Origin of the sequence: uncultured Gilvimarinus sp. (assembly GCF_963972205.1) — a bacterium.
Lineage (GTDB): Bacteria > Pseudomonadota > Gammaproteobacteria > Pseudomonadales > Cellvibrionaceae > Gilvimarinus > Gilvimarinus japonicus.
Window position 1 is genome coordinate 229391 of sequence record NZ_CAXAUC010000004.1, and the last position, 50384, is coordinate 279774.

The window sequence follows — 50384 nt, forward strand, 5'->3', positions numbered from 1 at the left end:
TGCTGGGCAATAAGCACCGGACAGTGCATGGTGCGAATAATGCCCTCTAGGTGGCTGCCAATGTGGCCGTGGGCGCTGGCGGTATCGGCGCCGCGTTTACCTACCACCAGCATGCGGGTTTCATCTTCGAGGTCTTTGAGAGCGTCTAGCAGCTCGCCATGGCGCTGGCGCGATTCGGCTTCGGCAATGCCATTGCTGGCAACCCGCTCGCGCGCCGCGTGCAGCATAACCTTACCCTGCTCCATGGCGATCTTGCTGCGTTTTTCATCGAGGCTGGCAAGCTCTTCGAGCAGCGCCTCTTGCGAGCCGAGCCCGATAGTGCCGCTTAAATTACCCGCAGCACTGCGGGGAATGTCGTCTAGTACATGGAGCAAGCTCAGTGGCGCATCCATTTGCGTTGCTGACCAAGCGGCGTAGTCGCATACGGCCTGAGCGTATTGAGAATCGTCGATGCAGGCGATCACTTTATTGTTCATACGTGTATCCTTTTTCGTCGCTAGCGGACGGTCAATGACCCATTAACTGGTCGATTGCCTCGGGCTTATCGTGTACGGCAAAACGGTCTACTAAGGTGGCGCTGGCTTCATTCAGACCGATCAGCTCAACCTCTGTTCCGTCGCGGCGAAACTTGAGCACGACTTTGTCGAGAGAGCTAATGGCGGTAATGTCCCAAAAGTGAGCACGGTGTAAGTCGATGGTAACTTTATCCACGGCTTCTTTGAAGTCGAAGCCGGCGATAAACTGCTCGGCCGAGGTGAAGAACACTTGCCCAATTACTTGGTAGGTGCGGTGCTCGCCGGCGTCGTCGACCGTGCTGCCAATATAAAGAATATCGCCCACCTTGCGGGCAAAAAACAGGGCGCTAAGTAGTACCCCCAGTAATACGCCCAGCGCCAGATTATGGGTGGCGACCACGACGGCCACCGTGCTGACCATCACTATCGACGAGCTTTTGGGATTGGTGCGCAGCGCCGCGACGGACGACCAGCTAAAGGTACCAATAGACACCATAATCATCACCGCCACCAGGGCGGCCATGGGGATGCGCGCCACCCAATCGCCTAAAAAGACGACTAAAATGAGCAAAAACACGCCGGCAATTAAGGTGGATAAACGGGTGCGGCCGCCGGACTTAACGTTGATCACTGATTGCCCGATCATGGCGCAACCGGCCATGCCGCCTAGAAAGCCCGAGGCTATGTTGGCGGTACCTTGGCCGACACATTCGCGGTTTTTATTGCTCTCGGTGTCGGTTAAATCGTCGACGATGGTGGCGGTCATCATCGACTCTAACAGGCCCACTACGGCCATGGTGATGGCGTAAGGGAAAATGATTTGCAGTGTTTCAAAGTTAAGCGGAATATCGGGCAGTAAAAATACCGGCAGGCTGTCGGGTAGCTCGCCCATGTCGCCTACGGTGCGAACATCAATGCCAAAATAAATGGCGACGACGGTTAGGCTGACAATGCACACCAGCGGCGAGGGCACCGCGCGGGTAATATAGGGAAACAAATAAATAATACCGAGGCCTGCCGCTAATAACGCAAATACTGACAGCGTGGCATTGTTGCCGGTGATTTCGGGTAGCTGCGCAAGAAAAATTAAAATCGCCAAGGCATTAACAAAGCCCGTTACCACCGAGCGGGAGACAAAGCGCATCAGCCCGCCGAGCTTAAAGACCCCGGCAATAATCTGAAACACCCCACACAATACCGAGGCGGCCAATAAATACTGTAAGCCGTGGTCTTTAACCAAGGTAACCATCAGCAGTGCCATGGCGCCCGTCGCGGCGCTGATCATTGCCGGGCGGCCACCGGTAAAAGCGGTGACAAAGGCGATACAAAAAGAGGCGTAGAGGCCGACTTTAGGATCGACGCCGGCAATAATAGAAAAGGCGATCGCCTCGGGGATTAGCGCGAGCGCCACAACCGTGCCCGAGAGTACGTCGCCGCGAATATTGCCAAGCCAGTGTTGGCGCAGATGGTTCATCATGTTGTAGGTATCCAGTCAGTCAGTGCTAGGCAGCGTTCAGACACGCTTGCCGCACAGCGTAGAGTGTTGCGTATGAAAATCAGGTGATCAAAGGGTGTCAATAACGCCGCATCAGACGGTTAATGCTTAACTCGTTGATTGGCCGGCTAGGTGGGCATATGCCTATGGTGGAGTGATTGTCGCAGTTTGTCTTAGCAAGTTAGCCATTATCTATAGGGCGCCGTTTCTTTGGTTGCTCAAAAAAAGAGGTTGCTCAATAAAGCGCCGCAGTATAGCAAAAAGCGCCGGGCTTGTCGCTGAACAAGCCGCTAGCCGATTTTACTGAGTAGGTCTTGTGCGTGATACAAATCGGCAGGGGCGTTGATGTTTAAAAAAGGGTCGCAGGCTTCGCAGGCGAATTCGACAACGTCGTGGGGGCGCTCGGCAATCCAGTGTTGCAACCATGGGATATCGCCACCAGTGCCGAGCGTGGCGGCCAAGTCGGGTAATAGACTTTTGTGCCAAAGGGCAAATACTGGCTGCATTCGCCCGCCGGAACTTGCCACCACTACTTGCGATTCATCAAGGCGGGCCGCGCTGAGTTGCGCCACTAAGTCGGTGGGGAAGAACGGCGTATCGCAGGCAAAGCTGGCAAGCCATTCATTACGGCTGTCGTGCTCTATCATCCAGCTCATGGCCGCGTGGATACCAGCCATGGGGCCGGGGTTGTCGGCAAATATATCGGGCACCACCGGCAGCTTGGTGCGTGCAAAGCGCAAAGCGTTGCCGTTGGCGCTTAAGAGCAGTTGGCTTACTTGGTCGCGCGAACGCTCGACACTGCGAGCCAGCAGCGTTTTGTCACCCAGAGGCAGCAGGCATTTGTCGCCACCACCCATACGGCGTGCTAGGCCGCCGGCGAGAAGAACACCTACAGGTTTTTGGGGCTGGCTCATGACACCTCAGTTTTGTAGAAATAAGCGCCAATTATACGGGCGCTGGCCGTCGTGCGGAAGCCATTTGTACCTGTGAAACCACACTTCGTCCAGTACTGTTCAATTATAGAGCGGCTATTGGCCTTTTGGTTCAGTCTTGCGATAACTTAATTCTATTTGATCGATTCAGTTAATTAATTTTAGCTAGTGTTCTTGGTTGTTTATAGTGGAACCATAGTGTTGAGTCTAAACTTTTAACCGGATTCAGCGTGTTACAGACTAAACCTCGTAAGGAAGACGCAGCTATGACTAAAACCACGTTAACCACCTCGGCCGGTGCGCCCGTTACCGACGACAATAACAGTATCAGCGCCGGCGAGCGCGGCCCGCTTACTTTTGACAACCATTACCTTTTTGAAAAACTCGCGCACTTTAACCGCGAGCGCATCCCAGAGCGGGTTGTGCACGCCCGCGGTACAGGCGCTTATGGTACTTTTACGTTAAAAGAAAGCTTAAAAGATCACACCATAGCCGACTTTTTGCAGACCGCCGGTGAACAGACCGAGGTGTTTTTGCGCTTCTCTACTGTTGGGGGTGGTCAGGACTCTAGCGATTATGCCCGTGACCCGCGCGGCTTTGCCGTTAAGTTTTACACCAAACAGGGCAACTTTGATGTGGTGGGCAATAACACGCCGGTATTCTTTTTGCGCGACCCGATTAAGTTTCCCGACTTTATTCACTCGCAAAAGAAAAACCCGCGCACCAACTTGCCAGACCCCCAGGCGATATTTGAGTTTTGGGCCAATCACCCTCAGGCGCTGCATCAAATGACGATATTAATGAGCGACCGGGGGATTCCCGCCAGTTACCGTCATATGCACGGCTTTAGCTCGCACACCCTGAGTTTTTGGAACGCGGCTGGCGAGCGGGTTTGGGTCAAGTGGCACTTTAAATCCAACCAAGGGATTAAAACCTTAACCGACGATGAAGCCATGACGTTGCCGTCGTTTGGCGCGCAGCAAGATTTAGTCGAGGCGATTGATAAGGGGGATTACCCAAGTTGGGCGGTGAAGCTGCAAATTATGACCGACGAGCAAGCGGCGAGTTATCACATTAACCCGTTTGATTTGACCAAGGTCTGGCCCCACAAGGATTTTCCGTTGCAAGAAGTCGGCACGCTGGAGCTTAACCGCAACGTCGAAAACTATTTTGCCGAGACTGAGCAAGCGGCGTTTGCGCCGAGTAACTTGGTGCCGGGGGTTGGTGCTTCACCGGATAAAATGTTGCAGGCGCGCTTGTTGGCCTACCAAGACGCGCACCGCTACCGGGTGGGTGTAAATCATAATCAGTTGCCGGTTAATAGTCCGCGTTGCCCGGTGAATAATTATCAGCGCGATGGTCAAATGGCGGGTTGTCCTTATCACAGTGGCAGCGTGCAGGGCTCCGGGGCGAACTTTTACCCCAACGATCGCGCGGCCGAAGGAGCGCCTGATGTAAGTAATCACGTACCTGAGCCGCCACTGGCTTTGTCGGGCGCGGCGGCCACTCGCTACGATACCTCGGACGACGATCACTACACGCAAGCGGGTGATTTGTACCGCTTGATGAGTGACGATCAAAAACAGCAACTGGTGGGTAATATTGCCGGCGGCTTAAGCCAGGCCGATGCCTCGGTACAAGAGCGGATGGTGGCTTTGATTAGCCGCTGCGACGCCGACTATGGCGCCCAAGTGCAGGCCGCCATTAACGCCTAGCCTGTTTGACGTTATTGCCACCGCGAAAATACCCACATTGAGAGATGTGGGTATTTTTTTGGCAAAACCATCGGTTAAACTTTATCGAGGCTCGGCGCGTATAATACCGCTCCATCAACAACGGATAGATCGGGTACGTCAGTCATGAATCAAGACTCTGAACAGCAGCAAAAATTAGAGCAAATGCGCCGCGAGTATACTCGCGGTGGTTTGCGTCGCACCGATTTAGCTGGCGATCCGCTGGCACAGTTTCGGCATTGGTTTGATGAGGCGGTAGAGGCCGGCCTAGGCGACCCCACAGCCATGGTGCTCGCCACGGTTGCTGAAAGTGGGCAGCCATCGCAGCGCATCGTACTGCTCAAGCGTTTAGACGAACTCGGCTTTGTGTTTTACACCAATCGTGCGAGCCGCAAAGGCGGCGAGCTGGCGCACAGTCACTTGGCCAGCCTATTGTTCCCCTGGCACCCTCTAGATCGACAGGTGAAAGTGGCTGGGCGGGTCGAGGTGTTGGGGCAGGCCGATGCTGAGGCCTACTTTGCCTCCCGTCCCCGAGAGAGTCAGTTGGCGGCATTAGCCTCGCAGCAGAGCGAGGTGATTGAGTCGCGCGATGCGTTAATGGCGGAGTTTAACGAGTTAAACGAGCGTTACGCGGATCAACCTATACCCCTGCCGCCCCATTGGGGCGGTTATCGTGTTGTGCCTACCGAGGTGGAGTTTTGGCAAGGCGGTGCGCACCGTTTGCACGATAGTTTTCGTTACCGCTTAACGGACGCGGGTGAGTGGCACATTGAGCGACTCGCGCCCTAGTGAGCACACTATTAAGGATGTTATGAGTTTACCAAGTTCTATTAAAGCGCAGGCTATTGTCGAACAGCAGTTGCGGTTGCAGTCTGTCGCCTGCCCGTGCCCACGCGCCCAAGAGGTGCTTATTAACGTGGCGGCGGCCGGGGTAAACCGCCCCGATGTAATGCAGCGTCAAGGCTTGTACCCGCCACCTGAGGACGCTTCGCCCTTACCGGGGCTAGAAGTTGCGGGCACGGTGGTAGCGTGCGGCGCTGAGGTGAGCCGTTGGCAGGTTGGTGATCAGGTGTGTGCGCTGGTAAATGGCGGTGGTTACGCCGAATACTGTGTGGCGCCCGCAGGGCAGGTGCTGCCTATCCCCCAAGGTTTTAGCCCGGTGCAGGCGGCCGCGTTGCCCGAGACGTTTTTTACCGTTTGGCACAATGTGTTTCAGCGCGGCGCATTAAAAGCCGGTGAAACTTTGTTGCTGCACGGTGGTACCAGCGGCATCGGCACCACGGCCATTATGTTGGCCAAAGCATTCGGCGCGCGGGTACTGTGTACTGCCGGTAGCGATGAAAAATGCCAGGCGGCACAACAACTGGGCGCCGATTTGGCCATTAATTATCGCACCGAGGATTTTGTCGCGCGGGTAAAAGCCGAGGGCGGCGCCGATGTGATTCTCGATATGGTGGGTGGCGATTATATTGCCCGCAATATTAAAGCTGCGGCGGTCGATGGGCGCATTGTTAATATCGCCTATTTGTCTGGTAGCAAAGTCGAGTTGGATTTTGTGTCGGTTATGCTCAAGCGTCTGACGCTGACGGGGTCCACTTTACGGGCGCGCTCAAGCGATGCCAAAGCGGCCCTGGCGCGCGAGCTTGAGCAGCGGGTTTGGCCGTTATTAAATGCCGGTAGCATAAAGCCGTTAATAGCCGCCGAGTTTCCGTTGGCCGAGGCGGCTGCCGCGCACGAACTAATGGAGTCCAGCCGTCATATCGGTAAGATTGTTCTGACGCCGTAACGATTCACTTACCCGCGCGGGCCGCTATTGGCAAGACCATAACAAACACAACAAGGAACATGCATGAGTCAATCTGACGCTCGCCCTTTGGCGGGCATCCGGGTTATTGAGTTTGGTCAGCTAATTGCCGGCCCCTTTGCGGGTTGCCTGCTGGCGTACTTTGGCGCCGAGGTAATTAAAGTCGAGCCGCCGGGTAAGGGTGATCCGATTCGCGGTTGGCGCGCGGTAGAAAACGGCACCTCGTTTTGGTGGCGCAGCATCGGCCGCAACAAAAAAAGTATAACCCTCGATTTAAAATCAGAGCGCGGCCGCGAGCTGGCCGCAGAGCTAATGACCAATGCTGACGTGATCATCGAGAACTTTCGTCCCGGCGTTATGGAATCGTGGGGGTTGGGGCCTGAGCAGATAAAAGCCCTGAACCCTGCTTTGGTTTACACACGAATATCCGGCTATGGCCAAACCGGCCCCTATGCGTCACGGCCCGGCTTTGCGTCTGTTTGTGAGGGCATTAGCGGGTTTCGGTACGTGAATGGCCACCCAGGCGAGGCGCCGGTGAGGCCCAATTTAAGTATCGGCGATTCTATTGCTGGGCTGCATGCAGCGTTTGGTATTGTATTGGCGCTGCTCGGGCGGGCGAATCATAGTGCCGGGGCGGGCCAGGTAGTCGACGTGGCCTTGTACGAATCCATGTTTAATTTAATGGAGGCGGTGATCCCCGAGTACTCCGGTGCCGGGATCGTGCGCGAGCCCTCGGGCAGCACCGTGACGGGTATTGTGCCCACCAATACCTACCGTTGTTTTGATGGTAAATACGTCGTTGTCGGCGGCAACGGTGATTCTATCTTTCAGCGTTTAATGACCGCTGCCGGCCGCCCGGATATGGCAGCGGACCCACGTATGGCCGATAACAGCGGGCGGGTGCAGTGTGAGGAAGAGATTGATCGCGTACTCGCGAGTTGGTGCGCGGGTAAAGACAGCGATGAGATATTGTCTGAACTGGACACTGCGCGCGTTCCATCGGGGCCAATTTACAGTGTTGCGGACATGTTTAGTGACGAGCATTTTAAGTCTCGCGGTTTGTTTGAGCGGGTTGATATCAACGGTAAGCCGCTGGATATTCCCGCTATGGTGCCGCGGTTGGCTGACACGCCCGGTTGTACAGACTGGCCGGGCGGCGAGGTTGGCAGTCATACCGCGACGATTTTACAGGATTTATTGGGGGTTACCCCCGAGGCGCTGGCGCTATTGCGTAAAGATGGTGTGATTTAAACCACCTTATTGTGGTAGCAACTATCATCTGCCTTGAACGTGGGCAAAAGTGATGGCCCTGTATTTGCGCGCGTAGCCCTTACTGAAGAGATCGCGCAACTGATGAGATGCATAGAGATATTGTCCGTTTAATTCCCATAACTGCTTGAAAAACAAGTCAATCATTAGTGAGCTTAATCTTGTGATAATTACCCTAAATGAGACACTTGTCGCAAAGGCTTGACAACGTTGTCCATGTCGAGGTAAAACTAGTATCTGAGTTTTGCTGAAATTATGATAGTTAATAACATTTTCGGCGCGCTTTACCGATAGAAGTCGCGCTTGAGTGCTTATACGAGCCCGGTTTGGGGTGGGTATGTGCTCAGGCAAGCGCTAGGTCGACGAAACCGGTCGCTTCTATTATCAAAAAAATTATTTCACTAGGGGTTAGGTGGCTATGCAATTTCATAAAAAACTATTAAGCATTGCAGTCTGTGCGGCGGCGACTGGGGCGATGATGCCAGCAGTAGCGCAAGACCAAGGCGCGGACTCTCCAGAGTTGGTCGAGGAAGTGGTGGTACGCGGTATGCGCGTTAGTATCGAGAACGCGCAAGATATGAAGCGTTACGCCGATACCGTTAAAGATGTTATTACCGCCTCAGACATTGGCGCACTGCCCGATAAAAGTGTGACCGAAGCGCTGCAGCGCGTTCCCGGTGTCACCATCGAGCGTTTTGCCTCATCTGATGATCCTAAGCACTACGCCGACGAAGGCACTGGTGTGTTGGTGCGCGGCTTGGATCGGGTGCGCTCAGAGGTGAACGGTCGCGACGCCTTCAGTGCTAACCCTTATGGTGGCTTAAACTACGAAGATTTCCCCGCGGAATTGCTGGGCGCTGTCGAGGTGGTTAAAAACCAGACGGCAGACTTAATCTCTGGTGGTATTGCCGGTACGGTCAATTTAATTACCCGCAAACCGTTTGACTCGGACGAGCGTTTGATCTCATTAAACGCCAAAGCAAACTACGGCGATTTCCGTGAAGAGGTCACGCCATCGTTCTCGGCATTGTTCTCTGACAGCTGGGAAACCGACGTGGGCCGCTTTGGTTTTTTGCTGGCTGGCTCTTACTCGGAGTTTAAAACCCGTGGTGACGGTGTTGGCTTGGGTAACTTCCAATCGCGTGGTGTTGATTCGACCGTTGTGTATGACGAGTGGGGCACTCCTCAGGTGGGGATTACCCCCGGAAGTTACTCTGAACCTTGTGTTCCGGACGCTAGCGATTGGCGTAATTGTGACAATTTAGGTTTTCCGGATGGCAAGCAATACACCGCTGAAGACGCCCCCTATGAAGGCACATCGATTTCTGGTCAAGAAGAAGGGGTAACCTGGTATACACCTTCTCAATATCATATTAGTACTGCCGAGAATGATCGCGAGCGTCAAGGTTTTACCACCTCGTTGCAATGGGCCAACAAAGATGAAACTGTTCAGGTTACCCTAGAACATATTAACTCCAAGGCTTCTCTTGAGTGGAACGAACGTCGTATTGGTCAAGCTGCGCAGGGCTTTAAAAGCTTTATGGCCAGCTCGCACGATTGGGTGGATGAGTCAGAAGAAGGGCGTCCGCGAACGTTTGATGATAATGGCTTTTTAACCTCGGGTGTTGGCTTAGGTGTTAACGCAGAGGTACCGTTACTCTATATTACCCGTTACAACTACAACGAAAACACCGTTGAAGATACCTCGTTCAACGTAAAGCTAACCCCTAATGACCGCTTAACTGTAGAGCTGGATTACCAGCACATCGACTCTGAAAAGCTGGTGCATAACTACAGTATGTCGGGGCAAACTCGCGGCGATCAGGTGGGCAACTTGCTGCCCGCTTACCTAGATTTGCGCGGCGATCATCCGACGATCGAGTTTTTAAGTGATGCTGACTTTAAAGGCTTTATTGATGAAGAGAAAACCCAGCCAGATATCTTTCTTGGTTCGGGCATGCAGCAGGAAGAGCATAACACGGCCAAAGCTGACAGCTTCCAAATCGATGCCGAGTACGCGTTTGATGGTATTTTTACGGCGGTTAAGGCAGGGGCATACTACTCAGACAAAGACCTAACAGTGCGTGATACCGAATACGCCGGCTGGTCGCCCATCTCAACACCTTGGGTTGCCGAGCAGCGCGTACAATCGGCTGCAGCGACTCACCCCGAGTTGTACGACGAGATGGACATGTCTGATTACTATGGCGGCGAGGTGATTCAGGGTGACTTGCAAACATTCTTGTTCCCACGTTTAGATTTAGTAAAAAACTACCCGCAAAGTTTGGGGCAGGGTTGTGCCGAAGGATGGTCGACCGAGGGCGACTCCGCGGGTAATGCCGCAGATGGTACGGGTGGTTGTGCTATTCCATACTCTGAGATGGAAGGTCGTATTTCCGCCGGTAGCCCATTTGGTGAGCACGACGTAAATACCACTAATGAAGAGCGTACCGAATTTTACGTACGTGGCGACTTTGAGTTTGACAATATGGCGATGCCCCTTAAAGGTAATGTGGGGTTGCGCTACGTTAGTTATCAATTAGAGTCGACGGGCTTTTTGGTGTTGCCGCCAGAGACTAGCCGCGGTAGTGCACAAACGGCCGAGTTTTTAGAGCAAGAGTACAAAAGTGTTTATGATCTGGCCAGTGGAGAGTCCTTCTTAAGTACTGTTGAAGGCACTGATTATGATACTGTGCTACCAAGTTTAAACTTAAGCTTGGGGGTTACCGAAGATATTGTTGTGCGTTTTGGGGCCTCTAAAGGGTTGTACTTCCCTAACTTACTCGATACCCGTAACCGTGCAATTGTCAGCCTAGATGTAGACTCTAAGTTGCAAGACGAAAGCTTGCCACAAGATGAAGCTACCAACCCCGTTATTGGTATCGATAGTGTTTCTCTAAATGCCTCGGCCAGTAATCCATACCTAGAGCCAGAGGAGTCTATTAATCTCGATTTGACCGCTGAATGGTACTTTGCTCCAGCGGGCTCGCTCACGGTTGGCTTGTTCCACAAAGAGCTTGATAACATTATTCGTAACCGTCAGTTTGACTTAGATGTTGAGCACGATGGTGGCACTGATGTGGTATCGGCTTATGGGCCAGACAATACCGGCTCAGGTACCATCCGTGGTGTCGAGTTCTCCTACTCGCAGTTTTACGACATGCTGCCGGGTGCCTGGAGTGGTTTAGGTCTGCAGTTTAACTACACTTACATTGATCAGGATGGTTTGGAAGACCCGACCAGTGCGGCACCACCTAGCACGCGTTTTAATGCCGCGGGTGAGCAAGTGTTAGATGAACGGAACACTTTCCGAGTTTTTAGTGACTTGCCATTGCCTGGGTACTCAGATGAAAACATGAACATTGTGGGCATGTATGAGTACGAGGATATCTCGTTCCGCTTGGCTTACACATGGCGCTCGGAATACTTGCTGACCTTGCGTGAATCTGAAGATTATGTTCCTGCTTATGTGAAAGATCAGGGAATGATGGATGCTAGTCTTTACTACACGATCAACGATAACTTGAAGATCGGTATCGAAGGTAGCAACCTGCTAGGTACGGAAACTCAAACTGAGTACCAATTTAATCAAGAAGGCGACAAAACGGATGCGCTTAGCTTTATGACTGATCGTATTTACTCGCTAAGCCTTCGGGCAACCTTTTAATCGTTTTACGTAAAATTAGCCGAAGGTAACCTGAAGAGCGCGCCGCAGTAATGCGGCGCGTTTTTTTTTGATCCGTTATATGCGATTATGGAGTATTTGTAGCGTATGTCTTTGGTGAGTGTAAGTTTATGGCTAACCCTATAAAATCCATCTGTATTGTTGGTGGAGGTACTACCGGTTGGATGGCGGCCAGCCTGCTGTCTACTGTATTGCAAAAAGCCGACATTAAAATCACCGTGGTGGAGTCGCCAGACATTGCCACGATTGGCGTGGGTGAGTCTACCGTGCCCTCAATAATGGATTTTTTGCGCGCTTGCCAAATTAATTTGCAAGAGTTTATGGTGGCTACATCTGCCAGTTTTAAATTGGGGATTCGTTTTGATGATTGGCTAACGCCGGGAAAGCACTTTTTCCATCCGTTTGGCCGCGTTGGGCACGAGGTTAATGGATTTGATTTTTATCAGGCTTGGCTGAAATCTTGTGCTGATGGCGGTGCCACTCGTTTAGCCGATCATGCGCCAGCGGCAATAATGGCGGAGTCACAACGCTTTATGCTACGCCCGCAGCAATCAGATAGCTGGGTTTTAAATAGTTACAGCTATGCGCTACACCTGGATGCGATAGCGGTATCGTGTTTTTTACGTGAGCTCTCGCAAGCGAGAGGTGTAAAAAGGATCGAGGCTACTGTTGATAAAGCTCTGGTTGATGAACGAAATTTCATAACATCTCTAGAGCTAAATGACGGCTCCCTCATTGAAAGTGATTTTTATATTGATTGCACTGGGTTTAAAGGACTGTTGATTCAAGATGCGTTAAACGTCGGGTACGAGGATTGGGGGGAATACTTGCCGTGCAACCGTGCGGTGACGGTGCAAACCGAAAACACCGCTAGTCTTGCCCCTTATACAGTAGCGACTGCGCGCGACTTCGGTTGGACGTGGAAAATCCCCCTGCAGCATCGTACCGGTAACGGTTATGTGTTTTCAAGTCGATACTGCTCGGACGAAGAGGCCACAGATACTTTGCTAGAGGTGGTGGGTGGAAAGCTTCTGGGGAAACCAAGAGTTATCCCTTTCACTACCGGAAAACGAAAAAAATTATGGCACAATAACTGTTTGGCTTTAGGGCTATCTTCGGGGTTTTTAGAACCGTTGGAGTCGACTGCGATTCATTTGGTGTATAAATCTCTTGTCCATTTTATTAAGCACTTTCCTGATGCTGATTTTGACTCGTGCAATGAACAAGCGTTTAATAAAAAAATAGATGCCGATTATCGTGAGGTTCGCGATTTTATTATTCTGCATTACTGTACTGCAGGTCGCGCTGATACCGAGTTTTGGCGTTGGTGCAAAAATATGCCGGTGCCTGAATCGCTACGCGAAAAAATACAGTCGTTTCGTAGTCGAGGTCAGGTTGATCACAGCCCTAGCCAGTTTTTTAGTGGTGACAGCTGGGTTTCTATTTTTGAGGGAATGAATATCCGGCCCGAAAAATATCATCCGCTAATGGATGCATTTGATAGTGTTAATATTTCGCGGATGCTGCAGGATAACGCAAAAAATATAAAAGATGCAGTCGAGTCTATGCCTATGCACGATGACTTTATTCGGCAGAACTGCGCAACAAACTTTAAGTGAAATGGCGGTAAACGCAGGTAATATATGACGGCGTATAAGAAAATTCCTGAATATCGAGACTTGTCGGCCGATGAGTTTTTTTCAGATGTTGCACCCGAGCAGCGACCTGTCGTTATTCGCGATTTTGCTAAGTGTTGGCCGGTGGTAAACGCCGCCAAACAGTCTTCTTTGGCTTTTGCAAACTATTTATGTCAGTTCTATTCTGGCGGGAAGGCCCGAATTTTTGTGGCGCCGCCCAACGCCAATAAACGGTTTTACTACAGCGACGATATGGCCGGTGTTAACTATATTGCCGGAGAGGAGCGGGTAGATTTATTTTTAGGTCGGCTTTTAGAGCTTATAGATCGCGAGGTGTATCCCGCTATTTCTATGCAAAACGCTCTTCCCAGTAGCCTTCTGCCAGGTTTTACAGATCAGAATTGTTCCGATTTTTTTAAAGGGGTAGAGCCTCGGTTGTGGATTGGTAACGAGGGCATAGTCAGTGCCCATTACGACGGTGCAGATAACATGGCGTGTGTGGTGGCTGGCCGTCGCCGTTTTATATTGTTTCCCCCCGAACAAACGGCCAATTTATACCCGGGCTCCCTGAACTACACGCCCGCTGGCGCGCCGACTAGCCTTGTGAATCTCGATGCGCCTGACTATGACCGCTATCCGCGCTTTAAAACGGCACTGGCCAACGCGTACTGTGCTGAATTGGAGCCGGGCGATGCCATTTTTATTCCGCTGTTATGGTGGCATCATGTGGAGTCGTTGGCGAAGGTAAATGCGTTAATGAACTGTTGGTGGAACGCCTCTTCACTCAAGGGCGAAACGCCACCTAGTCCACTTGATAGTTTGAATATCGCGTTGCTGGCTATGCGCAACTTAAATCAAAAACAGCGTAACGCGTGGCGTAGTATGTTTGATCATTATGTGTTTAAACAAGTAGAGGATCCTGCTGCGTATATCCCCAAGCAACATTTGCATTTGCTGGGGGATCTATCTGCTGATGACGTCAACACGCTGAGGCAGCAATTCGGCGATAAGTTAAAATTATAGCGGCTGCTCGGGTGGCCTGCTGCACATCAATAAAGATTTAATTATGAGAAAACCTAAAAAAATACTGATTGTCGGCGGAGGTACTGCTGGCTGGATGGCGGCGAATATGCTGGTGGCCCGCTGGGGTGATGTTCAGGTGAGCCTGCTCGAATCAAGCGATATAGGTATTGTTGGGGTCGGGGAAGGTTCGACTCCGCATTTAAAGCTTTTTTTCGACTCGATTGGTGTTAAAGAGTCAGAGTGGATGTCTTGTTGCAATGCGACCTACAAAAATGGCATTTATTTTTCTGAATGGTCACATGTGCCCGGCTATAACAGCTATTTTCATCCTTTCCCTGCCCAGGTTGACGAGCTGACTGTTCCTTCGTTTTTTCACAATATTAAAGCTCGTATGCAGGGCATCGAAGCACCGGCTCATCCGGATAATTATTTTTTGGAGTCCTATTTAGCGCGCCATAATCTCGGGCCTTTGGCCGCTGAGAGCTTTCCTTTTTCGGTCCTTTATGGCTACCACTTTGACTCAGGACTATTGGGAGAGTTTTTAGCTGAAAGGGCCGTTGCTAAAGGCTTACATAGAATTAATGGCACCGTCACAGAGGTTTTGCTTGATGAGGATGGTGCGGTGGGCTCGCTCAGGCTGGACGATGACTCGTTGATAGAGGCCGATTTTTTTGTCGATTGTTCCGGTGCCCGATCTTTACTACTGCAAGATGCACTAAAAGTGTCTTTTAAGAGTTATCGAGAAAACTTGTTTAACGACTCTGCGGTAGTGATACCTACCACAATACCGGATGTGGTTACCCCCGCAACCCGTTCTACGGCTTTGTCTAATGGCTGGGCCTGGCAGATCCCATTAACTAACCGCTATGGCAATGGTTACGTGTTTAGCTCTGATTATATTATGCCCGATCGAGCCGAGCAGGAGTTAAGGGAGCACTTAGGGTTGCTCGATAGCGACGTAGAGGCCAGACACTTAAGGATGAGTATTGGCCGAGTAGATAAGCACTGGGCTAAAAACTGCTTGGCGGTCGGTCTGTCTCAAGGGTTTATCGAGCCCCTAGAAGCAACAGCGTTAGCGCTCTGCTATGAGACAATAAAACACTTTTTCGACCACTTCGAGAAAGGGCAGTTTAGTAATCAGTATGAAAAGGCCTTTAACCAGGTTATCAACAATAAGTTTGAGGGCATAAGGGATTATATTGTCGCGCACTATAAAGCGAATCAAAGAACCGACACACAGTATTGGCGCGATAATGCGGCCAATACACAGTTGCCTGATCGACTAAAAGCTATTTTATACTTGTGGACCCATAGTAAAAACTTTGCAGAAGAGATGGAGGCCCAAAAGCTTGGGGTAAGTTATCAAGCTAAATCTTGGGCCTGTTTATTGGCCGGTTACGGCATTTTCCCCGCTTTACAAGATGCGCCCACTAAAGCTCAACCTGATGTCGAGCAAGGAATGGACGAGATTGCCGATTTTATTCGTCGCTGCGGACTAAACTTTCAAAACCACAATCAATTACTTGCGCAATTGTAAGGTATTAATGGTTAATGCGACTGATGTTGGCGCCAGAACCTAAGAAGCGCTTGTTGCGCTGGTTATTGCTACACGCCCTTGCTCGCTCCGGTTAATTCGGCACATTTATTACCAAATGGGAATCGTCGTATAATGGCCGTTTTGACATGCAGAGAGCTTTTATGCAAATTAGCCCCGGCCTCTACCGCCACTATAAAGGTGGCGAGTATTATGTCTATCGTATAGCTACTCACAGTGAAACTCGCGAGCCTTTAGTGGTGTATCGCTGCCTGTACGGCGATTTCTCGTGGTGGGTGCGTCCCCTTACTATGTTTACCGAGACCATTGAGCGCGATGGCGAGACATTGGCGCGCTTTGCCTTTGTGGCCCCCATGAGCGCCGCCGAGGCTGACCGCTTGGCCGGTGGCGGCACGGAGAAGATCGTTGCTAGTAGCGAAGATGCGCAGTGGATGGCGATGGCTCGCGAGCTTGCCGAGAAAGCCGCCGATAATAACGAAGTGCCAGTGGGCGCTGTGGTCGTTCAGCAAGGGCAGGTCATCGGGCGAGGTTATAACCGTCCGATCGGTGGTTGCGATCCCACGGCCCATGCCGAGATGATGGCGCTGCGTGAAGCGGCCCGGCAAGTTAACAATTACCGTCTGAACGACTGCACGCTTTATGTGACTTTAGAGCCTTGTACCATGTGTGTTGGCGCTATGGTGCATGCGCGGGTAGGGCGGTTGGTGTACGGCACCACCGAGCCTAAAGCGGGGGTCGTCGAAAGTCAGGCGCAGCTGCTTGATGCGCCGTATTTTAACCATTCGATTCAGGTTACCGCAGGTGTTGAACGTGAGGCCTGTCAGCAACAGTTAAGTGAGTTTTTTAGGCGTCGCCGAGAAGAGAAAAAACAACAGCGTCAACGTCGTAATGACGCTGACGCCTAATGCTTTTATTGCCTGGCAGGTTGGCTGGCGGCGCTGGTACGCTGAGCCACAGGGGCGATTGCGCCGGCGGCATTGTTGCCTCGTATCGGATTGCAGTTTTTAATTTTAACTTTACCTTGCAACACATTGCCTTTCGAGTATTCGTTAAAATGGCAAGTGTTGGTCTTAGGGTCGTAGTTCTCGATCCAAAGATTTTCATCCTTCCAGGTGGCGGCAATATGTTGCTGCCCGTCCGGGACGGTGACACTCATAACGCCGCCGTATTTTTTGACAAACACTTGCTGAAAGTGAAAGTAATACGCCGCCCAGCCGACCAATAAAACCGCGATTGCGCTGATTAGTGCGGCTTTCCAAAAATTGTATTTACCCAGGCCGACTAGCAATACCATGGCCAGCGCGATAACGGCGGCCCAGTAAAGGTAGGTAATCATTCAAATCTCCTATCATTAAGGCTGTTTTTAGAGTGTTACCTTCACGGAGGTCGCTGTCAATCGCTGTTCAATGGTTGATTGACGCAGATGTGTCTCTCGCTGATCAGTTGCGGAGGCCATGTTTGGTGGCGGGCTGAAAAACGTTGTCAGGTGGTGCGACTATAGCACCGACATCGGCATAATGCCGTTGTCGTTACGCTCTGCTTTTGGCTCGGAGGTATCATCGGTATTGGTGTCGGCGCTGGTAGCCATAGCCAGGCGGCGCTGCTCTTGCTGGTCGTGCCAAGCAATAATATCGCGAAAGCGCAAAATATTATTCACGTAGTGCACTGGCTCCCAGCCACGGGCGTAGCCGTGCTTTACGGTGCGGTAGTATTTACGTTTGGCCAGTAGTGGCAGGTACTTTTCCACGTCCTCCCATTTGTCCGGGTTGCCACCGTGGCGCTGAGTTAGCACCCGCGCATCTTCTAAATGGCCCATGCCGGTATTGTAGGCCGCCAGCGCTAATAGGGTACGGTCTGGGTCTTGGATACGCTCGGGCAGACGGGTGTATAAATCTTTTAAGTAGGTAGCCCCGCCGCGCATGCTTTGCTCGGGGTCGAGGCGGTTTTTTACACCCAGCTCTTTGGCGGTTACGCGAGTTAGCATCATCAGGCCTCGCACACCGGTGTGAGAGCGTGCGTCTGGGTTCCAGTGAGACTCTTGATAGCTCATGGCGGCCAATAGTTGCCAGCTTAACCCGACCTCATCCCCAACCTTCTGCATCAGCCCCTGCCATTGGGGTAGGCGTTTTTCTAGGCGATGGGTAAACAGGAGCGCCCCCCCGGTACTGACCGGGTCATCGTTACTGAAAAATTCGGCAACAAGTGAGTCGAGTATGCCGTCATTTTCAATGCGCGCTAAATAGGCTTGAGCGCGGTCGTATAGACTGGTGTCGGCGCGCTGAGGAAAGGCCCAGCCGAGGGTTTCGGGCTCTCCTACATCAAAGGCAAGGCGCGCACGAGGGAATGTTTGGGCGTTAATATGGTAGGCGTTGGAGTCAACGATGGCGTAGTCCACTTCGCCGCGGTGCACCATCTCCAGAAGGTCAATCATTTCTAGGTTGGGCTCTTCGCGCCAGCTAAGCTCTGGGTAGTCGGCTTTGAGCTGCTGTAAACGCTCGACATGGGACGATCCGGCAATAACCAGTAAATCACCGCCGGTAACGTCAGCGATAGATTCGGGTTTATCTTTACCACGGTTATAAATCAGCTGTTGCGTGACCTCTAAATAGGGCGAGGTAAACTGCACGCGGGTTTGACGCTGAGGGGTAATGGTTAAGCCAGCGGCCGCCAGCTGACCGTCACCTTCGGTTACCATATCGAGCATGGCTCCTAGGTGCTCCTGCTCGCGGATCTCTAGGGTGACCCCGAGCGAGTCGGCAAAGCCTTGCAGTAATGCGTACTCAAAGCCGGTGGTGCCGTTGGGCCCTTCGTAGTAGGTGGTGGGCCCGTTGCGCGAAATGGCAACCAAAGTGCCGTTGGTAAGCACTTGCTCTAGCATGGTGGGAGGGCGGCTGGTTACCAAGCTGGCGCAAAGCCCAATCAACAGTACGCCAAACAGCGTGCGCTTTAGCGAAAAGCGCCGTGGCAGCTGCCGCGCGTAGTGTCTGAGTTTGCTCAACATTAGGCCTACCCTTCCGGCGTTAGCCGGTTCTGTGGTCGGTGCCGTGATCCCGAGGAGGCCCTCTAAAATCACTCAGCCGCACAAATTTCGCGCGATTTTAACCATTCTTACGCCGGTGTACCACCTGAAACTTGTATAGAAGGGCAATCTTGCTGTTCAAATAATAACCGATTTGTGCGTTGGCGTCCATTTGACGGTCTCTGTGAGCGATTAATATGGATGGCCGGATTCGATTAGTTTTTGCCGCTCGAGTGCTGCCAAGGCTGATCAATTGCAGTACAATACCGGCCCTCTCAGTACCGTCATAGTCCGGCGCATCGGCTGTATCGGCTTTGCCCGAATCGAAGTGTCAGGCGGTAAGACGCTCAATCCATCCAACCCCGCAAGCTTGAGGTTGCAGCCTACTATGCTCATATTGCCCGGTGCCCCGGCACTTTCACCGTTTCGCTCACAAAAGTTGCTTGCCAATTTGCAGGCCGTTGCGCCCGGTATTACCTCGGTCGCGGCCGAGTTTACCCACTTTGCCGACCTCTCGGCGCCGTTGAGTGAACAGGATCAGCAGGTGCTGGCGCAGCTGTTGACCTACGGCCCCCGCATGGATGAAGTCTCACATGAGGGTGAGCTGTTTTTGGTGTTGCCGCGTTTGGGCACCATTTCGCCCTGGTCGTCCAAGGCCACCGACATCGCTCACAATAGCGGCTTGTTTGAGGTGAACCGCATCGAGCGCGGGGTTAGCTACCACGTGCAAGGCGAGTTTAACGCCGCCGAGCGAGATGCGGTAAAAGCATTGCTGCACGACCGTATGGTAGAGGCAGTGTTTACCAGCCTAGAGGCGGCCGGTGGTTTATTTGATCACGCCGAGCCCGCGCCGCAAACCAGTGTCGATATCCTCGGGGGCGGGCGCGAGGCCTTGGTTAACGCCAACCGCGAGCTGGGCTTGGCCCTGGCAGACGACGAAATTGATTATCTGGTCGAAAACTTTCAGGCGCTGGGGCGCAACCCGGTCGATGTCGAGTTAATGATGTTTGCCCAAGCCAACTCCGAGCACTGCCGCCATAAGATTTTTAATGCCTCTTGGACGCTAGACGGCGAAGATCAGCCGTTAAGCTTGTTTAAGATGATCAAAAATACCAACGAGCTGGGTGGCGAGAACGTGTTGTCGGCCTACTCCGATAATGCCGCGGTGATTGCCGGCCCCGAGGCCGGTCGCTTTTACCCCGACCCCGACACCGGCGAGTACCGCTACTCATCCGAGGCCATCAACTTATTGATGAAGGTCGAGACCCACAACCACCCCACGGCGATCTCTCCGTTTGCCGGGGCTGGCACCGGGGCCGGTGGCGAGATTCGCGATGAGGGCGCAGTCGGGCGAGGTTCTAAGCCTAAAGTGGGTTTAACCGGCTTTGCTGTGTCAAACCTGAATATTCCCTCTTATATTCAGCCGTGGGAGCAGGATTACGGCAAGCCCGAGCGAATCTGCAGCGCGCTGGACATTATGCTCGACGGTCCCATTGGCGGCGCCGCCTTTAATAACGAGTTTGGCCGCCCCAATATTTGCGGTTATTTTCGCACCTTTGAAGAAGATCATGACGGCGAGCGTCGCGGTTACCACAAGCCGATTATGTTGGCCGGTGGCTACGGCAATATTCGCACCGAACATGTCGAGAAGCCACCGTTTGCCGCCGGCTGTAAGTTAGTGGTACTGGGTGGTCCGGCTATGTTGATTGGTTTAGGCGGTGGCGCCGCTTCATCGATGGACTCTGGGAGCTCATCCGAAGACTTAGATTTTGCCTCGGTGCAGCGGCAAAACCCTGAGATCGAACGCCGCTGTCAAGAGGTGATCGATCGCTGCTGGCAGCAGGGCGGACAAAACCCCATTGCCTTTATTCACGATGTGGGTGCCGGTGGTTTGTCGAACGCCTTTCCCGAACTGGTAAAAGATGGCGAATGCGGTGGCGGTAAATTTGAGCTGCGCAACGTGCCTAACGACGAACCTAGCATGAGCCCCTTGGCCATTTGGTGTAACGAATCCCAAGAGCGCTATGTGCTTGCCATTAAGCCCGAAGACCTCGCCCGCTTTGAATCTTTGTGCGAGCGCGAGCGCTGCCCTTACGCCGTCGTGGGTGAAGCCACCAGCGAAAAACAACTGGTGGTTAACGACACTCACTTTGATGCTAAGCCCGTTGATTTGCCTATGTCGTTGTTGTTTGGCAAGGCGCCCAAAATGCATCGCGAGGCGAGCCGTTACACGCCCACCACTGATTCATTCGCCACCGGCGATATCCATATTAACGAAGCGGCCGAACGCGTGCTTAAGCACCCAAGTGTGGCCAGCAAAAGCTTTTTGATTACCATCGGCGATCGCTCGGTCACCGGTCAGGTGGCCCGCGATCAAATGGTTGGCCCTTGGCAGGTACCCGTTGCCGATTGCGCCATTACCACCGTTAGTTATGATTCGACCAAAGGCGAAGCCATGAGCATCGGCGAGCGCACGCCACTTGCGCTGTTGGACGCGCCGGCTTCTGGCCGCATGGCCATTGGTGAAGCGTTAACCAACATTGCCTGTGCTCCTATAGCCGATATTAAAGACATCAAGCTATCGGCCAACTGGATGTGCGCTGCCGGTCATAAAGGCGAGGATGAAAAACTCTATCGCACCGTTGAGGCGGTGGGTATGGAGCTTTGCCCCGCGCTAGGTTTAACAATTCCCGTGGGCAAAGACTCTATGTCGATGCGCACCGCATGGCAGGACGGCGGCAAAGACAAAGCCGTGACCGCGCCGCTGTCGTTGGTGATCACCGCGTTTACACCGGTGACCGATGTACGCTTGGCCGTTACACCGCAGCTGCGCACCGACAAAGGCCTAACCGACTTATTGCTGATCGACTTAGGCGCGGGTAAAAACCGTTTGGGCGGCTCGATTTTGGCGCAAACCTACAACAGTTTGGGCGACACCCCTGCTGATGTAAACGATGCCGCGCAATTGAAAGGCTTTTTTGAGGCAACTCAAAAAGCGTTGGCCGAGGGCTGGGTATTAGCGTATCACGATCGTTCTGACGGCGGTTTATTTACCACCTTGGCCGAGATGGCTTTTGCCGGCCACTGCGGTGTCGATATCGACATTGATGGCTTAGGCGATTGTCCGTTAACCGCCTTGTTCAACGAAGAGCTAGGCGCTGTGCTGCAAGTTAAACGCGAACACACCGAGCAAGTCCTGGCGCTTTATGCGCAAGCCGGCGTGGCCGGGTGTAGCCACAAAATAGGCACCCTTAACGAAGACGACTGGCTGCGTATTTCGCAGGCAGGCGAATTGGTATTTGATCAGTCCCGCGTAATTTTGCAAAGCTTGTGGAGCGAAACCAGCTATCAAATGCAGTCGCTGCGGGATAATCCCGAGTGTGCCCAGCAAGAGTTTGATGCGTTAATGGCCAACGATCAGGGGTTGTCGGTTAACCTCAGTTTTGACGCTAATGAAGATGTTGCCGCGCCTTTTATTAACACCGGCAGTAAACCGCGTATCGCGGTACTGCGCGAGCAGGGCGTTAACGGCCATGTAGAAATGGGCGCGGCGTTTGACCGCGCCGGTTTTAGCGCCGTCGATGTACACATGAGCGATCTACTGGCGGGCCGCACGAGTCTAGAAGACTTTAAAGGCCTAGTCAGCTGTGGCGGTTTTTCTTACGGTGACGTGCTGGGCGCCGGTGAAGGCTGGGCGAAAACGGTATTGTTTAATTCGCAAGTGCGCGATCAGTTTGAGCAGTTCTTCCATCGCGGTGACACTTTCAGTTTAGGGGTGTGTAACGGTTGCCAGATGATGTCGAACTTAAAAGGCCTGATTCCGGGCGCCGAACATTGGCCGCGTTTTGTGCGTAACTTATCCGAGCAGTTTGAGGCGCGTTTCTCGCTGGTGCAAATTCAAGAGTCGCCGTCAGTGTTGTTTAAAGGCATGGCCGGCTCGCATCTGCCAGTTGCTGTGGCTCACGGCGAAGGTCGCGCCGAGTTTGTCGATGGCGCCGCTTTAAACAGCTGCGACAACAGCGGTTTGGTATCCATGCGTTACCTGGATAACAGCTTAAATGTGACCGAGACGTACCCGGCTAACCCCAACGGCTCACCGAATGGTATAACCAGTGTGACCAGCCAAGACGGTCGCGCCACTATTATGATGCCGCACCCAGAGCGAGTGTTTCGCACAGTGAGCAACTCATGGCATCCAGATGACTGGCAAGAAGACGGCGCTTGGTTGCGCTTGTTCCGCAATGCACGAGTGTTTGTGGAGTAATAGATACGGCTATGTGTTGTAAAAAAGGCGAACCAACTGGTTCGCTTTTTTTTTGTCCCTTGAGCCTCTTAAATAATAATAGCCGATTGGGCGTTAATACGCCTAACGCTGATCGGTAGTGTTAGCAGGCTACCTTCTTAGAACTTTCGGTCTAGAAAACTTGTCGGGGTTTCTACCGCATTGGCGTTTACTTAAGGAGCACGGTAAAAAAGTGCCACTTGACATAACAATAGAATGCGGAGTTCACATTATGCAACATCCCAGAGGTTTCCAGTTGCAGGCGCGTAAAAAGCCGCTTGCTTTGTCTGTTTTTGCCCTTTCTATCGGTCTTCCGCTGTTAAGCGCCCAAGCCTCGGCACAAATCTCGGAACCACCATTGGAAGAAGTGACGGTAACGGGTATTCGCGGCAGTTTAGCTCAATCGCTTGATGTTAAGCGCGATGCTACCTCTATTGTCGACGCTATTAGCTCAGAAGATATCGGCAAGTTCCCGGATAAAAACGTAGCCGATTCACTGCAGCGTATACCCGGCGTATCGGTAGATCGCATTTGGGGTGAGGGCCGGGATATTTTTGTGCGCGGTACCGATAGTACACTTAACCGAACGTTAATGAACGGTCAAAATGTCTCGTCCGCTTACTGGTGGGCGAACGATAACCCGAGCCGTGGGTTTAATTACTCGATTCTGGCTTCGGAGTTGGTGTCGTCGCTTGAAGTGTACAAAAGCCTCGAGGCACGTCACGACGAAGGCAGTATTGGCGGTATGGTTAATGTTCGTACCCGTCGCCCAATGGACTTGGACCCGTTGACCATTAATGTCTCCGCCGAGGGCGTCTATAGCGATTTGCCTGATGAGTGGGACCCGCAGCTGTCGGGCCTAATTAGTTGGAAAAACGACTCCGAAACTTTTGGTGTGTTGGCGTCGTTTAATAGCCAAACTCGCACTATGCGCCGCGACGGTTTAGAGGTTTTCCCCACTAACGACCTTTATACCGTTACCGATCAAAACGGCGCCACCTACGAGGATGTCTACGTGCCTTGGGGCGGTGGCTCGGCCATTTTCAATCAAGACCGCGAGCGTGACACAGCTAATGTAACACTGCAGTTTCGCCCAACGGATGCGTGGGATATTGCACTTAACTACGTTAAGTCTGATATGGATATGGACAACTCTAATCAGAATTACTTATTTGTAGTGGGTGGTTACAAAATCCCCAATGGCGACACCGTTACCGATCCGGTGTTTATTCCCACGAGCGATGGTCGTCAGGCATTGGTAGGGGGCACTATCGAAAACCCCGATAGCATCGGCGTTGCCGACGAGCCTATTGTACGCGATGCGTTTGTTGAGTCAGAAGTGCTTGACCTTGACGCCGAATACGCGGGCGACGGCTGGGTGTTACATATGCAAGCCGGTAAAACCAGCGCTGAGGGCGGGAGCACCAAAGATCGTAACTACTGGTTTGAGGGCGACAGCCGCGAGACGATTAATTTTGGTCCCAACACTAACGAGTTTAGCTTTCCTGATGTTGACCCGCTGGATGGCAGCGCCCTTCATTTAAATGCCGCCAATTTGCGTGATTGGGTTCGAATTATGGAGGACGACGAAACCTACGCCCAAGCGGATTTAGATTTTGAGGTGGAGTGGGGATTTATTGAGACCGTTAAGGTAGGCGCTAAATTCCGTGACCACACGATCGAGAATAATCGCGACGTGGGCGGTGTTGATACCGGTAATGCCGCTATCGCCGATCAAGTGGCAGCACTCAATGCCATTACCCTGGCGGATGTGTCGTCGGGCCCTAGCCCTATGCTACACGCAGAGGCGGCTACTGCTGGATCTTTGACCCAGTACGCGCTCATGGATATCGATTTGGCGGCGCAAAAAATTGATAGTATTCTCGACGCCGGGGCGATGACCTACGCAGAAGACCAACGAGCTTACTACAAAATTAACGAAGAAATTACCGCCGCTTATGCGCAGGCTGATTTTTCGACGGGTAACCTTCGGGGTAACTTTGGGGTGCGGGTGGTGCAGACGGATCAAACGTCTAACGCTTACATGGATGGTACCTTGGGGGCCGTGAGTCGCAGTTACACCGATACCTTACCCAGCGTGAATGTGATTTATGATGTGAGGGACGATATTATCTTACGGGCGGCCGCCTCGCGCGCGATGGCGCGACCGACCTTTCAAAACTTAAGCTCCAACATTGTGATAAACGCCACCAGCGGCACAGCAACAGCAGGTAACCCTGAGCTTGAACCGATCATGGCCGATCAATTTGAGTTTGGCGCCGAGTGGTATTTTGCCGAGGCGAGCTTGCTGGCAGCAACTTATTTTAATAAAGACTTAAGCACGTTTGTTTTTACCGATACCCAGCCCGAGCAGATTGATGGCGATACGATCAATGTGACTCGCCCCTACAACGCCCCGAATGGCGCGGATATTCAGGGCATTGAGCTGCAGTATCAGCAAGATTTAGGTTTAGGGTTTGGCTTTTTAGCCAACTACACGTGGACCGATGCTGAAGTGCCGGCCAATGACGATGGCACTCGGTTAGAGTTGCCTGGTAACTCCAAAGATCAGTTCAATGCGTCGGTGTACTACGAGAATGATTTTGTCAGCTTGCGGGTATCGTACAATATGCGCTCTGAATCTTATGGTGGCTTAACGTCTGGCTCGCAGTTGGCAACCGATGAGTACGACCAGTGGGATGCTACGGCCGATTGGACTCTGACTGACAACTTTACCGTGTTTGCCACGGCGGTTAACTTTACCAACGAAATTATTTATCAGCGCACCTCCGATGGCCTACCTGTAGGGTTTTATGAAAACGGCCCACGCTACAGTGTCGGTCTGCGTTATCAGTTTTAGCTGGGAGTCTTGATGCAAGGATGCGTGTTTCCATAGCCTGCTTCGGCCCTGCCGAAGTGACACCTCTACTTTGGCGCCTTCGGGCGCCTTTTTTATCGCGGTTACTCGTTGAGGGCGCTACCGGTATTCGGCGGATTGATTAATGCGGTCTAATCAAGGCCTGTGGGGTGACAGGTGTGCTGGTGCAGCCCACCTGTATATGCCGTTAGGTTACTGCTCGGCTAAGACTAAAACGCGATTATCGGTGGCGAGAATGCGTGCTCCCAAACTTTTCTCTAAGGCAAAGGTCAGGGCTTTGTCATCACCGACGTTAAATACACCGCTAATTCGCTGATCGGCTAGGGTATCATCTACTAGTACAAACTGGCGTTTAGTGTAACGGTTGTATTCGGCCAGTGCATCGGCAAGTCGGTCGTTATCAAAATATAATTTACTGGCCTGCCATGCGGTAACTCGCTCTAAATTTATTGGGGTAGGGGTCAGTAGCTTGGCGGTGGTGCTGGCGTGCCAAGTGACACCTTGGCCGGGCCTTAGGTGAGTTTGGTTAGCCTCTTGCCAAAAGCGGCGCTGGGCCGATACTTCGACCAGCCCCTGAGTTACTGCCACCTCGACGTTGTCGTGTTGTTTCTCGATATTAAAAGCCGTGCCAAGGGCCCTTACCTCGGTACCGGCTACCTCTACCACAAAGGGTCGGTTAGGATTTTTGGCAACCGAAAAAAAGGCCTCACCGCGCTCCAGTATTAACGAGCGTTGATGGCGGGAGAAAGAAACCTGCAGGATCGAATTGGTGTTGAGCATGACCGATGAGCCGTCTTTTAAGTGCACAACTCGTTGTTCACCTATGTCGGTTTGGTAACGCTGCCCTGAGTCTACCTCGGCATTCAGTACCAACGTTGTGGCCAGAGTGACGCTGGCTGCAACGGAACCCCATATTCTCCAGTCGCGCAGGGTCAGCCCACGGGATGCGGTATCGTCGGTAGCTTTGGCGCCGGTTGCAAACTCAGGCTCGCCCGCAAGGGCGCCGGTAAGCTCCCACGCCAGTTCGCACTGAGCGTAGGCTAGGGCGTTTTCTGGGCTCGTGTCGCGCCAGTGCTCAAAGTCGCGACGTTCGGCGTCGGACAGGGCGCCGGCCTGCACTCGGGCAAACCAGCCAGACGCTGTTTCTGGTTGCGCGTTGTGCTTGGCGCTGTTCATATCAAATCATCCAGTGTGTGTTGTAAGTGGCTTACGGCCTTTTTCATGTGTCGCTCAATGCTGCGTGTGCTTAGCGACATTTTAGTCGCAATTTCGGGGTAGCTGTATTCATGGAAGCGACTGAGAATAAACACTTGCCGAGTGACTGGTTTTAGCACTCTAAGGGCCTGTCGTATGCGTTCTAGCGATTGCTCCCACTGGGCGCCTTGTTGTGGGGTTTGTTCCTCACTGTACAGCTCGCTTTCATTTAGTGGCTCGTGCCACTCGCCTTTGCGTCGCACATGACGTCGCAGCGCATCGCGCACTAAATTAGTGGCAGTAGTGTAAATATAGGCTCTGGCGTTTTCACTCAGCTTGTCTAGGCTGTCCTGCTTTAATAAGCGCAGGTAAGTGTCCTGCAAAATACCTTCGGTATCGCCAGCGCCTGTGGGTAATAAGCGAGTTATATAGCCGTGCAGATCGGCGCGATACTCGCTGTAGAGTTGCTCTACATACTCGCGCTGCGTCCGATCTAGCGATGTGGCGGTGTCACTGTTAACCAGCCTGAGGCTCACTTTGGGTGCGGCCATTAATGAAGTCCGAGCTGTGTTTATGTTGAGTGGTCGTGCCTATTCCCACTATCTCATAAGGTTAAACGACAAAGACGGAAAACCCCCGACACTTTTTCTTCGCTTTTTTCGTCGGTTGTTTTTAACGCTTATGGTCAAATAAACCCTGTTTGGCGAGCCTTGTATTTTTGAGGTAAATAGCGCATGTTGCGCAATGCTTACGTAACAGCAAACAATACCGGGTAAAAGCGAATAACACAGAGCGATAACAAAACCTAATGCGTGCTTCTGCTATTAAGCGTCTGCATCAATTACAAGCTGCGGTAAAACGCCGGTGTTTGCGCGGGCTGCTAATGTGTGGCTTGGCGCTCATTAGCAGCCCGCTGCCGCTGGCAGCAGCAACGCAAGAGTCCGGGGCATTTTATCAGCAAATACAGTTTGATATTCCCCCCCAGCCTTTGGCGCTGGCATTAAAAGTGTTTGCTGATCAAGCCGGTGTGCAGATCTTTTACCGCAGTAATATTGTACCCGCGATTAATACTCAAGCTATACGAGAAAGCTTAACACCTGAGCGGGCGCTGGATCAGTTACTATCGGGCACAGATCTACGTTATACCTGGGGTGGGCGCAATGCATTGGTTATCCACCGGCCGGAAGTCGAACCATATGACAGCGTTAGCCCGGTCGCGCCGCAGCCGCCCCTTAAGCAACGTGCGATAGAAGAAACCTATGTCACTGGCGTGCGCAACTCATTGCGTGTCAACCTCGCAGCAAAGCGCCAGGCCGCCAATATTATTGATGTGATTACCTCCAGTGATATTGGCAAATTTCCCGATCGCAATGTGGCCGACGCTCTGCAGCGAGTGGCGGGGGTGTCCGTTGACCGACTCTGGGGGGAGGGGCGGGATGTCAATATTCGCGGCACCGATAAAGACATCAATCGCACCTTGCTTAATGGCCAGCACGTCGCGTCGGCCTATTGGTGGGCCAACGATAACCTGAGCCGGGGGTTTAATTACTCCACGCTTGCCTCGCAGTTGGTGCAATCGATCGAGGTGCATAAAACTCCCCGGGCTGACATTGACGAGGGCAGTATCGGCGGGACGGTGCTGGTGCGCACCCGTCGACCGCTGTCTATGGCCGGGCCCATGTTCAGCATCAGTGTAGAGGAGCAGTACAGCGATTTGGCGCAAAGCTGGGACCCGCAAACCTCCTTGCTGGGCAGTTGGAATAACCCCGATCGCACGTGGGGCATGCTGACGAGTTTACACTGGCAAGAGCGGCAAAGTCGGCGCGATGGCCAAGAGACTTTTGCCGACAACACCCTCTATACCATTACCGAACCAGACGGCACCGTTACTGAGAATGTCTATGCAATTTGGGGTGGCGGTACCGCGCTGCTAGAGCAAGATCGCGAGCACTTTACCGGTAATGTCACCTTACAATGGTCACCCGATGAGCGTTGGGACAGCGCCCTTAACGTATTGCGCTCGCAAATGGATATCGACAGTGTCAATCATAATTATCTGTTTGCGCCCGGTGGCTTTAAGCTGCGCCAAGAGTCGCCAGCCGCGGTGGCCAATCCAGAGTATCGCCCAAGCGACGATGGTTACCTAAACTTGGCCGCCGGTACGCTTACCGGTGCCGACACCACCGGTGCGCTGCTGGATGCTATTTATCGTCAGGGTTATATCGATACTGACGTTATCGATTGGGACACGCGTTTCAGCCACGGGCCTTGGCAGTTGCACTGGCAGCTGGGGCAAACCCAATCGTCGGGCGGCACCGATCACGATTACCTCTATCGCTTTCTGGGTGATACCCGTACTCGCTTCGCTTTGACGCACGATAGCGTACAGGTGGAGTACCTAGACTTAGATCCAACAGATGCCCGCGCGTTAACGCAGTATTCGCCCGACTCGCGGGATTTAATTCGCGATATGAGTAACCGCGAAAATTACGCTCAGCTCGATTTTGCCTATCATCCACAAGTGTCTTGGCTGAATACCTTAAAAGCCGGTATTAAAGTGCGCGATCATAGGGTAGTAAATCGGCAAATGATTGGGGAAATCGACCCCACTTACGCCGGCTGGGATAACCTGCAACACACCTCGCTGGCAGATGTGTCAAATGGGCTGACGCCAGCGCTGCTGCCTCATGTTGACGGTGCTAGCAGCGTTACTCGCTACGCCCGCACCCGCAACGCATTACTGCAAAATATTTTGCTAACCCATTACGGTGCCGGCTTGCTTCGCTATCGTGAAGATACCGATGCTTACTACCAGATTGATGAAGAGTCGATCGCTTACTACCTTAGCGCCGAATTCACGGGGCAACGCTGGCAGGCCAATTTTGGTCTGCGGGCCGTCGCGACTCGGCAAGACGCCAGCGGTTATTTGAGCGATCATCTGGTTACTGTTAAACATCGCTATCATAACCTTTTGCCCAACCTAAACGTGCGCTATCAACTGCAGGATAATTTAGTGTTGCGCGGGTCCTTGGCGCGGGTGATGGCGCGCCCCAATTATGAGGACGTATCTCCGGGATTTATTCTCGATCCTACCAGTGGCTCGGGTCTTGCGGGCAACCCGATGCTCGACCCTTATGGAGCCGATCAGCTTGACGTTAGTGCCGAGTGGTATCGCAGCGATACCTCGCTGCTTTCTATTGCTGGCTTTTATAAAGACTTTTCCAGCTTTGTATATCCGTCTACGGAGTTTCGCGAAATCGATGGTCGGGTTCTTAACATCACCCATCCCACGAATATTCGGGGCGTTAGTATTCACGGCCTAGAGCTGCGCTGGCAGCAAGACATCGCCTGGGGTTTTGGCGTTCAATCTAATTACACTTATACCGATGCTCAAGTTCCTGCTCCAGCTGAAGGCCCCGCGATACAGCTGCCGGGTAATTCTCGCGATCAATTTAATGCCTCGGTTTATTTCGAGGGCGAGCGGCTCGATGCGCGGCTATCTTACAATTACCGGTCTAGCTCTTACGGAGAGGTGCGTGCCGGCTCGCAGAGTCAGGCGGCATCTTATACCCAAGTTGATGGTAGCGTGCATTGGCATTTAAATGAGCAAGCCAGTTTTTCTATTGAAGGCATTAATCTAACCAACGAAATTATTTATATTCGCAGTGCCAGCGGTATACCCCAAGGGTTCTATGAGAACGGTCGTCGTATTTTGGTGGGATTACGTTATCATTGGGAGTAATAATGTCGATAGTTAATCGTAGCTCTATGAGCAAACCGGTTTGAGCGGAAGACTTTATAAAAATGGACCGCCCCTATGCCTAAAAGTGACTCGCTAATTCCGAAAGATGTTGAAGCAAAGTTTGATGCTTACCCTCCGGCCGTAAAACCGCGCATGCTGGTGTTGCGTGAACTGGTGCTGTCGGTTGCCAACCGTATCGGTGTTGGGGAACTAGATGAATCGTTGAAATGGGGCGAGCCTAGTTATCTCGCTAAAGGTGGTAGCGCTATCCGAATGGACTGGAAGTCGAAAACTCCCGATGAGTGCTTTTTGTTTTTTCACTGCCAAACTAAACTGGTGGATACATTTCGCGAGTTATACTCAGAGGTGTTAGAGTTTCGGGGCAACCGGGCGCTTGTGCTGCAGCTTGGTAAACTGTTGCCAGAGCGAGAGGTTGCACATTGTATTGAGCTGGCACACCGCTATCAAAGCCTTAAAAACCTACCGTTACTGGGGTGCTGATTTGTGTCTCGAAGCTTGGTTGTGGTGATGAAATATGGATATAAAAGGAGGTAAGTGGCAATGCAGGTCAGTGATATTAGAGTATTTATTCCGAGTAAAGATTACCAAGTGTCTCAGTCTTTTTATCAGGCGCTCGGGTTTACGATGTCAAAAGCTTCGGACGATTTGTCGATATTGGAGAGCGGTAATAGTACGTTTTTTCTGCAGAGGCACTATAACAAAGAGTTTGCTGATAACTTGATGCTGCAACTGATTGTGCCGGATATCAACGCGGCCTATGAAACTATATCGCGTATAGAGGGCCATGAATTTAGGTTTGAGCCGATTAAAACCGAATCTTGGGGTAAGGTTATCTATCTGTGGGGGCCGTCGGGCGAGCTTTGGCACATTACGCAGCTGAATAGGTAGTGCTTTGGCATTCTAGCGTCGCGTGTCATCAGGTTATGTAAACGGCCGATGGGAATAGCGCGATAGTGAAAGGAACGGTGCCGTTATTGCCAGGGTGGGCTACTGTTGCTAGGCTCAACCACACCAATAATAACAGGGTGTATCTTAATGATGCTGTTAACTGGACGACTCACGCTATTGATGCTGGTACTGGTGCCCGTAAGTTTAATAGCGGACACCGTTACTTATTGGGACTGGGGCCATTCCCCCAAGCGCGATAGCTATCAGTACGCTCTGTTGCAAAAGGTTCTGGAGGTGACGGTAGCAACCCACGGCCCCTTTAGTTTGTCGCGGGTGCCGCAAGAGCTCAGCACCAGCCGGGCGAGGCGTGAGATCAATAACGGGTCACTTATCCGTGTGCGTGCTGGCCCTTATATTCCGGCTGAGATGGTCGATGATCCGGCGGAGGTTAACCGGCCCGTCAAGACGCCTATCATGTTTAATTTGCTCGGTTTTCAGCGACTAATTTTACAGCGTAAAGACTTACCTAAGCTTCAGGGGAAGGGGACTCTGGCAGACCTTAAGCCTTTTACTATTGGTTTGGGAAAAGGGTGGGTTGATGTCGATATCTATCGCCACAACGGTTTTACGGTTAATGATGGTGCCCATGTCACAACATTATTAGCAATGCTGGAGCAGGGTCGCTTTGATCTTATGCCCGCTACCTTGATGGATTACACGGAGGCACTGGCGCGCGCGTCCGAGCCAGAAAATCTGGTGATGGCGCCGAATCTGGTGATTCACTATCCGTTTCCTTGGGTCTTTTATGTCGGAATTAATGATTCATCACTGTCTGATCGTATTGCGGCGGGGTTAGATTTGTTGCTGGCATCGGGTGAGCTACAGAAACTGTTTGAAGCGCACTTTAGTGACGAGCTAGAGTTTTTGAATCAAAAGGGTTTAATAACAGTGACATTAGAGAACCCTTATCTTAGCGATGATTTCTCGTTTCATAAGTTTCCCGGACTTATTCCTTAGCGTCACGCTGTCGGTTGCGATCAATAGAAAGGCGGGTATTGATTGGTAGCCTGCTTGTTATCGTACCGCTGCTTGCGTTACATAACTCACTTCAAGCTCCTGGTGGAATACTAGGTGGAGGGCGCAGCTGGATGCGGCGACAATACGTAAGCTGTGAGCGTGGGCGATTCAGTCATTATGCAATGTATTAAGGGGTGGGGACTTAATACCCTATGCTCGATTATGTTTAGGCCGTCAGGCTTGGTCAGCGCGCTGGCGTCAATCTCCGTAAATATTGTTGTGTAGGTTATGGTGTGTCGTAAGCGTCTTTTAGACTAACGCGGTAAAAAAGTTCTAGTCATTACTTTGCAGGAGAGTACCTAATGTCTATTCGCGATAGTAAGATACACTAGGGTATCGTTAGTCGTTTTTCATTGGTCCATGGTCGCGGCAATTTACTCGTGTATTTGCTCATATCCTCATGAAGGATATCGGCGTTGAAGAGTTTATGTGAGGTACCCACAAAGCGGTGGGTTTTTAATTGTTGTGCTGGCGCTGCTGCGACTATTGTGGGCGACTAGTAATACTGGCTCGCGGCCGCCTGAGTTGAGTATGGCGTCGCGTTTGGGCCATATGGGTTTGTACGCTTTGTTTCTTGGCGTGCCGGCGGTGGCGTTACGGCGCCAATATGGCTCGGGGCGGACACTTGATCCGTTTGGGTTGCCCGTTTTTTCCGGGTTTGACTCTGGTAAAACTAGTTGGATGACCGACCTTGGAAGCCTGTGACACAGTAATCTTGGGTGGGTTTTACTGGCGGCTATTGTTGGCCGCGTGAGTATGGTTATTTGGCATCGCCGAAAAAACGCAAAACAAGATGTACTGCCAAGAATGTTGGGCTAATCTCGGCCGTTATATCACAGTACACGCTCGCTAAACCCAGCGGCATTAAAAGTTAATGGGCTCCTGTTAATACCGCCGGAAACGGTCATTATGTGCCGGTTTTTCTCAGCAACGGGTGACGCGGCGGGACAAGGTAAAATTCCAGACGTTCGTTGATGGCTTTCTTGCTGTACATCTGCTCAACGGTTGCTCGCGCCGCCAAGCCCAGCCTTAGCCTTTCACTACTGTCATTGAGCAAACGTTTTAGCAGCGCTTTGGCCTCTTCGTTATTATCAAATAGTAAGCCGTTGTGGCCATGCTCAATCCAATCCGAATAGCCTCCGTGGCGGTGGCACACCACCGGCAGAGCGCAAGCCATCGCTTCGATAACAACTCGGCCAAACGTTTCAATATGAGTATCAGTTTGATAATAAAAAATATCTAAGCTGCGTAAAAACTCGGCCGCCGCTTTTGTGCCAGCGGCGGTTAAGTGTACCGAAGGGTGGTCGATGTCAGATGCGATACAGCGCGCGCCTTGCAGGTGCCACTGTATTCCTTCATCGGCTAGCTCGCGGTAAAGTCCAATGTCTTTGTGGTTGTGCTTGTCGTTTGTGTCACGGCTCATACGACCGATCCGCAACGCCCCCGTTGCACGAGTCTGTGCAGGAGTAAATCGTTCCAGATCAATCGGAGAGGGATGTATCTCGGCAGGTACACCTAGCAAGGCGCGCTGAAAATCCGAGATCATCACATACTCAGGGGCGGGCCAGCCCGGCGGAACTTTGGCCGTACTTTCCAGCAAGTTGGGGAGCATGGTGTTGTACACATAAATAAGACGCTCGGGTGGAGCGGCCAAGCGCGGCCACAACTTACCGCGCCAATGAGTGTCGGGCAGCCCTTTGAAGATGCGGCCCACAGTCGGGTACTTGTTTGTTGCGATAGTAATCGGTACAGCTGTAGGGTTTCTTGCTCGCTGCCACCATGGGGCGAATGAAAAGCGTTAAACAGGTGGATCATGACGTGCAGGGTCCTTCCTTGACGTGGATATTGGTTTGTTACTCGAAGGACACTACAGCAAGCATGTGAATAAGGCCTGTATTCACGTACAAACATTTACCACAGCCGAACTTTGGCGGTGGCCGAATGCTAACCTTGACGTGTAATAGGGCGCGGGCTGCGGTGGCCTTATTATAATGTTCGCGATGATACTTAGCCGGCGGTGATGAGTCAACGCTATAAAGTGCCAAAAAAAGCGCGTAAGTATTTAATGGCATCTTCAATGCTTAGGTGATAATGGCGTGCTAGCGGAGCTAATTGAAAATGTAATGTGTTTACTCATAAACCAAAAAGGGCCGATCAATATTTTGGTCGGCCTTTTTTTAAACAGTTACACGTTTAGGTTGCGCTAGCCGGTTTTTGTTGGCGCGCCTCGGCGATGCGTCGCTCTTTGGCTTTGTGCTTACGGTACCAAATAATCACCCCGGTGATGCTTAATGCGGCAACGACGATACCCATAATCGAGATCAAGATACGACCAGGTAAACCGAGGATACGACCGGAATGCAGGGGAAACTGCGCCTGCACAAAGATGTCGGCAGCGGTGCCCTCCCAAGGCACAAAGTCACCCAATACCTCGCCGGTGTGGCCATCAAAAAATATTGCTTCATGGCCTACGCCACCACTGCCGTGACTGTCGCCGCCGGCAAAGTATTCGACCCGGTAAATCCCCCAGTCGCGCGCATACCAAATAGAACCAACGGGTTGGCTCCAGCCAATGGCGTCGGCCTCTTGGCGGGCTACCTTTGATACATCGGCAAAGGTTAGTGTGGGGGTAATCGGGTTGTCGTGGTCGTTGGGCGTGCGCTGATCCAGTGGCGAGGGTGTTACGTCGGATACGGCCGACATAACCGGAAAAAATACTTCGCGATACAGGTTAAGCGAGAACGCGGTAAAGGCGATCACAAACAGTAGCCCCCACGTCCATAAGCCTAAAGCGCGGTGCAAATCAAAGTTAAAGCGAATCGGCCCGGCGCTGCGGCGGACTTTCCATGATGGCGCCCAGCGCTTCATATAGCTGCGGCTATTCTCGCGCTTTTTAGAGCGGCCACCTTTGGGCAGGGTGAGGTAGGCGCCAACAAAGCAGTCGAAGGTCCAGATAAGCGCAATCACGCCCAGCAGCCAAATACCCCAATGGTCGGTGCCCCAAAACTCGGGTATGTGCAGGCTATAATGCAGCTTGTACAAAAATGACATAAAGGTTTCGCGGGTAATGGGCCACACGGCGCCCCATTCGCGTTTACCGATGATGTCGCCGCTGACCGGGTCGACGTAAACCTGATTAAACTCGGGTTTATACAGGTGGCCGGTCTCGGGGTTAACCCGTGGCTGTACCCAAAAATACTGCGAGTGGCCGGGCTCGGGGTGGACGTCAAAATAGGTAACCTCCACCTTGGGGAACTCGGCCTCTACCTTATCGGCTAATACAAACGCCGACAGCGCCTCACCTTTCGTGTGAACCTCATTGAGGTGCGGGTTTAACCACTCGTCCAGTTCGTGATCCCACGAGATAATCGCGCCGGTCAGCCCCGATACCACTAAAAAAGCGGCAATTGTCAGGCCCATATAGCGGTGCAGGTGAAGCATTAAAGAACGCATAGTACGAATCCAGATTTATAATGTTGCGCAAAAGTGTAATTGATAATAGCCAGCCGCTGGTTAAAAACGCCAGCTTACTGTGGCTGACGCCTGCAGTGGTGCACCATAGTAAGCTTGGGTCCAGTAGAGGCTATTCCAGTACTTTTCATCGGTTACGTTGCTAACATTCAGTGCCACGGTTACGTCGTCGGTAAGTTTGTAGCGGGCGAACACGTCCAGCAGGGCGTAACTGCTTTGGGTAATCTCGACCCCGGCCTCAGGCGAGGTTGAGACGGCGTCTTGCCAGTTGACGCTGGCACCGACCACCAGTTTGGGCTGCATGGGTACTTGATACGCTGCCGCCAATTTGACTAAGTTACGTGGTACGTAAGTGCGTACTTCGGCGCCGCTATTGTCGGTAATATCTACCCAGGTGTAGCCAATGCTCAGGTTGAGGTTGTCGCTCACGGCGCCGCTTAATTCCAGCTCCGCGCCTTCGCTCTCGTAAGCCTTGCCTAAATAGGTGTTAACGCCTTCTACCCGGCCAACGTACTCCCCCAAGTTAGTTTGCTCCGATTGAAAAAAGGCCAGTGTACCGGTGGCTTGGCCATCGTTCAGCTGCATTTTAAAACCGACTTCAGAGTTGTCACCCTGCGCTACGCCCAGCGGCCGAAACTCGGGGGTTACAAACGACTGTGGCGTAAAGACTTCGCTGTAGCTGGCATAGAGCGATACGTTGTCCAGGAATGACCAAGTGAAACCGTAATAGGGTACGGTCTCATCGGCGTAAGTATCGGCCTCGACGCCGTAACTGTAACCGCTTTGGGTGACTTCCATTTGCCGTGCGCCCAACAGTACCGAGAGCGAGTCGAGCAAGTTGAGGCGAGTGGCAAAGTACAGCGATTCGTGCTCTTGGTTGTCGACGTGACCATCGGTGAAGGTGTCATACACTTGTAACTCGGGGCGCGGGGTATTGCCCTCGGCCCAGTCGCTACCCAGCACCGGATACCCGTTAACGTAGTCGTACAATGATTGGCCGACGAGATCGATATCGGCCTTGTTGTAACCGATCACCAAATCGTGGTCGCGCCCAAGCAGCGCGAAGGTGCCGTTAACGAATACATCCAAGACTTTTTGTTGTTCGTCGGCGCGGTAGCCGCTGGCGTAACCCAAAAGACCGATTTCGGTTTCCCGGTCGGGAGTGCCGTACACGTAAAACAGCTCAGAATCTTGCTCGATATCGTTTTGGGTGTACTGGGCATTTAAAGTCCAGTTTGCGCCAAGCGTTTGGCGCAGCTCGACAAATGCTTGGGTGCGTTCAATGTCGCGGTAGGCCCAATCGGGCGCCGTACTGGTGCCTACGTTGTAGTCGGTGTCGCTGCCATCGGTGTAATACAAAGGTAACGCTCCCGATAAGCTGCCGGTAATGTCATTTTGGTTTTGGCTGTACCCTACCGTTAGCAGCGTACTGTCGGTAACGTCGCCCTCCACAATGCCGTAAAACACCGTGTTGTCGTTTTCATTGCGGTCTAGATAAGATTCGCCATCGTCTTTTGCCACCACTAAGCGGGCGCGCACGCGCTCGGTAACGGAGCCCGAAATATCGCCATCCAAACGGTAGCTGCTCTCGGGCCCAGCTTGCACGGCAATGCTGCCGCTGAGTTCGGCGGTGGGACGCTTGCGAATATAATTAATGGTGGCCGATGGATTGGCCAGCCCGGTAATTAAACCGGCGGCGCCTTTAACAATTTCAACTTGCTCAAAAATGGCGGTGTCTTGATGGCCCTGAGATAAGCCGGCCGAAAACGGTACACCAACGCCATCGTATTGAAAATTAACAATATCAAAACCGCGGGCGGTAAAGTACGTGCGGTCGGTCTCTACGCTCTCGACGGTAACCCCTGGGGTGTAGCGCAATAAGTCATTAATATCGTCCAGGGCGAAATCGTCAATTTGGGTGCGAGAGATGACCGAGACGGTTTGCGGCGTCTCGTACACAGAGAGGTCTAACTTAGTCGCGCTTGAGGACTTCTCGGGCTCGCCATACACATTAACCACTTCGATTTGTGGCGGCGCAATGGTGGGTTGGGCGATGGCCGGTTGAATGGCGCTCATGGCAATTAGGGTTGCCAAGGGCAGGCGCATAGGGTGATTCATTAAGACCTCGAGGATAGACAGCGGTGTTGGATGTTTTTGGACGGCATTTGTAGCCGGTTTCAAGCTGCAGAATAGTACCAAAAGGCAAGCTAAATATCAATCGTTCTCATTTGTATTTCTGTGGTGGAAAGAGCGCGGCGAGTCCCCCTAATGCGACGTTAGCGGGTGCGAGGGCTCCTTTCTGCCGCGCAAGAGGTAATCGCCTGTAATGGGCAATGGTGACAAAGCCCGGTAGTTTATGGGCGGCCCTATGGTTTACCGCACAAGCCATACAGAAACAGGACAAAACAGAACATGGATTGGGATTTGAATATGACCGTCGCGCCTTCACGCTTTACCGTTAAGGCCAGATATTTAGTTGTATTGTGGTTAATGTCTTTTGTGTTTGTGCCGGGCTACAGCCTGTTTGCGAGGCTACTAAACGCTCAAACGGCGTCTTGGTATTGGTATGACTTGGTTTATTACAGCTGCCTTTATGGGTCGCTTAGTATCCTAATTGCCATCCAGTTGTTTAACAGCAATGTTCACTTTAAGGGCGTGTTTACTAAGCCTGCGTCAGGGGAGTGGTGGCCCTCGCTACTACTCACGGCGGTGAGCTTTGCGTTTGCGACGGCGGTGTTTTACGGCACTTTTGTGCCTTTGTCGTATCTCGTGCCCAACTTTGTACAACATTGGGTGATTGAGCTGCCGCACTTAATTTACTTCACCCCGGATGGCTACATTCCGCTCTGGGCCAATGTCTTGAGCTTTGTGTTTATTGTGGTGATCCCGTCGTGTGTCGAAGAGCTGATATTCCGCGGTATTTTGCTGCACCGCTGGGCGTATAAATACGGCACGCGCTTAACGCAGTACTTTGGTCGTCGATTATTTTTGGCGCAGTACACACCGACCCTTTGGGCGCCACTGTATTTGGTGCCGTTATGTGCGTGGTTTACCTTAAAAGCGGCAGCTTATGGGTGCCGATTGTTTGTCATGCGGCTAATAATTTAGTTTGTTGGTTATGGGAGGCGTGGGATATTAGCTACTACGGCCTCGATTATGTTTATACGTTAGAGGCCTTTCGCGACGAGCTGCCTTGGGCCGCCGTCGCCGCCATAATCACGCTGGTGTTGGTGGCGGTTTATCGAAAGCATCCATTCCACAGGCGTGCACTCGCTTTGCCCAAACTGACTGCGACCGATTAACAGCGCTGCGGTGGTAATGTTATTTAGCGATAATCGCGCAGCGATTTACGCTTGCGGCCTTTCGTCGCTGCGGCGATTAAGCGCAAAAAACTCGGGCACTCTAAATGACTGGGGGCCGAGCAACCGGCAACGCAACGTAATCCATCGCGCACGGCACTGAGCCGTTTGATGGTTTCATCCAGCTCGTCGGCTTTGGCGTTTAATCGTTTGCGGTTAATATCCGGCTGCCCGTCGGCGGCAAACATGGCGGCAACTTCATTTAAACTAAATCCCGCATCCCGACCTAAGGTAATTAACCCCAATGTTTGTATTACGTCGGCTCGGTACTGCCTGCGCAGTCCGTTGCGGCCCACGGGGTGTATCAGGCCTTTTGTTTCATAGTAGCGCAGTGTCGATGCGGGTAAGCCCGATTGCGCCGCCACTTCACCGATGTCTAAATCACTCATTTTGCTCTTGACCTAAAGTTGGCTTTAAGTCGTATTCTAGCGTGAACGACGGAGGAGTGGGTGATGTTTGAAGTAATAATGAATGTGCGGTTTTGGTGTTGGGCGATAATGCTCGGCGTGGGGGCCACAGTTATTGTCGATGTATGGGCGATCATTTTACGCCGCTGGCTGGGGGTGGTGCCGTTGGATTTTCGTTATGTGGGGCGTTGGCTGGGGTATTTGCCGCATGGCATTTTGCTACATAAAAAGATCACTCAAAGCGCGCCCGTTAGGGGGGAGAGGTTTCTGGGATGGGGTTTACATTATGTTATTGGCGTGGCGTTTGCGGCAATGTTATTGGCCGTAGTTGGTCTTGAGTGGGTGGTGCAGCCAACGCTCTTGCCGGCCGTATTGCTGGGGATAATAACCGTGGTGTTCCCTTATTTTGTGTTGCAGCCTTGCTTGGGGGCTGGTGTTGCATCATGCCGCACGCCAAAGCCAAATCGTGCACGAATTAAAAGCTTAGTGACCCATCTTATTTTTGGGATAGGACTTTATTTAACCGTGCAGCTGTTAGTTTTTGTTCGAGTGTTAATTGATTAACGTTTATCACATTTTCTTGCCAAGAGTATTATTGCCAAGCGCGCGCCTCCTTGCGCGGGCTCGGTTATTTGGGCGGCGGCGCTGAGGCCGGCAGTTGTTCTCCGCAGTGCTTACAGTGCACAGCATCGGCCTCGTGGCCGGCGCGGGTGCAATTGGGGCAATTGCGAGACACTCGTTCGCGATGCATTTCTTGCGTGAGTTCGGCGGTGAGTATACCGGTGGGTACGGCGATGATCGAATAACCGGTCAGCATCGCCAGCGCCGAGATAATTTGCCCCAACACGGTTTGCGGCACAATGTCACCGTAGCCAACGGTCGTGATGGTGACAATCGTCCAGTAAATGCTTTTAGGGATGCTGGTAAAACCGTGATCGGCCCCTTCGACCATATACATCAAAGAGCCAAACACCGTCGATAGAATTAACACCGAGCCAAAAAACACTAAGATCTTTCGTCTTGCCAACATCATGGTGCGCATTAGCAAGTTGGCCTCCCCCAGGTAGCGCACCAATTTTAGGATACGGAAGATGCGCAACACCCGCAGCATACGAATAATAAGCAAGTTGTTGGCGCCGGGGATAAAAAACGCGAGGTACGACGGTAAAATAGACAGCAAATCGACAATGCCGTAAAAGCTTTTTACGTACTGCCAGCGGTTTTCGGCGCAGTACAGGCGCACTATGTATTCGGCGGTAAACAGCAGGGTAAAAGTCCACTCGGTGGCTCTTAGCCAAGGGCGATAATTAATCGCGATCCAATCGACGGACTCCAGCATCAGCACTAAGACGCTGATGCAAATTGCCCAAATGAGCAGTACATCAAAGCGTTGCCCCGCCGGCGTCTCCCAGCCAAAGATAATACGGTTGAGCTTTTGCCGCCGGGTTTCGCTCTGCGGCCGCTCTGCGTTTGGTTTGGTAGATGACATTTAAGCGTCCTGTCTGATCGGGTATTGGCAAGGCTGCCCAGATTAAACCGAATTATAGTGCTATTGCCAACTGTCCTGGCGGAATCCGCCAGGGGCGCCTGAATGTGGCGCTAGAATGCTCGGTCGATGAGTGTCGCATATTTACAATACGAGCTGGGCAGAGGTGGTCTATTCTCGGTGTAGGGTTCGTTCGCTATACTTTGGCCCCTAACAATTTTTACGACGGAGATTAAACATGCGCGCGCTTAGATTATCGATATTGCTGGTGAGCTGGCTATTGACCTCACTCGCTGGTGTTAACGCTCTGGCCCAAGAGGCGTCAAGCGCTGCCGAGCCGGCGTACGATCAAGATGCCGATGGCGAAAGCCGGGCAAAAAAAGCCGCCAACGGTTTGCTTGGTCGGCCTGCGCCCGCGCTAACATTAAAGACCATAGATGGAGAGTCTATCGACTTATTGTCGCTGTATGGCCGCAAGCCGGTTTACTTTAAGTTTTGGGCCACATGGTGTGTACCGTGTCGCCAGCAAATGCCAGGTTTTGAAGATATTTACCAAAAATACGGCGACGATATCGAAGTGATCGCGGTGAATACGGGCTTTAACGATAGCGAGGCGGCGATTCGTGAGTACACGCAAAAAATCACGATGTCGATGCCTATTGTTGTGGACGACGGTACGCTAGGCTCGCAGCTTAACCTGCAGGTCACGCCGATGCATGTATTGGTGGGGCGCGACGGCCGGGTCGTCTATGTCGGACATATTGACGGGCCGCGACTAGAGCGAGCGATTAAAGCGGTGATGGCCGAGGTCCCCGATGCCACCGTGGATGCGTCTGCGCCGACTCAGACGCGGCAGCTTGCTGTGGGCGATACCGTCGCAAACATAAGTTTAACGACACTCTCCGGTAAGAAGGTCGCCCTTGGCACGAGCGATAAACCGCAAGCGCTGATGTTTTTTGCGCCTTGGTGTGAGAGTTACTTGGCCGAGAGTCGCCCTGCCATGGCGGCAAATTGCGCGCGTATTCGTAAGCAGGTAGAAACGCTCGTTAAAAAATCAAACTATGCGTGGTATGGCGTCTCGTCTAATTTATGGGTTAGGCGTGACGAGGTAGAGGCCTATCGGCAGGAGACTAACACCGAACTGCCATTAGCCTATGACGGCAGCGGTGAATTATTTCGTGCGTTTGCGGTACGTGATATACCCACTATTGTTCTGATTAAACCAGATGGAACCGTTACAAAGATAATTGGCCCCGATACTCAGAACATTGCCGCAGCAATAAAGTAAACCGCTATGTATCGCGATAAAACTCTGGGCCGCCCGGCTCAGAGCTTTTGAATACGGCTTGTCCCTGAGGTGTCTAAGTTTAGCCTGGGCTTACCGCTATATTCCAGCGACGAGGCGCCACTGACACCGACCGATAACGCTTGCGTTGCTTTAATGTTAACGTGGGACGCACCCGATACATCGGCGTTTACAACCTTCGTCATAACCACGGCGCTGTCGTAATGGCTGGCACCCGAGACAGCAATCGTTATCCCTAAGACGCGACCGCATTAAAAACAGATGCAGCATAATGTTAATTTACAAATATGGCGCCGAGTTGTAGCGTAGGCGGGTACCGCAAACGTTAGGTTTATTATGATGCACCCAGATCACTTGCAACAATTGACCGATGCCAAGCGCGTTCTCGAAAGCCCCGGTATTGCCGCGCGGCTGTCTAATGCTTTAGGTACCCCGATTGAGAAGGCCCTTGATTTATTACCTAAGGGTGCTGGCGAGTTAGTGACGAGCGCCACCCGCAAAGCGCTGGAGGCGGCCATGAAGGCTGCGCTAACGGGCATGAACGATGATTTAAAGCCCCCCTCTAAACGATTTCATAAACTGACGGCAGCCGCCAGCGGTGGAATAGGCGGCGCGTTTGGCTTGTCGGCATTGGTGGTTGAGCTGCCGGTCTCTACGACATTAATGTTGCGCTCGATTGCCGATATTGCCAGAAGCGAAGGCGAGGCGCTAAGCGAGCGCGAGGCGCAGCTTGCCTGTTTGGCCGTTTTTGCGTTGGGCGGGCCCAGCGCCTCTGACGATGGTACTGAGACAGGCTATTTTGGGGTGCGTGCCGCAATGGCAAAAGCAATGTCCGACGCTTTAGCCCACGTGTCGCGCCACGGTATGGCGCAGCAGGGGGCGCCCGCGATGGTGCGTTTTATGAGCCAAATAGCAGCGCGTTTTAGTATTCCCGTCTCAGAGAAAGTGGCCGCCCAGTCGGTGCCTATTATTGGCGCTGTGGGTGGCGCGACCATCAATACATTGTTTATGGATCACTTTCAAAAGATGGCCAGTGGTCATTTTGTGGTTCGTCGGCTGGAGCGCCTCTATGGCGCTCGCGAGGTAAAGCGGCAATATGCGCTAATACCAACGTCTTTGTCTTAAACTGACGGGATGAAAAATTACCGCTGCGCGACACTGGCAGGCTCTGTGCTTTGTTAATCACTAAGTGACTTTATTGTACCTTTAACTCAGCAAGGAGTAGATCATGCAAAAGTATGCAACAGCACATTGGGAAGGCGGCTTAAAAGATGGCAACGGCCATATCTCGACCGAGAGCGGTGCCCTTAAAGACCAACCCTACGGTTTTAATACCCGCTTTGAAGACAAGCCTGGCTCTAACCCCGAAGAGCTATTGGGCGCCGCCCACGCCGGATGTTTTTCTATGGCGCTCTCTGGGCAGCTCGCCGAGGCGGGGCTGACGGCTAAGAGCATTGATACTAAGGCGAGCGTTGTGCTTGAAAAAGACGGAGATGGTTTTTCCATTCCTGAGGTTAGGCTGACGGTCAGTGCCCGAGTGCCCGGGGCCGACCAGGCGGCATTTGATAAAGCGGCCAACGCCGCCAAAGAGGGCTGCCCGCTCTCTAAGGTATTAAACGCAAAAGTGGTTATGTCAGCAGAGCTGCTGTCCTAGCAAACCTTAATAGCTACCCTAAAAACCCGCCGCAATGGCGGGTTTTTTGTGTGTAAAACTAACGTTTTTCTTGTAATTATTACGTGTGGTTAGTGCCGGTTTTTAATATCTCCAAAAACACCGTGATCGGGTTAAAATTATTTGTCACTGTTGCGATAAAAACTGTGAGCCAGTTGTTAAATAAAAAATCTACTCATATTTGGCACGGCTGTTGCGATATCCCAGTCACCATAGTTTATGGCGAACTAAGTTATCGGAGACGTATCATGGTTAAGAAGATTTCATCAGCAGTTCTGTTTTGTGTTTGTTCTTCCACAGCAGTTGGAGCATTAGCGCAGTCGGATGGTGGAAATGGCTGGCGTTTACAGCCGGAGTTTTCAGTCGGCGGTGGCTACGGCGTAACCAAGCTTAAAGATGAAGATTTTGATGAGGATGAGGCGGCCAAAAAAGCGTTTGCCTTAGTTAAGTTTAACGAATACATCGGCGTCGAAACTGCCTACATCGATTTTGACGAGGCCCGCAATGACCGGGTTGAGTTTGACCCCACAGGCGTAACCTTAGGGTTGATTTTGGAGGCGCCCATTACCGAGATGTTTTCGGTTTACGCTAAAGGCGGGCAAATGTGGTGGGATGCTGATGCCAAGCTGGATTTAGAAGTGGCCGAGGCGACAGACAGCTTTGATGGCGATGAAACCTTTTGGGGCGTTGGTACTAAATTTCAGTTGACCGAGCACCTAGATTTTAAAATTGAGTATGAGCGCTTTAACTTTGATATCTCACGAGACGAAGTAGATGTGCTGCAAAGTCGCGACATTAACATGGATGTCGACTACGCCAGCGCTAACTTACAGTTTACGTTTTAATAGCGTCGGATAAGGCGCGCGGACAAACGGCGCGGGCAACCGCGCCGGCTTGAATGGCTGGGGGATACGAGTTCGACTACAGGGCTAAACACACAAACAGGTATAGAGGACAAGGCAATGAGTATCCAAATGAAACGCAATGCGACGAGTAATGTTTTGGCTCGGACACCTTTGGCGTTGCTACTGGCTGGACTGATCTCGGCATCACCTTTCGTGTTGGCCGAGAGTGGACCTAAAGTAGTCGATGAAGATGCGCGAACCAGTCAAGTGTTACAGGCGCCTACCTTCGATCAGGTTGACGCTGACGGCAGTGGCGAGCTGAGCGCAGAAGAGTTGGCGAGCTATTATCAGCAACAGCTGGACAAAAACGGTTGGAGCGATGAGCAAGTCGTGACCCGTTACGACGCTAACGCCAGTGGCGGTTTAAACCCGCCCGAGTACGAGCAATTGTTAAGCACCTTGCTCGATCAGCATATTGCGCAAATGAAAAACAGCGCGCAGCAACGCGAAATGCAAACCGAGACTCAAAGGCAAGCCGATGCTGCCAACCGAGCAGGAACCGACCCTTATTTAGCCGAGCGCACGGCAAAGCGTAAGGAGCAAGTGCAGTCGGGCTACCAGGCCGGTAACGCTGTCACCATCAGCGAGGCTAAGCAAGTGGCGCCAGAGCAACTCGATGGGTTAGATGTGGTTAACCGCAATGGCGAAGACGTCGGCGAGATCGACAAGGTCATCTCCAAAGATGGCCGAGTTACCGAAGTCGTGGTAAGCGTTGGCGGCTTTATGGGAATTGGCGATAAAGAGGTGCTGGTTGACGCCAAAAGCTTGCAGGTGACCGGCAATAAGGTCGTATGGAATACCCCGATGGATAAAGAAGCGATTGATAATTTGCCCGAATACAAAGAGGGCGACAAGGTCAGCTCGCTTGGTTACTAAATAGCCCACTGGCGAACTGCCAGAGCGGCTACATATAAAGTGGATGCGTCGACGGCTGCATCCACTATTTACCGCAAAGCGGCCCTTTATTGGGCCGCTTTTTTGTGGACTAATGCTAGCGCTAAAGCTACTATCGGTCTATGAGTCAAAACCCTATCAATCAGTTGCTTCGTCCCAATTCCGTCGCCGTTATCGGGGCCTCTAACCGGCCCAACCGACCGGGTAATGCGGTGATGCGCAATTTGCTGCGGGCCGAGTTCTCGGGCCCCATTATGCCGGTTAACCCTAAATACCAGTCGGTTAACGGTGTGTTGGCTTATCCGTCGATCGCCGCGCTGCCAGCGGTGCCCGATTTGGCGATTATTTGCACGCGGGCCGATCGAGTGCCGGCGGTGATTAACGAGCTGGGCGCAAAAGGGTGTCGCAATGCCATTGTGATAGCGGCCGGGTTGCATGTTGCGCAAGCAGACGGCACAAGTTTGCAACGGCAAATGCTCGATAACGCCCGCCACTGGCAGATGCGGATTTTAGGGCCCAATAGTTTGGGCTTAATTGTGCCGGCCATTGGTCTTAACGCCAGCTATGCCCATATCGGCGCACTGCCGGGTAAAATCGCTTTTGTCTCGCAGTCATCGTCTGTGTGTACCACCATTCTCGATTGGGCCGAGCGCCGCCAAATTGGTTTTTCGCACTTTATTGCTCTGGGCGATGCCGCCGATGTTAACTACGCCGAGCTGCTGGATTTTTTAGGGCAAGACGGAAAAACCTCCGCTATTTTGCTCTATGTCGAATCCATTCGCCAAGGGCGGCTGTTTATGTCGGCGGCGCGCGCCGCGTCAAAAAACAAACCCATTTTGGTGATTAAAACCGGCCACACACTAGAGAGCTTAGAAACTGCCACCGAGGCGCGGCGCGCGGATATCGGTGCCGATGGGGTTTACGATGCCGCGTTTCGGCGCGCCGGTATGTTGCGGGTGGGCGAGCTGCGCGAACTGTTTGCCGCGGTAGAAACGCTGGCCCACGGCAAGCCGATTAAAGGTGAGCGCTTGGCCGTGTTGGCCAATGGTGTGGGGCCGAGCTTGATGGCGGTCGATACGTTAATCAGCGATGGCGGCCGACTTGAAGCGTTATCCGGTGAGACGCAAGCAAAACTGCAGGCATTGGTGCCACTGGGTGGCCACGCTAATAACCCTGTTAACCTGCTGGGTGATGCCTCCCCCGAGTTGTATCAAAACGCCTTAGAGATTTTGTTAGACGCGCCCGAGGTGGATAATTTACTGGTGCTGCACAGCCCATCGGCGTTGGTTAATGGCGATACCTATGCCGCCAAAGTGATTCAAACGGTTAAGCGGCGCAAAGGCAGAATACCCAACTTGCTGGTGGCCTGGATGGGTGAGAACGCCTCTTTGGTGGCTCGTGAGCGATTCTCTAAGGCGGGCATTGCCTCGTTCCGCACGCCAGAGGGCGCCGTGGGGGCGTTTATGCACATGGTGCAGTATCGTCGCAACCAAAAGCTATTAATGGAAACCCCCGAGTCAATTCCGGCGGGTATTCCCGACGATTACCTCGCCGCCCGGCAACTGATTGATGACGCCCGTCAAAAGCAACTGCATTATTTAGATACCCATCAGGCGGCCGACTTATTAGCCGCCTATGGCATTCACACCCTGGCGACCTTAACCGCTAGCGATGCCAGTGAGGCCGCAAGCCAAGCCGACAAACTTGGTTATCCGGTGGCATTAAAAATTCTCTCGCGAGATATCCCCCATAAATCCGATGTGGGTGGTGTGGTACTCAATTTACATTCACCGGACGAAGTTACCTCGACCGCCGCTAACATGTTGGTGCGTGCCCGCGAGACTTATCCAGATGCTAAGCTCGAAGGCTTTACCTTGCAGAATATGGCGCGCCGGGCCGGCGCCCACGAGCTGCGTATTGCGGTAAAAAACGATCCAGTATTTGGTCCGGTCATTTTATTGGGCGAAGGCGGCACTGAGCTCGACACCGAGCGGCATTCGGTGGTGGGCTTGCCGCCGCTGAATATGGCACTGGCCCGCTACTTAGTCATTCAAGCGCTGGCCGAGGGCAAGCTGCGCGACCGACAACTACAGCAGCCGCTCGACCGCCAGGCATTGGCGGTATTGTTAACCAAAATTAATCAAATAATTATCGATAACCCCGCCATTGTTGAGTTGGATATTAACCCGGTATTAGCCTCAGGACATGAGCTGACCGTGCTGGATATTAATGTCACCCTGGGCGACCCAGAAACCCGCAACTTAGTGATTCGCCCTTACCCTAAAGAGTTAGAAGAACCCCACACGTTAGCCTCGGGGCGCGAGGTTTTGTTGCGCCCCATCCGCCCCGAAGATGAAAGCACCCACCGCGAGTTTGATGTACAGCTCACGGGGCTCGACCGTTACAACCGCTACTTTGCCGAGCTACCCAAGCTTGGCCACGAGCAACTGGCCCGACAAACCCAGATAGACTACGACCGCGAAATGGCGTTTATCGCCAGCGCGCAAAAAGCCAACGGCGAATGGGAAACCCTAGGCGTCGCGCGGGTGCTGACCGATCCTGAAAACATCGAAGGCGAGTTTGCGGTGATTGTGCGCGGCGATATAAAAGGCCAAGGGCTGGGCAAGCGGCTGCTGCGTAAGCTGCTCGAGTATTGCCGCCAACGCGGATTGCGTTATTTAACCGGTGAGACCATGCCACAAAACCGAGGTATGGCAGGTCTCGCCCGCGCGGTTGGTTTTACGGTTAAGTATCAGCGTGAAGAAGGGGTTGTGACGATGCGGTATGATTTTTTGGAGAACGGAGAACGGAGAACGGAGAACGGAGAACGGAGAACGGAGAACGGAGAACGGGCGACGGGTGACGGGTGACGGGTGACGGGTGACGGGTGACGGGTGACATGCTTGGCATGAAAATCATTATCGGTTAGTATCATATAAATAATAAGCGCTTACATAATATCGACACGTATTTAGATGGAGAGCAGTGTTTAAATGGACGTTTGTTTTTAAGCCCCATTTATCCTCTTTCTTTTGGCTCTTTACGATTAAAACGCGTAACCGCGAGATTAATGTGAGCTGGCTTACTTTTAAATTGAAAAAATAGCTAAAATCGGCTTTAAATTTATTTAAAAACAATGGCTTGTGTGGTGTTGCCATGTTCTTGTTAAATGAATTAGTTTGCCAGTGACAAATCACGCTAGTGTACTTTTACTTTTTTAAGATAAACGGTTTGATGGCTTTTTTCATCCTAAAATCAGTGGGGTACACCTCGGTGCTAAAGCGTATTCTACAAGAAATAGGTTGCCGGGCGCATCTTTCAACTCTCACACTAATAAGCTGTTAGACGATGGAGTAAAAATCAGGTGCTGAGCAAGATTGACGATATAGATTTACAAGTAGTTACTCTGCAAAAGCACTGCGAAGAGTTAGGTGATTTCCCTAGTGACGAAACTTTGGTGGCAATAAAAAATTTATACCTATGTGCCATTCAAGAGGCAGAGAGAATTAAGAAATCACCACAAGACATTTATACAATTGCAATATCTGTAAGAAATCTATTCGAAATTAATATGATTTCTCTGTATTTGAAAAGATCAGATGAAATAATAAACCAATGGTACGGACAGCTCTTAAAGGACGTCTTGGATGTTCAAGAGGGGCTTATCTTGTTATTCTCAAAGCATGGAGTTCACAATTCAAATTTGGAGTTGGCTAGAGAACAAACTATCAACAGCGGCTTGAGGAATGGCGTAGCGAAATCAAAACCTTTTAACATAAAAAGCATCGCTAAGAAGCTTGGTTGGGAGGAGGACTATGATGCAATTTATAAATTGTGCTCAAAAATAGTTCATCCTTCATCTGTCAAAGTAAACCTACCTAATGCTTTTGAAAAAAATGATGAATACATCGGCTCGCTAGTTCATGTGGCCATTCATTATATGTACTTAATTGTTGAGGGTGCCAAGCATAAAAGCGTCTAACAAAGCAATCAAACGGATGGTTTTTAAGTTGCATTTTTGCCATTCCGTTTCGCTTCATTTTACGGCAAAAGTGCAACTTAAAAACCACCGTTTATCGCGGCGTTGAGACTGTAGAAAAACTCCAAAAAATAGGTGTTTTTTGCTAAAATTGGC

Annotated in this window: 37 protein-coding genes and 2 pseudogenes (1 of these 39 cut by a window edge); 26 read left to right on the forward strand and 13 right to left on the reverse strand. The window is 52.0% G+C overall.

Annotated features, from left to right (window positions below):
• From AACY82_RS09415 to mobA, 3 genes are all read right to left on the reverse strand, one after another.
• Positions 1-476, reverse strand: partial view of a universal stress protein gene (locus AACY82_RS09415; RefSeq protein ID WP_339616543.1) — the 5' portion only. Its footprint begins 379 nt before the window's first position; the window shows 476 of its 855 coding nt (coding positions 1-476); its start codon is at positions 474-476; the stop codon falls past the left edge of the window.
• A gap of 31 nt (positions 477-507) precedes the next feature.
• Positions 508-1992, reverse strand: a complete 1485-nt coding sequence (locus AACY82_RS09420; protein ID WP_339616544.1) for a SulP family inorganic anion transporter — start codon at positions 1990-1992, stop codon at positions 508-510.
• Between the two features lie 308 nt (positions 1993-2300).
• A complete protein-coding gene (gene mobA, locus AACY82_RS09425; RefSeq protein WP_339616545.1) occupies positions 2301-2924 on the reverse strand; it encodes a molybdenum cofactor guanylyltransferase MobA in 624 nt (207 codons plus the stop codon).
• Positions 2925-3208: 284 nt separating this feature from the next.
• Between mobA and AACY82_RS09430 the strand changes: the two genes are divergently transcribed.
• The 10 genes and pseudogenes from AACY82_RS09430 to tadA all read left to right on the forward strand — a co-directional run bounded on the left by AACY82_RS09430 (position 3209) and on the right by tadA (position 16553).
• Positions 3209-4657 (forward strand): catalase, encoded by a 1449-nt coding sequence (locus AACY82_RS09430; protein WP_339616546.1) that lies wholly within the window; start codon positions 3209-3211, stop codon positions 4655-4657.
• Positions 4658-4801: 144 nt separating this feature from the next.
• Positions 4802-5464, forward strand: coding sequence for a pyridoxamine 5'-phosphate oxidase (gene pdxH / locus AACY82_RS09435; RefSeq protein WP_339616547.1), 663 nt, complete (start codon positions 4802-4804; stop codon positions 5462-5464).
• A gap of 22 nt (positions 5465-5486) precedes the next feature.
• The gene (locus AACY82_RS09440; RefSeq protein WP_339616548.1) at positions 5487-6461 is read left to right on the forward strand and encodes an NAD(P)H-quinone oxidoreductase; all 975 of its coding nucleotides are present in this window, start codon (positions 5487-5489) and stop codon (positions 6459-6461) included.
• 63 nt (positions 6462-6524) lie between these two features.
• On the forward strand, positions 6525-7730 hold the full coding sequence (locus tag AACY82_RS09445; protein WP_339616549.1) for a CoA transferase: 1206 nt from the start codon (positions 6525-6527) through the stop codon (positions 7728-7730).
• A gap of 436 nt (positions 7731-8166) precedes the next feature.
• Entirely contained in the window at positions 8167-11415 is a 3249-nt protein-coding gene (locus AACY82_RS09450) for a TonB-dependent receptor (protein ID WP_339616550.1), read from the forward strand.
• Positions 11416-11543: 128 nt separating this feature from the next.
• On the forward strand, positions 11544-13052 hold the full coding sequence (locus AACY82_RS09455; RefSeq protein WP_339616551.1) for a tryptophan halogenase family protein: 1509 nt from the start codon (positions 11544-11546) through the stop codon (positions 13050-13052).
• A 24-nt stretch (positions 13053-13076) separates the two neighbouring features.
• Complete coding sequence (locus tag AACY82_RS09460) at positions 13077-14093, forward strand: cupin-like domain-containing protein (RefSeq protein WP_339616552.1); 1017 nt, start codon at positions 13077-13079, stop codon at positions 14091-14093.
• Between the two features lie 43 nt (positions 14094-14136).
• Entirely contained in the window at positions 14137-15630 is a 1494-nt protein-coding gene (locus tag AACY82_RS09465) for a tryptophan halogenase family protein (protein WP_339616553.1), read from the forward strand.
• 161 nt (positions 15631-15791) lie between these two features.
• A pseudogene (locus AACY82_RS09470) lies at positions 15792-15986 on the forward strand (DUF1653 domain-containing protein); the annotation flags it as partial.
• 15 nt (positions 15987-16001) lie between these two features.
• A complete protein-coding gene (gene tadA / locus AACY82_RS09475; RefSeq protein ID WP_339616588.1) occupies positions 16002-16553 on the forward strand; it encodes a tRNA adenosine(34) deaminase TadA in 552 nt (183 codons plus the stop codon).
• Positions 16554-16558: 5 nt separating this feature from the next.
• Here the strand turns inward: tadA and AACY82_RS09480 are convergent, their stop codons facing one another.
• Positions 16559-16984 carry a hypothetical protein gene (locus tag AACY82_RS09480; protein ID WP_339616554.1) on the reverse strand — a complete coding sequence of 142 codons (426 nt, stop codon included), beginning with the start codon at positions 16982-16984 and terminating at the stop codon, positions 16559-16561.
• Between the two features lie 159 nt (positions 16985-17143).
• Positions 17144-18649 carry a membrane-bound lytic murein transglycosylase MltF gene (gene mltF, locus AACY82_RS09485; RefSeq protein WP_339616555.1) on the reverse strand — a complete coding sequence of 502 codons (1506 nt, stop codon included), beginning with the start codon at positions 18647-18649 and terminating at the stop codon, positions 17144-17146.
• A 406-nt stretch (positions 18650-19055) separates the two neighbouring features.
• Here mltF and purL point away from each other — a divergent pair, with 406 nt between their 5' ends.
• Positions 19056-22931: a phosphoribosylformylglycinamidine synthase gene (gene purL, locus AACY82_RS09490; protein WP_339616589.1), complete on the forward strand. Its 3876-nt coding sequence runs from the start codon at positions 19056-19058 to the stop codon at positions 22929-22931.
• Positions 22932-23181: 250 nt separating this feature from the next.
• Entirely contained in the window at positions 23182-25809 is a 2628-nt protein-coding gene (locus AACY82_RS09495; RefSeq protein WP_339616556.1) for a TonB-dependent receptor, read from the forward strand.
• Positions 25810-26019: 210 nt separating this feature from the next.
• On the opposite strand, the gene AACY82_RS09500 is transcribed toward AACY82_RS09495, so the two are convergent.
• Both AACY82_RS09500 and AACY82_RS09505 read right to left on the reverse strand, forming a co-directional pair.
• A complete protein-coding gene (locus tag AACY82_RS09500) occupies positions 26020-27003 on the reverse strand; it encodes a FecR domain-containing protein (RefSeq protein ID WP_339616557.1) in 984 nt (327 codons plus the stop codon).
• Entirely contained in the window at positions 27000-27572 is a 573-nt protein-coding gene (locus AACY82_RS09505; protein ID WP_339616558.1) for an RNA polymerase sigma factor, read from the reverse strand. The genes AACY82_RS09500 and AACY82_RS09505 overlap by 4 nt, the downstream gene beginning before the upstream one ends.
• 257 nt (positions 27573-27829) lie before the next feature.
• Between AACY82_RS09505 and AACY82_RS09510 the strand changes: the two genes are divergently transcribed.
• The 5 genes from AACY82_RS09510 (at position 27830) to AACY82_RS09530 (ending at position 33454) form a co-directional block, all read left to right on the forward strand.
• Entirely contained in the window at positions 27830-30763 is a 2934-nt protein-coding gene (locus AACY82_RS09510) for a TonB-dependent receptor (RefSeq protein WP_339616559.1), read from the forward strand.
• Positions 30764-30838: 75 nt separating this feature from the next.
• Positions 30839-31264: a DUF1801 domain-containing protein gene (locus AACY82_RS09515; protein WP_339616560.1), complete on the forward strand. Its 426-nt coding sequence runs from the start codon at positions 30839-30841 to the stop codon at positions 31262-31264.
• 60 nt (positions 31265-31324) lie between these two features.
• Complete coding sequence (locus AACY82_RS09520; protein ID WP_339616561.1) at positions 31325-31672, forward strand: hypothetical protein; 348 nt, start codon at positions 31325-31327, stop codon at positions 31670-31672.
• A gap of 147 nt (positions 31673-31819) precedes the next feature.
• The gene (locus AACY82_RS09525) at positions 31820-32689 is read left to right on the forward strand and encodes a hypothetical protein (RefSeq protein WP_339616562.1); all 870 of its coding nucleotides are present in this window, start codon (positions 31820-31822) and stop codon (positions 32687-32689) included.
• A gap of 489 nt (positions 32690-33178) precedes the next feature.
• On the forward strand, positions 33179-33454 hold the full coding sequence (locus AACY82_RS09530; RefSeq protein ID WP_339616563.1) for a hypothetical protein: 276 nt from the start codon (positions 33179-33181) through the stop codon (positions 33452-33454).
• A 202-nt stretch (positions 33455-33656) separates the two neighbouring features.
• On the opposite strand, the gene AACY82_RS09535 is transcribed toward AACY82_RS09530, so the two are convergent.
• The 3 genes from AACY82_RS09535 to AACY82_RS09545 all read right to left on the reverse strand — a co-directional run bounded on the left by AACY82_RS09535 (position 33657) and on the right by AACY82_RS09545 (position 38338).
• Positions 33657-34463, reverse strand: coding sequence for a glycosyltransferase (locus tag AACY82_RS09535; protein WP_339616564.1), 807 nt, complete (start codon positions 34461-34463; stop codon positions 33657-33659).
• 479 nt (positions 34464-34942) lie between these two features.
• On the reverse strand, positions 34943-36202 hold the full coding sequence (locus AACY82_RS09540) for a PepSY-associated TM helix domain-containing protein (RefSeq protein ID WP_339616566.1): 1260 nt from the start codon (positions 36200-36202) through the stop codon (positions 34943-34945).
• Between the two features lie 60 nt (positions 36203-36262).
• Positions 36263-38338, reverse strand: coding sequence for a TonB-dependent siderophore receptor (locus AACY82_RS09545; protein WP_339616567.1), 2076 nt, complete (start codon positions 38336-38338; stop codon positions 36263-36265).
• 294 nt (positions 38339-38632) lie between these two features.
• Between AACY82_RS09545 and AACY82_RS09550 the strand changes: the two genes are divergently transcribed.
• Positions 38633-39328 (forward strand): hypothetical protein, encoded by a 696-nt coding sequence (locus AACY82_RS09550; RefSeq protein WP_339616568.1) that lies wholly within the window; start codon positions 38633-38635, stop codon positions 39326-39328.
• A 217-nt stretch (positions 39329-39545) separates the two neighbouring features.
• Here AACY82_RS09550 and AACY82_RS09555 read toward each other — a convergent pair whose 3' ends face one another.
• A complete protein-coding gene (locus AACY82_RS09555; protein WP_339616569.1) occupies positions 39546-39968 on the reverse strand; it encodes a helix-turn-helix domain-containing protein in 423 nt (140 codons plus the stop codon).
• Between the two features lie 108 nt (positions 39969-40076).
• Between AACY82_RS09555 and AACY82_RS09560 the strand changes: the two genes are divergently transcribed.
• The gene (locus AACY82_RS09560) at positions 40077-40550 is read left to right on the forward strand and encodes a DUF2938 domain-containing protein (protein ID WP_339616590.1); all 474 of its coding nucleotides are present in this window, start codon (positions 40077-40079) and stop codon (positions 40548-40550) included.
• Positions 40551-40614: 64 nt separating this feature from the next.
• On the opposite strand, the gene AACY82_RS09565 is transcribed toward AACY82_RS09560, so the two are convergent.
• Entirely contained in the window at positions 40615-41475 is an 861-nt protein-coding gene (locus AACY82_RS09565; RefSeq protein ID WP_339616570.1) for an ion transporter, read from the reverse strand.
• 235 nt (positions 41476-41710) lie between these two features.
• Here AACY82_RS09565 and AACY82_RS09570 point away from each other — a divergent pair, with 235 nt between their 5' ends.
• Positions 41711-42760, forward strand: coding sequence for a TlpA disulfide reductase family protein (locus tag AACY82_RS09570; RefSeq protein WP_339616572.1), 1050 nt, complete (start codon positions 41711-41713; stop codon positions 42758-42760).
• Between the two features lie 38 nt (positions 42761-42798).
• Here the strand turns inward: AACY82_RS09570 and AACY82_RS09575 are convergent.
• A pseudogene (locus tag AACY82_RS09575) lies at positions 42799-43014 on the reverse strand (DUF2807 domain-containing protein); the annotation flags it as partial.
• Between the two features lie 100 nt (positions 43015-43114).
• Between AACY82_RS09575 and AACY82_RS09580 the strand changes: the two are divergent.
• From AACY82_RS09580 to AACY82_RS09605, 6 genes are all read left to right on the forward strand, one after another.
• Complete coding sequence (locus tag AACY82_RS09580) at positions 43115-43903, forward strand: EcsC family protein (protein ID WP_339616573.1); 789 nt, start codon at positions 43115-43117, stop codon at positions 43901-43903.
• Positions 43904-44006: 103 nt separating this feature from the next.
• Positions 44007-44432 (forward strand): OsmC family protein, encoded by a 426-nt coding sequence (locus tag AACY82_RS09585; protein ID WP_339616574.1) that lies wholly within the window; start codon positions 44007-44009, stop codon positions 44430-44432.
• Between the two features lie 266 nt (positions 44433-44698).
• Positions 44699-45295 (forward strand): outer membrane beta-barrel protein, encoded by a 597-nt coding sequence (locus tag AACY82_RS09590; protein ID WP_339616575.1) that lies wholly within the window; start codon positions 44699-44701, stop codon positions 45293-45295.
• A gap of 117 nt (positions 45296-45412) precedes the next feature.
• Entirely contained in the window at positions 45413-46231 is an 819-nt protein-coding gene (locus tag AACY82_RS09595) for a PRC-barrel domain-containing protein (RefSeq protein WP_339616576.1), read from the forward strand.
• A 140-nt stretch (positions 46232-46371) separates the two neighbouring features.
• Positions 46372-49119 carry an acetate--CoA ligase family protein gene (locus AACY82_RS09600; protein ID WP_339616577.1) on the forward strand — a complete coding sequence of 916 codons (2748 nt, stop codon included), beginning with the start codon at positions 46372-46374 and terminating at the stop codon, positions 49117-49119.
• A 494-nt stretch (positions 49120-49613) separates the two neighbouring features.
• Complete coding sequence (locus tag AACY82_RS09605; RefSeq protein WP_339616578.1) at positions 49614-50231, forward strand: DUF5677 domain-containing protein; 618 nt, start codon at positions 49614-49616, stop codon at positions 50229-50231.
• Positions 50232-50384 lie beyond the last annotated feature (153 nt).

Coding starts and splice junctions, on each gene's coding strand:
- AACY82_RS09420 (WP_339616544.1), bottom strand. CDS start 1,992: ATGATGAACCATCTGCGCCAACACTGGCTTGGCAATATTCGCGGCGAC.
- mobA (WP_339616545.1), bottom strand. CDS start 2,924: ATGAGCCAGCCCCAAAAACCTGTAGGTGTTCTTCTCGCCGGCGGCCTA.
- AACY82_RS09430 (WP_339616546.1), top strand. CDS start 3,209: ATGACTAAAACCACGTTAACCACCTCGGCCGGTGCGCCCGTTACCGAC.
- pdxH (WP_339616547.1), top strand. CDS start 4,802: ATGAATCAAGACTCTGAACAGCAGCAAAAATTAGAGCAAATGCGCCGC.
- AACY82_RS09440 (WP_339616548.1), top strand. CDS start 5,487: ATGAGTTTACCAAGTTCTATTAAAGCGCAGGCTATTGTCGAACAGCAG.
- AACY82_RS09445 (WP_339616549.1), top strand. CDS start 6,525: ATGAGTCAATCTGACGCTCGCCCTTTGGCGGGCATCCGGGTTATTGAG.
- AACY82_RS09450 (WP_339616550.1), top strand. CDS start 8,167: ATGCAATTTCATAAAAAACTATTAAGCATTGCAGTCTGTGCGGCGGCG.
- AACY82_RS09455 (WP_339616551.1), top strand. CDS start 11,544: ATGGCTAACCCTATAAAATCCATCTGTATTGTTGGTGGAGGTACTACC.
- AACY82_RS09460 (WP_339616552.1), top strand. CDS start 13,077: ATGACGGCGTATAAGAAAATTCCTGAATATCGAGACTTGTCGGCCGAT.
- AACY82_RS09465 (WP_339616553.1), top strand. CDS start 14,137: ATGAGAAAACCTAAAAAAATACTGATTGTCGGCGGAGGTACTGCTGGC.
- tadA (WP_339616588.1), top strand. CDS start 16,002: ATGAGCGCCGCCGAGGCTGACCGCTTGGCCGGTGGCGGCACGGAGAAG.
- AACY82_RS09480 (WP_339616554.1), bottom strand. CDS start 16,984: ATGATTACCTACCTTTACTGGGCCGCCGTTATCGCGCTGGCCATGGTA.
- mltF (WP_339616555.1), bottom strand. CDS start 18,649: ATGTTGAGCAAACTCAGACACTACGCGCGGCAGCTGCCACGGCGCTTT.
- purL (WP_339616589.1), top strand. CDS start 19,056: ATGCTCATATTGCCCGGTGCCCCGGCACTTTCACCGTTTCGCTCACAA.
- AACY82_RS09495 (WP_339616556.1), top strand. CDS start 23,182: ATGCAACATCCCAGAGGTTTCCAGTTGCAGGCGCGTAAAAAGCCGCTT.
- AACY82_RS09500 (WP_339616557.1), bottom strand. CDS start 27,003: ATGAACAGCGCCAAGCACAACGCGCAACCAGAAACAGCGTCTGGCTGG.
- AACY82_RS09505 (WP_339616558.1), bottom strand. CDS start 27,572: ATGGCCGCACCCAAAGTGAGCCTCAGGCTGGTTAACAGTGACACCGCC.
- AACY82_RS09510 (WP_339616559.1), top strand. CDS start 27,830: ATGCGTGCTTCTGCTATTAAGCGTCTGCATCAATTACAAGCTGCGGTA.
- AACY82_RS09515 (WP_339616560.1), top strand. CDS start 30,839: ATGCCTAAAAGTGACTCGCTAATTCCGAAAGATGTTGAAGCAAAGTTT.
- AACY82_RS09520 (WP_339616561.1), top strand. CDS start 31,325: ATGCAGGTCAGTGATATTAGAGTATTTATTCCGAGTAAAGATTACCAA.
- AACY82_RS09525 (WP_339616562.1), top strand. CDS start 31,820: ATGATGCTGTTAACTGGACGACTCACGCTATTGATGCTGGTACTGGTG.
- AACY82_RS09540 (WP_339616566.1), bottom strand. CDS start 36,202: ATGCGTTCTTTAATGCTTCACCTGCACCGCTATATGGGCCTGACAATT.
- AACY82_RS09545 (WP_339616567.1), bottom strand. CDS start 38,338: ATGAATCACCCTATGCGCCTGCCCTTGGCAACCCTAATTGCCATGAGC.
- AACY82_RS09550 (WP_339616568.1), top strand. CDS start 38,633: ATGGATTGGGATTTGAATATGACCGTCGCGCCTTCACGCTTTACCGTT.
- AACY82_RS09555 (WP_339616569.1), bottom strand. CDS start 39,968: ATGAGTGATTTAGACATCGGTGAAGTGGCGGCGCAATCGGGCTTACCC.
- AACY82_RS09560 (WP_339616590.1), top strand. CDS start 40,077: ATGCTCGGCGTGGGGGCCACAGTTATTGTCGATGTATGGGCGATCATT.
- AACY82_RS09565 (WP_339616570.1), bottom strand. CDS start 41,475: ATGTCATCTACCAAACCAAACGCAGAGCGGCCGCAGAGCGAAACCCGG.
- AACY82_RS09570 (WP_339616572.1), top strand. CDS start 41,711: ATGCGCGCGCTTAGATTATCGATATTGCTGGTGAGCTGGCTATTGACC.
- AACY82_RS09580 (WP_339616573.1), top strand. CDS start 43,115: ATGATGCACCCAGATCACTTGCAACAATTGACCGATGCCAAGCGCGTT.
- AACY82_RS09585 (WP_339616574.1), top strand. CDS start 44,007: ATGCAAAAGTATGCAACAGCACATTGGGAAGGCGGCTTAAAAGATGGC.
- AACY82_RS09590 (WP_339616575.1), top strand. CDS start 44,699: ATGGTTAAGAAGATTTCATCAGCAGTTCTGTTTTGTGTTTGTTCTTCC.
- AACY82_RS09595 (WP_339616576.1), top strand. CDS start 45,413: ATGAGTATCCAAATGAAACGCAATGCGACGAGTAATGTTTTGGCTCGG.
- AACY82_RS09600 (WP_339616577.1), top strand. CDS start 46,372: ATGAGTCAAAACCCTATCAATCAGTTGCTTCGTCCCAATTCCGTCGCC.